At 37.0% G+C, this 57,671-nt stretch carries 51 protein-coding genes and 1 pseudogene (2 of these 52 running past the window's edge); 11 read left to right on the top strand and 41 right to left on the bottom strand.

Annotation, left to right across the window (positions count from 1 at the left end; genetic code table 11):
* From ligA to EJN90_RS08265, 16 genes are all read right to left on the bottom strand, one after another.
* Positions 1-725, bottom strand: the start of a protein-coding gene (gene ligA, locus EJN90_RS08340) for an NAD-dependent DNA ligase LigA (RefSeq protein ID WP_126112384.1). It extends 1,312 nt beyond the left edge of the window; the window shows 725 of its 2,037 coding nt (coding positions 1-725); its start codon is at positions 723-725; the stop codon falls past the left edge of the window.
* A gap of 83 nt (positions 726-808) precedes the next feature.
* Entirely contained in the window at positions 809-3,064 is a 2,256-nt protein-coding gene (gene pcrA, locus EJN90_RS08335; RefSeq protein WP_407657536.1) for a DNA helicase PcrA, read from the bottom strand.
* Between the two features lie 270 nt (positions 3,065-3,334).
* A complete protein-coding gene (locus EJN90_RS08330; protein ID WP_126110246.1) occupies positions 3,335-4,444 on the bottom strand; it encodes an ATP-grasp domain-containing protein in 1,110 nt (369 codons plus the stop codon).
* A 41-nt stretch (positions 4,445-4,485) separates the two neighbouring features.
* Entirely contained in the window at positions 4,486-5,115 is a 630-nt protein-coding gene (locus tag EJN90_RS08325; RefSeq protein ID WP_126110244.1) for a glycoside hydrolase family 73 protein, read from the bottom strand.
* Positions 5,116-5,433: 318 nt separating this feature from the next.
* On the bottom strand, positions 5,434-6,330 hold the full coding sequence (locus tag EJN90_RS08320; protein WP_126110242.1) for a M15 family metallopeptidase: 897 nt from the start codon (positions 6,328-6,330) through the stop codon (positions 5,434-5,436).
* A gap of 31 nt (positions 6,331-6,361) precedes the next feature.
* Positions 6,362-6,898 carry a hypothetical protein gene (locus EJN90_RS08315; RefSeq protein WP_126110240.1) on the bottom strand — a complete coding sequence of 179 codons (537 nt, stop codon included), beginning with the start codon at positions 6,896-6,898 and terminating at the stop codon, positions 6,362-6,364.
* A gap of 115 nt (positions 6,899-7,013) precedes the next feature.
* Complete coding sequence (locus EJN90_RS08310) at positions 7,014-7,838, bottom strand: SMP-30/gluconolactonase/LRE family protein (RefSeq protein ID WP_126110238.1); 825 nt, start codon at positions 7,836-7,838, stop codon at positions 7,014-7,016.
* Positions 7,839-8,221: 383 nt separating this feature from the next.
* The gene (locus tag EJN90_RS08305) at positions 8,222-8,881 is read right to left on the bottom strand and encodes a CBS and ACT domain-containing protein (RefSeq protein ID WP_126110236.1); all 660 of its coding nucleotides are present in this window, start codon (positions 8,879-8,881) and stop codon (positions 8,222-8,224) included.
* 3 nt (positions 8,882-8,884) lie between these two features.
* Positions 8,885-9,589: an ABC transporter ATP-binding protein gene (locus EJN90_RS08300; RefSeq protein WP_126110234.1), complete on the bottom strand. Its 705-nt coding sequence runs from the start codon at positions 9,587-9,589 to the stop codon at positions 8,885-8,887.
* 3 nt (positions 9,590-9,592) lie between these two features.
* Entirely contained in the window at positions 9,593-10,366 is a 774-nt protein-coding gene (locus EJN90_RS08295; RefSeq protein ID WP_126110232.1) for an ABC transporter ATP-binding protein, read from the bottom strand.
* Entirely contained in the window at positions 10,363-11,352 is a 990-nt protein-coding gene (locus tag EJN90_RS08290; RefSeq protein ID WP_126110230.1) for a branched-chain amino acid ABC transporter permease, read from the bottom strand. Before EJN90_RS08290 ends, EJN90_RS08295 begins: the two co-directional genes overlap by 4 nt.
* Before the next feature lie 10 nt (positions 11,353-11,362).
* The gene (locus EJN90_RS08285; protein ID WP_126110228.1) at positions 11,363-12,241 is read right to left on the bottom strand and encodes a branched-chain amino acid ABC transporter permease; all 879 of its coding nucleotides are present in this window, start codon (positions 12,239-12,241) and stop codon (positions 11,363-11,365) included.
* A 124-nt stretch (positions 12,242-12,365) separates the two neighbouring features.
* Entirely contained in the window at positions 12,366-13,523 is a 1,158-nt protein-coding gene (locus EJN90_RS08280) for an ABC transporter substrate-binding protein (RefSeq protein WP_126110226.1), read from the bottom strand.
* Between the two features lie 283 nt (positions 13,524-13,806).
* A complete protein-coding gene (locus EJN90_RS08275) occupies positions 13,807-17,631 on the bottom strand; it encodes an FtsX-like permease family protein (RefSeq protein ID WP_126110224.1) in 3,825 nt (1,274 codons plus the stop codon).
* Between the two features lie 16 nt (positions 17,632-17,647).
* Entirely contained in the window at positions 17,648-18,349 is a 702-nt protein-coding gene (locus EJN90_RS08270) for an ABC transporter ATP-binding protein (protein ID WP_126112382.1), read from the bottom strand.
* A gap of 115 nt (positions 18,350-18,464) precedes the next feature.
* A complete protein-coding gene (locus tag EJN90_RS08265; protein WP_126110221.1) occupies positions 18,465-18,998 on the bottom strand; it encodes a nitroreductase family protein in 534 nt (177 codons plus the stop codon).
* Between the two features lie 190 nt (positions 18,999-19,188).
* On the opposite strand from EJN90_RS08265, the gene EJN90_RS08260 reads away from it, so the two are divergent.
* Positions 19,189-20,454 (top strand): BaiN/RdsA family NAD(P)/FAD-dependent oxidoreductase, encoded by a 1,266-nt coding sequence (locus tag EJN90_RS08260; RefSeq protein ID WP_126110219.1) that lies wholly within the window; start codon positions 19,189-19,191, stop codon positions 20,452-20,454.
* A gap of 433 nt (positions 20,455-20,887) precedes the next feature.
* On the opposite strand, the gene EJN90_RS08255 is transcribed toward EJN90_RS08260, so the two are convergent.
* Positions 20,888-22,075, bottom strand: coding sequence for a class I SAM-dependent rRNA methyltransferase (locus EJN90_RS08255; protein WP_126110217.1), 1,188 nt, complete (start codon positions 22,073-22,075; stop codon positions 20,888-20,890).
* A gap of 235 nt (positions 22,076-22,310) precedes the next feature.
* Between EJN90_RS08255 and EJN90_RS08250 the strand changes: the two genes are divergently transcribed.
* On the top strand, positions 22,311-24,506 hold the full coding sequence (locus tag EJN90_RS08250; RefSeq protein WP_126110215.1) for an LTA synthase family protein: 2,196 nt from the start codon (positions 22,311-22,313) through the stop codon (positions 24,504-24,506).
* A gap of 354 nt (positions 24,507-24,860) precedes the next feature.
* Here EJN90_RS08250 and EJN90_RS08245 read toward each other — a convergent pair whose 3' ends face one another.
* Together EJN90_RS08245 and EJN90_RS08240 are read right to left on the bottom strand one after the other, a co-directional pair.
* Positions 24,861-26,273 (bottom strand): sensor histidine kinase, encoded by a 1,413-nt coding sequence (locus tag EJN90_RS08245; RefSeq protein ID WP_227872477.1) that lies wholly within the window; start codon positions 26,271-26,273, stop codon positions 24,861-24,863.
* 11 nt (positions 26,274-26,284) lie between these two features.
* On the bottom strand, positions 26,285-26,995 hold the full coding sequence (locus EJN90_RS08240; RefSeq protein WP_126110213.1) for a response regulator transcription factor: 711 nt from the start codon (positions 26,993-26,995) through the stop codon (positions 26,285-26,287).
* Between the two features lie 174 nt (positions 26,996-27,169).
* Between EJN90_RS08240 and EJN90_RS08235 the strand changes: the two genes are divergently transcribed.
* Complete coding sequence (locus EJN90_RS08235) at positions 27,170-27,520, top strand: single-stranded DNA-binding protein (RefSeq protein ID WP_126110211.1); 351 nt, start codon at positions 27,170-27,172, stop codon at positions 27,518-27,520.
* A gap of 58 nt (positions 27,521-27,578) precedes the next feature.
* On the opposite strand, the gene whiA is transcribed toward EJN90_RS08235, so the two are convergent.
* The 7 genes and pseudogenes from whiA to EJN90_RS08200 form a co-directional block, all read right to left on the bottom strand.
* Positions 27,579-28,520, bottom strand: a complete 942-nt coding sequence (gene whiA / locus EJN90_RS08230) for a DNA-binding protein WhiA (protein WP_126110209.1) — start codon at positions 28,518-28,520, stop codon at positions 27,579-27,581.
* Positions 28,521-28,559: 39 nt separating this feature from the next.
* Positions 28,560-29,570: a gluconeogenesis factor YvcK family protein gene (locus EJN90_RS08225; protein ID WP_126110207.1), complete on the bottom strand. Its 1,011-nt coding sequence runs from the start codon at positions 29,568-29,570 to the stop codon at positions 28,560-28,562.
* Positions 29,567-30,457: an RNase adapter RapZ gene (gene rapZ, locus EJN90_RS08220; RefSeq protein ID WP_126110205.1), complete on the bottom strand. Its 891-nt coding sequence runs from the start codon at positions 30,455-30,457 to the stop codon at positions 29,567-29,569. Before rapZ ends, EJN90_RS08225 begins: the two co-directional genes overlap by 4 nt.
* A 172-nt stretch (positions 30,458-30,629) precedes the next feature.
* Positions 30,630-30,935, bottom strand: a complete 306-nt coding sequence (gene cas2, locus EJN90_RS08215; RefSeq protein WP_126110203.1) for a CRISPR-associated endonuclease Cas2 — start codon at positions 30,933-30,935, stop codon at positions 30,630-30,632.
* Entirely contained in the window at positions 30,935-31,831 is an 897-nt protein-coding gene (gene cas1, locus EJN90_RS08210; protein ID WP_227872616.1) for a type II CRISPR-associated endonuclease Cas1, read from the bottom strand. Before cas1 ends, cas2 begins: the two co-directional genes overlap by 1 nt.
* A gap of 373 nt (positions 31,832-32,204) precedes the next feature.
* A pseudogene (locus EJN90_RS14175) lies at positions 32,205-32,747 on the bottom strand (transposase); the annotation flags it as partial.
* Positions 32,748-32,956: 209 nt separating this feature from the next.
* On the bottom strand, positions 32,957-33,703 hold the full coding sequence (locus tag EJN90_RS08200) for an NADPH-dependent oxidoreductase (RefSeq protein WP_126110199.1): 747 nt from the start codon (positions 33,701-33,703) through the stop codon (positions 32,957-32,959).
* A 116-nt stretch (positions 33,704-33,819) separates the two neighbouring features.
* On the opposite strand from EJN90_RS08200, the gene EJN90_RS08195 reads away from it, so the two are divergent.
* The 3 genes from EJN90_RS08195 to EJN90_RS08185 all read left to right on the top strand — a co-directional run bounded on the left by EJN90_RS08195 (position 33,820) and on the right by EJN90_RS08185 (position 36,268).
* Entirely contained in the window at positions 33,820-34,488 is a 669-nt protein-coding gene (locus EJN90_RS08195) for a Crp/Fnr family transcriptional regulator (RefSeq protein ID WP_126110197.1), read from the top strand.
* Positions 34,489-34,657: 169 nt separating this feature from the next.
* On the top strand, positions 34,658-35,287 hold the full coding sequence (locus tag EJN90_RS08190) for a YczE/YyaS/YitT family protein (RefSeq protein ID WP_126110195.1): 630 nt from the start codon (positions 34,658-34,660) through the stop codon (positions 35,285-35,287).
* A gap of 222 nt (positions 35,288-35,509) precedes the next feature.
* Positions 35,510-36,268, top strand: coding sequence for a transposase (locus EJN90_RS08185; protein ID WP_126110193.1), 759 nt, complete (start codon positions 35,510-35,512; stop codon positions 36,266-36,268).
* Here the strand turns inward: EJN90_RS08185 and cas6 are convergent.
* Positions 36,191-36,928: a CRISPR-associated endoribonuclease Cas6 gene (gene cas6, locus EJN90_RS08180; RefSeq protein ID WP_164544043.1), complete on the bottom strand. Its 738-nt coding sequence runs from the start codon at positions 36,926-36,928 to the stop codon at positions 36,191-36,193. The genes EJN90_RS08185 and cas6 overlap by 78 nt on opposite strands.
* A 317-nt stretch (positions 36,929-37,245) precedes the next feature.
* Here cas6 and EJN90_RS08175 point away from each other — a divergent pair, with 317 nt between their 5' ends.
* Genes EJN90_RS08175 through EJN90_RS08160 form a run of 4 tightly spaced genes read left to right on the top strand, consistent with a single transcriptional unit; the run spans position 37,246 to position 40,704 of the window.
* Entirely contained in the window at positions 37,246-38,445 is a 1,200-nt protein-coding gene (locus EJN90_RS08175; protein ID WP_126110189.1) for an ABC transporter ATP-binding protein, read from the top strand.
* The gene (locus EJN90_RS08170; RefSeq protein WP_126110187.1) at positions 38,442-39,086 is read left to right on the top strand and encodes an ABC transporter permease; all 645 of its coding nucleotides are present in this window, start codon (positions 38,442-38,444) and stop codon (positions 39,084-39,086) included. The genes EJN90_RS08175 and EJN90_RS08170 overlap by 4 nt, the downstream gene beginning before the upstream one ends.
* Positions 39,083-40,030, top strand: coding sequence for an osmoprotectant ABC transporter substrate-binding protein (locus EJN90_RS08165; protein WP_126110185.1), 948 nt, complete (start codon positions 39,083-39,085; stop codon positions 40,028-40,030). The genes EJN90_RS08170 and EJN90_RS08165 overlap by 4 nt, the downstream gene beginning before the upstream one ends.
* 5 nt (positions 40,031-40,035) lie before the next feature.
* A complete protein-coding gene (locus EJN90_RS08160) occupies positions 40,036-40,704 on the top strand; it encodes an ABC transporter permease (protein WP_126112378.1) in 669 nt (222 codons plus the stop codon).
* 121 nt (positions 40,705-40,825) lie between these two features.
* Here EJN90_RS08160 and EJN90_RS08155 read toward each other — a convergent pair whose 3' ends face one another.
* On the bottom strand, positions 40,826-42,553 hold the full coding sequence (locus tag EJN90_RS08155) for a phospho-sugar mutase (RefSeq protein ID WP_126110183.1): 1,728 nt from the start codon (positions 42,551-42,553) through the stop codon (positions 40,826-40,828).
* A gap of 304 nt (positions 42,554-42,857) precedes the next feature.
* Between EJN90_RS08155 and EJN90_RS08150 the strand changes: the two genes are divergently transcribed.
* The gene (locus tag EJN90_RS08150; RefSeq protein WP_227872476.1) at positions 42,858-43,640 is read left to right on the top strand and encodes a transporter substrate-binding domain-containing protein; all 783 of its coding nucleotides are present in this window, start codon (positions 42,858-42,860) and stop codon (positions 43,638-43,640) included.
* A gap of 99 nt (positions 43,641-43,739) precedes the next feature.
* Here EJN90_RS08150 and EJN90_RS08145 read toward each other — a convergent pair whose 3' ends face one another.
* The 13 genes from EJN90_RS08145 to phoU all read right to left on the bottom strand — a co-directional run.
* A complete protein-coding gene (locus tag EJN90_RS08145; RefSeq protein ID WP_126110181.1) occupies positions 43,740-44,405 on the bottom strand; it encodes an amino acid ABC transporter permease in 666 nt (221 codons plus the stop codon).
* A 504-nt stretch (positions 44,406-44,909) separates the two neighbouring features.
* Positions 44,910-45,857 carry a thioredoxin-disulfide reductase gene (trxB, locus tag EJN90_RS08140; RefSeq protein WP_126110179.1) on the bottom strand — a complete coding sequence of 316 codons (948 nt, stop codon included), beginning with the start codon at positions 45,855-45,857 and terminating at the stop codon, positions 44,910-44,912.
* A gap of 101 nt (positions 45,858-45,958) precedes the next feature.
* A complete protein-coding gene (gene galU / locus EJN90_RS08135; RefSeq protein ID WP_126110177.1) occupies positions 45,959-46,846 on the bottom strand; it encodes a UTP--glucose-1-phosphate uridylyltransferase GalU in 888 nt (295 codons plus the stop codon).
* 38 nt (positions 46,847-46,884) lie between these two features.
* A complete protein-coding gene (locus EJN90_RS08130; protein ID WP_126110175.1) occupies positions 46,885-47,892 on the bottom strand; it encodes an NAD(P)H-dependent glycerol-3-phosphate dehydrogenase in 1,008 nt (335 codons plus the stop codon).
* A gap of 37 nt (positions 47,893-47,929) precedes the next feature.
* On the bottom strand, positions 47,930-48,778 hold the full coding sequence (lgt, locus tag EJN90_RS08125) for a prolipoprotein diacylglyceryl transferase (RefSeq protein ID WP_126110173.1): 849 nt from the start codon (positions 48,776-48,778) through the stop codon (positions 47,930-47,932).
* A 20-nt stretch (positions 48,779-48,798) separates the two neighbouring features.
* Positions 48,799-49,737 (bottom strand): HPr(Ser) kinase/phosphatase, encoded by a 939-nt coding sequence (gene hprK / locus EJN90_RS08120; RefSeq protein WP_126110171.1) that lies wholly within the window; start codon positions 49,735-49,737, stop codon positions 48,799-48,801.
* Positions 49,738-50,196: 459 nt separating this feature from the next.
* Positions 50,197-50,541, bottom strand: a complete 345-nt coding sequence (locus EJN90_RS08115; protein ID WP_126110169.1) for a phage holin family protein — start codon at positions 50,539-50,541, stop codon at positions 50,197-50,199.
* Positions 50,541-50,828: a PspC domain-containing protein gene (locus tag EJN90_RS08110; RefSeq protein ID WP_126110167.1), complete on the bottom strand. Its 288-nt coding sequence runs from the start codon at positions 50,826-50,828 to the stop codon at positions 50,541-50,543. Before EJN90_RS08110 ends, EJN90_RS08115 begins: the two co-directional genes overlap by 1 nt.
* Before the next feature lie 21 nt (positions 50,829-50,849).
* Positions 50,850-52,370 (bottom strand): daptomycin-sensing surface protein LiaX, encoded by a 1,521-nt coding sequence (liaX, locus tag EJN90_RS08105; RefSeq protein ID WP_164544042.1) that lies wholly within the window; start codon positions 52,368-52,370, stop codon positions 50,850-50,852.
* A gap of 658 nt (positions 52,371-53,028) precedes the next feature.
* Complete coding sequence (uvrA, locus tag EJN90_RS08100) at positions 53,029-55,881, bottom strand: excinuclease ABC subunit UvrA (protein WP_126110163.1); 2,853 nt, start codon at positions 55,879-55,881, stop codon at positions 53,029-53,031.
* Positions 55,882-55,970: 89 nt separating this feature from the next.
* A complete protein-coding gene (locus EJN90_RS08095) occupies positions 55,971-56,267 on the bottom strand; it encodes an ArsR/SmtB family transcription factor (RefSeq protein WP_126110161.1) in 297 nt (98 codons plus the stop codon).
* Positions 56,268-56,344: 77 nt separating this feature from the next.
* Positions 56,345-56,953, bottom strand: coding sequence for a DUF1361 domain-containing protein (locus EJN90_RS08090; RefSeq protein ID WP_227872475.1), 609 nt, complete (start codon positions 56,951-56,953; stop codon positions 56,345-56,347).
* A 218-nt stretch (positions 56,954-57,171) separates the two neighbouring features.
* On the bottom strand, positions 57,172-57,671 hold the 3' portion of the coding sequence (gene phoU / locus EJN90_RS08085; RefSeq protein ID WP_126110158.1) for a phosphate signaling complex protein PhoU. 160 nt of this gene lie beyond the right edge of the window; only the last 500 of its 660 coding nucleotides appear in the window; its start codon lies beyond the right edge, outside the window; its stop codon occupies positions 57,172-57,174.

Raw genomic sequence — 57,671 nt, 5'->3', positions numbered from 1 at the left:
AACAACCGTGACTGAGAAGAAACATCTAAGTCATCAAAATTTGCTGCTCCGTATAAAAATATATTTAAATTTCTACTAGCAGTAACACTCGAATCTAACTGACGCAACGAGCCGGCTGCGGCGTTTCTTGGATTGGCAAAGATTTCTTGTCCCTTTTCATCTCGTTCCTCATTCAATTTTGCAAAAGAGGACTTCGGCATATAACACTCTCCGCGAACTTCAAAAGTATATGGCTGTTTTAAACGTAGAGGAATCGCTTTGACCGTGCGTAAATTCTGGGTAATATCTTCGCCAACTACTCCATCACCACGCGTCGCCCCCCGTTGGAAAACACCATTTTCATAGCGTAGCGATACGGCTAATCCATCTATTTTCAGCTCACATATATATTGAACGGAATCATCCGTTAACCTTTTAATACGTTGATCGAAATTTAATAAATCTTCTTTATTAAAAGCATTTCCTAAACTAAGCATAGGAACATCATGTTCAACTTTTTCAAAGCCAGGTAGAATTTTCCCACCGACTCGCTGGGTTGGTGACTCGCTTGTGATTAATTCTGGATAATCTGTTTCAATATCAACTAATTCTTGATATAACTGATCGTATTCATAATCCGAAATCGTTGGCTTATCTAAAACATAATAAGCATTACTGTGCCTTTGCAGTTCTTCACGTAATTCAGCTGCTCGTTCTTCAGCTTCCGCTAATATTATTTTTTTCATTATGATTAGCAAAGACAATCCGTCCTCTTTGTGCCATTCAGGATTGGGATTGTCTTTTTCCTCCTAATCTATCTATTTATTCTTTATATTTTTTCAATAGGAGCAAACGACGCAAGAAGTCTTTTAATACCAATCTCTTTAAAAGCAATGTCTAATTGCAGACCATCGCCCTCTCCAGTTGTTTGGACAACTACCCCAGTTCCCCACTTCTTATGGCTCGCCTTATCTCCCACGCTCCAAGTCATTTTATCCGCACCAGTGTTCCCCGTTTGATTTACCTGCTGCACATCCTTCGGCTTTGGTTGGGCTTCGCTGAATGCTCGTTCGTAACGATCATTTTTCCACCTCTGACGATAGGTATTTCCAGAAGACTGTGAGGAAACAAAAGATTGTGGCGTTGACTGGTTCAGATATTGCACACCATCGCTGCCTATCTCTTCAATGAAACGAGACGGAGGATTATTCTGCGTGCGGCCATATAACATACGACTATAGGCATTCGTCAAATACAACTGCTCTTCTGCGCGTGTAATTCCTACGTATGCCAAACGGCGTTCTTCTTCCATTTCTTGTTCTTCCATAAGCGAACGGAAAGATGGAAAAATGCCCTCTTCTACTCCGATAATGAATACTACTGGAAATTCAAGACCTTTTGCAGCATGGAGGGTCATTAACGTCACTTCTTCTTGTGGGTTCTCCTCTACTTGGTCTAGATCAGAAACCAATGCCAAATCCGTTAGAAAAGTGATTAAATCACTCTCTTCTTGTACTTTCTCAAACTCTTGGGTTACAGATAAAAATTCATTGATGTTATCAATTCTTGTTTCTGATTCCAGCGTATTTTCTTCTTTTAACCTGTCAATATAACCGGTATGTTTTAGGAGCTCTTCTACTAATTCCGTTACAGAAACGTATTCAGCCATTTTTTGCAAGTCCGTTAACATCTGCGCAAATTTCGCTGTTTCTTTTGCAGCTTTGCCTGACAAAGGCGATAGCTGTACATTTTTCGCTGCTTCTAAATAAGAGTAATTGTATTCATCAGCAAATAAGTACAGTTTTTCTAAGCTGGCTGCTCCAATCCCTCGTTTTGGCACATTGATAATTCGATTAAAACTTAAGTCATCTACTGGATTAGCAATCAGACGTAAATATGCCATGACGTCCTTAATTTCTTTTCGATCATAGAATTTGTGTCCGCCGACCATTTTATAGCGAATATTTGACTTTAACAAAGTATCTTCAATTACACGTGATTGTGCGTTTGTTCGGTACAAAACAGCAAAGTCCCCATATTTACGATTTTTTTCTTTTACTTGCTCCAACATGGTTGAAATAATAAAACGTGCCTCGTCATGTTCAGATTGTGCTCGATAATAATGGATGTCTTCGCCATCATCATTATCTGTCCAAAGCATTTTTTCGCGACGATTATCATTATTTTTAATGACATTATTTGCAGCTTGAAGAATATTTTTTGTTGAACGGTAATTTTGTTCAAGTAGTACCACTTTTGCTTTTGGATAGTCTTTTTCAAAGTTTAGAATATTACTCATGTCAGCACCACGCCAGCCATAAATACTTTGATCGGCGTCCCCTACCACACAGATATTTTGCAGCTTTTGAGCAAGCATATTTACTAAACGATATTGTGCGTAGTTCGTATCTTGGTACTCATCTACATGAATATATTGGAACTTGTTTTGATAGTATGCCAGTGTCTCTGGATTTTTCTCAAAAAGACGCACAGTTATCATGATGAGATCATCGAAGTCCATTGATTGTGCGTTTTCCAAAGCTCGCTGATACGCTTGATAACATTCTGCAACGATATTATCAAAATAGCTCCCTGTCATATCTGCATATTCTTTTGGTGTCAACAATTCATTTTTTGCATTGGATATTTTCCCTAAAATTGCCCGTGGTTCAAATTTTTTCGAATCGAGATTTTTATCTTTTACAATTCGTTTCATTAAAGTTTCCGTTTCACTTTGATCACAAATGGTGAAATTTTTGCTATAGCCAATTTTCTCTGCTTCACGACGTAAGATTCGTACACACATGGAATGGAAAGTGGATACCCACATGTCATTTCCAGCTGGTCCTACGAGTCGAATCACCCGTTCTTTCATTTCATTCGCGGCTTTATTTGTAAAAGTGATGGCGAGAATGTTCCAAGGATTTACCCATTTTTCTTGAAGTAAATAAGCCATTCGATGAGTCAGGACACGTGTTTTTCCACTACCAGCTCCTGCCATAATCAACAATGGACCTTCTGTAGCCACTACAGCTTCTTTTTGTCTTGGGTTCATCCCGTTCAATAGTTTCGGTTCTTGCACGATGGCCATCCTTTCTATAATAGCTATTCTTTATTCGGTGTATGCATCATGCTCTAGTCTATCATTTTACAGCTTCATCGGCAATGAAACGACTAAAATTTCCTTAAGGTTTTCATTTTTCTCTGTGCCGCAAAAACACAAAAACCCCAGCTAATAAATTAGCTGGAGTTGCTCATGGTTATTGTGGGAAACCATTGAAGGGTTTGGGATACTTATAATATAACTTACCTTCATTGATTAACCGTTAAAAGAATGTAAAATGTTTGTAAAGTTTTATTTCCATTTCCCTTTTCTATCAAATTCCTCTAAATTAGGCGAAAAGAGAGTAATATGTCCCACTGATTTATTTTCAGATTTTATTTGTTGGGAATCTAAATGTAATTTCCATTCAGGATGCAGAATAATATTGTCTAGAACTGTTTCTACCTCTCCAGGATAAATATAGTGGACAGCAACGGGCTTAAATAGTTCTATTTCTGGAATTGGTAAGTTACAAATTGCGCGGATAAATGCTTCATATTGAGAAATATTACATGCATCCAATGTATAGTCATTCGATTCTTGCGGGTTCACAGCAATCCTCTTTACATAAATCATTCCTAAAGAGGTTATGAATAGTTCAATTGTAACAAGACCAATTAATTGGATTGCTTCCATAATGACTTGGTTCATTGAATGAAGTGCATGATTCACTTCTTCTACAATTCGGGCTGGCGCAGCTGCTTTCTGGAGGATTCCATCTGAGACAACTTTTTCTACTATTGGAAAAGTTGTTATTTCTCCTTCTGAGTCAATCGCTGATGTAATAGAAAGTTCTTTATCAAAAGAAACCCACGACTCCACCAAAAGTGTCCCCGTCTCCAACATTTTTTTAGCTTTGGAGAAGTCCTCATCGCTATATAAAATTGCGTTTGGTATTTGGTCTTCTTCTACACGTATAGGTTTTAATACACAGGGAAACCCTATGCTCCCTACTGCTTCCTTTAAGTCTTCCAATGACGTAATGATTGCATATGGCATCACATTCACATTTAATGATTCTAGAAAAACTTTTTCAATGAGACGGTCTTGTGTAACGGAAAGCATATCTGATAATTGAGGAATTTCAATGTAGGATTGGATAGATTCTAGAACTTCCATTTCCATCAAAGCAGATTCAAATATTAAAACTGCTGACTTCTGGGCTAAGTCCATTAAACGATTTGAATCAGTCGCTGAACCTTCTATTACCCAGTCGGCTACTTTTGCTGCAGGATCATTTTTATCGTTTGTTAATACAGCTGTTAGGTATCCTAATCTTTTCGCTTCTAAAATTAGCAGACGAGCCGTGTTTCCACCGCCGATTATTCCAATTGTCTGTCCTGGTAGTATTGTCTTTGTCATTTACTCTTATCACCTCAATTACCGTTGGAAATTCATTACTATTAGTCGTATTTATACAATTCGTATTCTTCAATCACTTGAATGAGTTTTTCTGGATAATCTGGATCTGTTGCGTAGCCCGCTTGATGGATCGCTCGAGCAGCTTCTTGATAGGTAGGTGCTTCAATAACTGAATGATAAAGTTCGTTATTCCAAGTCGTTCCATCCACCATCAAGAGTGCATGATCTTCAATCGATGCTGCATAACTCTCATATACTTTAAAATTGGCAAAGATGGTAATCCATTCACCTTCCGAGAATTCTTGTGTCTCCAGTGCAACAACGTCCGCTCCATCGCCGCCTTTTACCCCATATAGATTATTATACTGAGCAGCTAGGTCACTTGTTCCCCAATCTGATTCTAAAATCGCTTGAGCAATACTTAAACTAGCTCTGACTCCATATCTTTCCTGCATGGCTTGAGCGATTGGAGCGATTGTTTCGATAAAACTTCCATGACTTTCTATTTCAGCTTCTGAATTTTCTTGATTGTTAAAAGTAGAACGGTAGCTTGTAGTCAAAGCTTGGCCAGCCATGTATAAAATCAGCACTCCAAAAAGAATCTGTACCATTTTTTTTGTGACAGCTTGGATTTTATGTTTTGTTCTTTTTTTTAATTTCTTTTTGGCCATCTTTTCCTCCTAGAACTTTACCCTTTATATAAGAAAAGCGAACAAGTCCGCCTTGGTCTATGAAAAAATAGGAAATTTGGCCCCGATGAGCAGCAAAGCGCGCAATGGGGCAAATTTATCTTTTTTTCACTAGGTCAGGACTTGGTAGCTAGACACAGAAAAGCGAACAAGTCCGCCTTGACCTATGAAAAAATAGGAAATTTGACCCTGAATGAGCAGCGAAGCGCGCAATGGGGCAAATTTATCTTTTTTTCACTAGGTCAGGACTTGGTAGCTAGACACAGAAAAGCGAACAAGTCCGCCTTGGTCTATGAAAAATTACTCTGTTAGATTATTAATTTGGTGTTGGATTTCTTCATTTTTTTGTAAGAGTTCTATATATTCTTCCAAAGTGAGGTCATGTTCATCCATATATAATGCATTCTCGATACCAACATATCGAAAATGCCATGATTCGTATTCAATAAAAGTAATTGCTTCTTTTCCTCTGGGATAACGTAAGATAAATCCGTAGTTGGCTGCATTTTCTCGGAGCCATTTTCCTTCTGCAGTGTCCTCGAATTCTTCTACTAACCCAGATTCTTCTTGATAATATAAATCAGGTTCTGTAATGTCTACGGCCAGTCCTGTAGAATGCTCGCTTGCATTCGGCAACGCAATATACTCTTCTGTTTTTTTGATTGCTTCTTCCTCAGATAAACCTTGATTGATATAAGTTTGGTAAACAGAATTATAATTGCTTTGCTGACGTTCAATGGAACGGTATCCTGAAACCAGGATAAATTCAAGCCCTAAAGCTCTTCCATCTGCTATCATACTTTCATATGCCTCGGCAATCCTTTCATCAATTATGATGCCATTTTCAGTGTAATACGGGGTGAAGGCAGGATTTTCAGCAAGTTGATTTTCTCGATTAACCAAAATCAATTCCCAATCTGCTAACTGGACATCCGGTGTTTCAACGATTTTACTTTTTAAACGTTCTTCTTCCGTTAGAGAAGACACTTCCTCTTCTGAACCAGATGAGTGAGATTCTTCTTCTAATGTTTCCACAATTGCATTGGATTCTCCGCTCGTTGGTTCTGAACCTTGTTCTTCGTTATTTTCTCTATCATTTTGGCAGGAATGCAAAGTGATAATTCCTATTGTCAGTGCAAACAATGTAGTAAAAATTTGATATCTTTTTCGATTTTTACGTCGATGCTTTCCAGCCATTTTTCATTCCCTCTTCTAATTCTGTTTCCTTTTATTGATGTAGCGTGTGAATACTATCTGGATCATTCTCTACAATCCATTCAAGTAAATCAACTTTTTGAGTTTCGATTTGCTGACGAATAACAGTTGGCAGTCGTAAGTCGATAATATCTTTGTAACTCCAAAAATCATAACTTGTCTCTAATCTTAGTGCTGTAACGGATGGTTTGCGAATTGGCTGATCAGGATTTGTTTCCTCAACATTTTTCCATTTTACATTGGCAATTCCAGTAGTCAACCATTTTTTTGCAATTTGATACTTTAAAAATTGATATTCACGAACTGGGTCTTCAGCAACTTCCGGTAAGATGTCTGCATTACGAGATACTTTTTGGACAAGCATCCATTCATAGTCAGAAAATAACTTTGCGACAATTTGCATATTATCAGGTTTTAAACCGTGTTCTCCTTTTTTCCAACGATCCCAACTTTGTGAGGAAATACCTAATTGTCCAGTATAAAATGCTTTTTCACTCACGTACTGTTCTTTAATTGCATGTAAAACAAGAGCTATCAGTGCTTGATTCAATCGAAACGCCTCCTCAAACTATAGATACAGCTATTATAACACCTACTACGTGTAAGCCACACTATAAACACATAATTCTTACAAAAAAATTAGGAAAGTCCAAACTTTAAAAAAATTATCTAATTTCCACTCTGAATAAACCACCGGACAACGGTTCTCCGTCTTCCTTGGCCGTGGTAACATAGAGATAATTTTTATTGATCCCGCCTAAACAACAAGAGGTAATATTTGAAACCGGCATGGGTATTTCTAGTATTTTATCTCCTGTTGCCGGATTCCACTTACAAACCTTTTTTCCTCCGTACTCCGCTACCCAAATTTTTCCATCTACATCTACGCACATGCCGTCTGGCACACCGCCATCTTTTATCTCAATTACAGTTTGTTCATTCGAAACTTCTGCTGTATCTAAATCGTAATCATACTGCTTTATTTTTCTAGTAGGGGTGTCGATATGGTAAAATGTTCGGCCATTTTTTGACCAATCCAATCCATTTGATAAGGTCAAACCAGTTAATAATTCTTTGTACTCTTCTCCTTCAATAACAAAGAGACTCGCTGCGCCATCAATTATTTCTTCGTATCCCATTGTACCAATTAAAAAACGCCCTCTAGGATCCAGTTTTCCATCATTATAACGAAGTCTTTCGTTTTTGCTGGGTTGGGTTAAAAATGTTCTCTCTTTGGTTTCTAAGTCTATAGAGTAAATCCCGCTTTTCTCAGCGGAGAGAATCTTTCCTTTTTTGTCTAAGACTGCTGCGCCAACCGGTCCACTCGTTGGGTATGAGTGTATCTCTTTTGTTTCGTCATTTAAACAGTAAATCATATTGTCTGTTATGGAAACGAAATACAATAAATTATTCTCGTCATCCCAATGCGGCCCTTCTAATAAAGTATTCTCAGCATAATAAATGAGTTCTGGTTTTAAATCATTGTACATATTATTCAATCCTTTCTCGTTTCTTGTTCTACTTATACTATATCCATTTTGCCTCTCTTATCCAATTAAGTCACTTTATAACATTCCTTGGGATAAATCTGCTAGATACTCAAGAGAAGATTGATAACTTATGATCTCGGCACTTCAAAAGAATCCTTGCCTTTCAGGGGTTCAGCACTAAAAAATATAAAGAGAAAAGAAGGGGCTGGGAAAAAACTCCCAGCCTCTTTCCTATACCCGAATAATGTAGCGTAAATGTGCTCAAAAAAGCAGCCCCGACGTCCACTTCACGAATCATGCTCAGATGGTCTGCAACCATCTTGCGCTTATTCGCTCCAGTGATTCGGGGCTGAACGCCTTTTTTCCCACTCTCCTCTTTTCTCTTATTCTATATTCGATGGTTCCTTATACAGAATCGAACCAACTTCATATCCTTTTTCTTCCAAGCTTGATTTAATTTTCTCAACGTCATTGCTGTCTACTTGAATGATTACTTGAATCATCCCTGTCTTTCTATATACAGCTACTTGTTGGATACTCATTTCTGATTCGTAAAAGAAGTTCGTTACTTCTTCCAGAACGCCTTTACGATCTTCATGAATGTTAATCACTACCCTTACACCTGGTGTATAGAAACCAAGCACATCAATAAATGCATCGAAAATATCTTTTTCTGTGATAATCCCAACCAGCTGACTATCGTTTTCTACAACTGGTAACACCCCAATATCATTTTGACGCATCTTAATAGCTGCTTCTTCTAATAATGCCTCTTTATGAATAGTTATGACTTTTTTCTCCATAATATCACTTACGGCCGTTTTATTAAGCAAATAATTTACTTCATGCATGTCTAAACTCGTCATGGTCGAAGGAGTGTTACGGCTGATAACACCTTCCGTAATTAATCCAATCATCTGACCGCCTTCCACTACTGGCAAACGATGAATATTATGCTCCTTCATTAAATCCAAAGCGTCTAAAATTTTGGTATTTGGAGCAATTGTAATTAACTCTTTTGACATATAGCTATTTACGTCCATTCATTACCCTCCTAGATATGCTTTTTGAACTTCATCACTCTTCAACAAGTTTTTACCTGTATCGCTTAATACTATTTTACCAGTTTCGAGCACGTATCCGCGAGTAGCAATTTCTAACGCTACTTTCGCATTTTGCTCAATTAACAAGATAGTTGTTCCTTGCTTTTGAATATCTTGAATAATACGGAAAATTTCTTTAATGAAAATCGGCGCAAGTCCCATAGAAGGTTCGTCCAATAACAGTAATTTTGGTTTAGACATCAACGCACGCCCCATTGCCAACATCTGTTGCTCGCCGCCAGAAAGTGTAGACGCATCTTGATTTTTTCGTTCAGCCAAGATAGGGAAACGTTCAAAAACTTGTTCCAAATCTTCTTTTATACCTTCTTTTCCTTTACGGGTAAAGCTGCCTAAATCTAAGTTTTCTTGGACCGTCAAGCCTTTGAATACATGACGGCCTTCTGGAACTTGAATGAGCCTTTGTTCTACAATTTTCCGTGATGGTGTTTTTGTTATATCTTTATCCAGATACTCGATCGCTCCGGAAGTAGAACGTACTAATCCAGAAATTGTCCGTAAAATGGTTGATTTTCCGGCACCATTCGCTCCAATCAGCGATACAATTTCTCCTTCGTTTACTTCAAAGGAGACATCCTTTACTGCTTGAATCATGCCGTATTGAACAGATAAATTAGTTACTTTCAGCATCTGTTAGTCTCCTCCTAAGTAAGCTTTAATAACAGCTGGATTTTTTTGAATTTCTTCTGGTGTTCCTTGAGCTATCAAACGCCCGTATTCCAAACAATAAATCCGTTCGCACACATTCATAACCAGTGACATATCATGCTCAATTAAAACTACCGTGATTTTAAATTGCTGCTGAATCTGACGAATTAACTGTGTTAATTCAGCTGTTTCTTGTGGATTCATCCCAGCAGCAGGTTCATCTAAAAAGAGGATTTTCGGTTGTGTCGCTAAAGCACGAACAATCTCCAAGCGACGTTGTTCGCCATATGGTAAGTTACGAGCTAATGTTTCCAATTTTCCATCTAATCGAAAAATCCTAAGCAATTCAATTGCTTCTTTTCTTAACTCTTCTTCATTTTGATAAAATTTCGGTGTTCGTAAGATACTATGGAATGTTCCCACTCCTTTTTTACTGTGAAAAGCAATCAAAACATTATCCATCACGGACAAATCTTTAAAAAGGCGAATATTCTGAAATGTACGAGCCAACCCTAAATCGGTAATTTTGAATGGTTTTTTTCCATTCAGTTTTGTTTTTTCACCATTTGTTTCTAAAATGATATCTCCTTCAGAAGGGACGTATACACCTGTAAGAAGGTTAAAAAATGTCGTTTTGCCAGCACCGTTCGGACCGATAAGACCGACTAATTCGTTTTCCTCTAGACGGAAATCAACATTCGAAAGAGCTGCAAGACCACCAAAGTTTTTTGTTAGATCTGTTACTTCTAATAGACTCATTCTCCCGCCTCCTTATCAGTTGCCGTTTGGCGTTTTTTTCTATTCAGTAATCCAGACATAGTAAATTCTCTCGTTCCCAGTAATCCGCCGGGACGAAACACCATAATCGCAATCAATGCCAATGCATAAATAATCATCCGCATCTCTCCAAACGATTGCAGAGATGTATTTAAAATCCCCAATACGACAGCAGCTACAAATGTACCTGTAACACTACCAATCCCGCCGAATACCACAATAATCAAAACATCAACAGAACGTTGGAATGTAAAATCACTTGGATTAATAACACTAAAGAATGAACCATACAAAGACCCTGCAACACTTGCTGTAGCAGCACCAATCATAAATGCAATTACTTTGTATAAAGTCGTATTGACTCCCATTGACTCTGCAGCAATCTCATCTTCACGAATCGAAATCGTTGCACGCCCCGGGCTGCTCTTTATGAAATTCACCGTGACAATCGTAGAAATGACTAATATTACAAAAGTAGTCATGATAAAACTTGTATTTGATGAAAAAGGAAATGAAATACCAGTAATTCCACGTGCTCCATTAGTAATGTCAGGGATGTTGATGATAATAATTCGAATAATCTCTGAAACTCCCAAGGTTGCAATCGCTAAATAATCACCTTTCAGACGTAAAGTGGGAATTCCTACGATCAAAGCAACAACCATCGCTATAATCACACCCACCAGGAGTCCTAAAAGGAAACCGGCAATTCCGTCGACTTTATCGCCTACAATCGCTCCACTATAAGCACCAATTGCCATAAAACCAGCGTGCCCCAGTGAAAATTGTCCTGAAAAACCAATAACCAAGTTCAAGCCAACTGCTAAAATAATGTTAATCAGAATGGTCATTAATGTGATCTGGTGAAAAGCAGAAATCGTTCTTGTGCTGACACCAATATATAAAAGCACACCTGCAACTGCCGTGAGGATAAGCCAACCAAGGTTATTTTTATTAAATTGTTTCACCTGACTTCACCTACACTTTCTCTTTTGTGTTCTTGCCAAAGATTCCGGATGGTTTAACGATTAGGATAATAATCAGAATCAAGTAAACAACCGCATCTTTATACATCGAACCGCCATATGCGCTAACTATTGTTTCAATAAGTCCAATCAAGTAGCCGCCAACCATTGCACCTGGGACGATACCAATTCCACCAAATACAGCTGCAACGAATGCCTTCAGTCCTGGCGTTACGCCCATGAGCGGATTAATCGAGTTATAGTAAATCCCTACTAATACACCTGCCGCACCCGCTAAAGCAGAACCTAGAATAAAGGTAAAAGAAATGACATTGTCAACGTTGATTCCCATTAATTGAGCAGCATCCATATCAGTACTAACCGCACGCATGGCTTTTCCCATTTTTGTATATTTGATGATGACCTGTAGAGCAACCATCAAAAAGATTGTTGTGAGAATAATCATAATTTGTTGATTATTAATTGATACTCCTCCAAAACGGAATACCTTATTTTCCAGCGCAGTAGGAAATGCCCTACTTTCTGCTCCCATGAAATAAATCATCAAGTTTTGCAGCAAATACGAAACACCAATTGCTGTAATCAATGTTGCTATTCTAGTAGCTCCTCGTAGTGGTTTATAGGCAATTTTTTCAATAACTACCCCTAAGATTGCACAAAACAACATAGATAGAACAAGTGCTGGAATTAAACCAAGACCTACATTACGAATCAGGCCATATCCGACATAAGCACCAACCATATAAATCTCTCCGTGGGCGAAGTTAATCAACTTGATGATTCCGTATACCATCGTATACCCTAGTGCGATCAGCGCATAGATGCTTCCCAGTGAGACTCCATTTATCATCTGCTGGATAAAGCTTTCCATATGTACACCTCTTTACTTTCAAATTTTATATACGTATTTCCCCAACAAAAGGAGGCTGAGACAGATGTCCTAGCCTCCTTTCGAAAAGCATTAACAATAATAATTTTTTCTTTGTAATTATTTATTATGGTTCTACAATTGTGTTCGCTACTTCAACGCCACCTTGCAACTCAATAACAAATGTATTCTTAATTGGGTTATGGTTCTCATCTAAGGAGAATGTCCCTGTAATTCCTTCAAAACCAGTAATCGTTGGAAGTGCATCTGTTACAGCTTGAGGATCAGTAGATCCTGCTACTTCCATCGCTTCAAACAGAAGGTTTGCTGCGTCATATGCAAGTGCTGCAAACGAGTCTGCCGCTGTTCCGTACTTTTCTTCGTATTGCGCTAGGAATTCTTGCACTTTTGGTTCTTCACTGTTTGGAGTAAAGTGTCCTGTGTAATAAACATTATTTACGTTTTGTTCACCAGCAAGTTCAACCAAGATTGAGTTTGCAAAACCATCCGGTCCAAGAATTGGTTGTTCAATTCCCATTTCACGTGCTTGTTTGATCACCAAACCAGCTTCTTCATAGTAACCTGGGATAAAAATAACATCAAAATCTTCATTACGGATATTTGTCAAAATTGCTTGGAAGTCCGTTTGTCCAGTAGTAAAGTTCTCTTCCTTAACGATATCTCCTGTAAAGACATCTTTAAAGGCTTCTGCTAAACCTACACCATAATCAGTAGAGTTATCTACGATAATTACCGCTTTTGTAGCTTCTAGGTTATTTTGAGCAAAGTTCGCCAATACTTCTCCTTGGAATGAATCTTGGAAACATACACGGAAGATATACTCCCATACTGTTTCACCGTCCATTGTTACATCATCACCAGTCGCAGCTGGTAAAATTGCCGGTACGCCTGCTCTTGTTACAGCAGGTGTTTGTGCGTTTGCATCACCTGTGGTTGCAGGTCCGATAATCGCTGATACATTGTCTTCTGTTGCTAAACGCGTCGCAACACTGGCTGCTTCTTGAGGTTCGGATTTGTTGTCATAACTTTTATAACTTACATCTTCTCCCAATACTCCGCCTGCTTCATTTATATTTTCAACCGCCAATTTCACTCCTTGATCCATTGGGGTACCGTAAGCACTCGCTCCACCAGACAATTCAAAGTTTCCACCAATAACTGCGCCTTCACCTGCTCCACCGTTACTTGAATCAGTTTCTGCACCATTTCCACAGGCAGCCAACAATGCTACCGACGCTAGACCCAACCAAAATTTTTTCTTCATAAATATTCCCTCCATGTTTCAACGCAGTTGAATCTTGCAGTTGACTATTATTTGTAAAATTAGGAGTTTCGTTATGTTCTCCTTAATTTTTAATGTTCATAGTATAGAATATTCTGACAATTTAAGCAACCTGTTTTTGAATATTTCCTTTCTTTCCTCAAAAAAAGCCTATTTGGAGTCGTTTTTTTCGCTGTAATGGTTTTATTCATTAATTTATTATATCTTTCTATTCCAAGAGAAAAAAAAGCAAAGCCGGCTCTAAACCAGCTTTGCTTTCTTTTCATTATTCAACGGATTTTAGTGCTTCGATCATATCTACTTGTTTTAATTTGTAATGCATAATTACCATTACAATAACAGAAAATAATATGGTTAATATAGAAGAATAAAAATAACTAGACAGTAAAATAGTTGTTGGGAAAAGCATAAAGTCGACTTCTACCATTTTTAAAATAACTGTCGCTAAAATATTCCCTAACCCAAATCCCACAAAGACTCCTATCAACGTTAAAATGAAGGTTTCTCGGTAAATATACATACTTACTTCCATGTGATAGAAACCAAGCACTTTGATAGTAGAAAGTTCCCTAATTCGTTCGGACACATTCACGTTTGTTAAGTTATATAGAACAATAAACGCCAACGCTGCTGCAGAAATGATGAGAATAACGGTTACTAAATCTAAAATACTTAAGGTATCAGTGAATTGAGCATCAATTACATCCATAAAAGTAACCAACATTACTTGTGCTGCATTCATCGCCTCTTCTGCAAATGTTCTTTCCCAATTACCTGACTCATTAAAGATAAGCAAATCAGTGTTCGGCAGGTAGTTTTCAGAAAAAGTTCTCTCGTATAAGCCAGGAGTCATATATAGGTAGTGACCTGTATAGTTCTCCGCAATCGCTTGAATAGGAATTCGATACGTCATTGCTTGATCATCGCGGATTGTCAATTCATCGCCCGGCTCTAATTCCATCAACGCTGCTAGTTTTTCAGTAATAATTGCCCCTTCATCCGTTAGAGAATACTTATCAGCTGTTTCTCTTTCCTGTAAATTAACAAAATCAGAAAAAATTTCCGTATTCTCTGGGACAAATACAGTGACATCTTGGATACTGATTCCCGCTCTATCTGTTTTATAGGATGTCTGGAATGTAAACAAATGATTTTCAATTTCATCATAGGAATCAATCAGTTCAATGTATTCATTCCTATCTTCTTCGGAAATATTCTCTTCCAAAGCAACGACAGCATCATACATGGTTACTTCATTAAATTGCGTATTCGCAAGTCCTGAAATGGAGTTAGTAATCGCAAAGCCAGTCAATATTAGAGCGGTGCTTCCTGCAACTCCAATAATCGTCATAGAGTTTCGTAATTTATAACGCACTAAATTACGGACAGTAATTTTTCCGTTAAAGCCTAGGCGGTCCCAAACAAATGGGATTCGTTCTAATAAAACTCGTTTTCCGCTTTTAGGAGCTTTAGGGCGCATTAAAGATGCTGGACTTTCTTTCAACTCTTTGTATGCTGTCACTGCAGCTGGCCCAATCGTGCAAAGGATTGCTACGACTAACGAAATAAGGCCATATGAGAAATAGTAGTGAATTTCTATGTCAGGTAATCGATATAAAGTACTGTAAGCCATAAAAATTACCGTTGGGAATAAATGGTAACCAATCAAAAGTCCTACAATTGTACCGCCGAAACAAGCTGCTGCAGCGTATACGATAAATTTCTTGGCAATATCAAGGCTGCCGTATCCAAGTCCTTTCAGAGTTCCCATTTGTTGGCGCTGTTCATCCACCATTCTCGTCATCGTAGTAAAACTCACTAACGCAGCAATTAAAAAGAAAAATACTGGGAAAATAGAGGCAATCGCTGAAATTCGATTGGCATTATCGCGATAACTTTGGTAACCAGGATTAACTGTCCGATCTTGAACGAAATAGATGGGTTCATCTAGAGCGGCTATTTCATTTTTAGCATCTGATAACTCTTGTTCTCCTTTCATAATTTCTTCTTCCGCTTCTGTTCTTTCTTCTCCAAATTCTTGAAGACCGGATGCATACTCTTCTTCGCCTGCTTGGAGTTCTTCCCATGCCTCTGCCAAGGCAGCAGTCCCCGTATCTCGTTCCGTATTTAATTCTTCATACCCTCGATCCAATTGAGCTTGCCCATTCTGAAGCTCGTTTCGAGCTGCTTCCAGTTCCGCTCGAGCAATTTCTAAAGCTTCTCCTTGTTCTGAAAATTGGCGATCAGCAATGGCAACTTGACTCTGAATATTTTGCATGGCAGACTGTATTTTATTTTGCAAAATATTTTTCGCACGAGCTAATTCACTGGCACTCTGTTCAATCTCTTTGGATCCTTCGCCATACAACTTTTGAGCATTTACTAAAATCTGTCCTTGTTCAAGTAATTCTGCTTCCCGATCACTAATTCGGAGCTCTTCTATAGTAGTCTGTATGCTGCTGAGTTCTGCTTCTTGATTGGCAACTGCTTCCTTGACACTATTTTGAGCATTCTCTTCTTGCTCAACAGGAATTCCATCTTTATCAACTTCTCCATTTAAATAAGCTAAAAATGGCTGATAAAGCTGTGTTATATCTCCTTGTTCGCTAATTACATTAACCATTTGTGCTTTCTCTTCATCTGTCAAATCTTCAAAAGGTACTTGGATCGCCTGTTTGACATAGGCTAATTGTTCTTGTTTACCAATCAAAATTTCTTTTTGTAATGCGATTAAATTGACAAGTTCTTCCGCTTCTTGTTCTAATACAATCGCACGCTCTTTATCGTCATTCAATTTCTGTTGTGCTTCGTTTAATTGCTGTTCTTGTTCTTGTAATGTTCTGCCATGAGCTTCTAACTGCTTCCTCGCCTGTTCAATTTCTCTCTCTCCATCAAACAGCTTCTGAATTTGTTTCCCTAATTCTTCGCCTTCTGGTGTTGGAATCGGTTTTTCAGCGAGAGCCTCTAGTGATACGGCTGAGTCAAGCTGTTGTAATAATTCTTCTCTTTGGATTTCCCATGCTACCTTCGCGTCAGCATAAGTTCGAGCATTCGCTCTCCAACTTGCTAATCCTTCTTGGTATTCTGCCCAGCCAGCATCAATCTGTTCCTGTTGTTTGGCAATTTCAGCTTCTGCTTCTGTGATTTCTTGGTCAAAGACTGCCTTATTCTCATTATAAGTTTGAGTTCCTTCGTCCAGCTCAGCACGAGCCTTCTGCAGTTCTTGTTCAGCTTCTTGTAACTGTTTTTTCGCATCTTCCAGTTCTCTTTCAGCATCAAAAATTTCTTTTCTCGCTTCCGAGCGAATTTCATTAATTCTTTCTAGCGGACGTCCATTTAACGTCACTTCAATTTCATCTGCTTTTTCATCTACGTACTCTTCGTATTCTTCTGAATATGCCGTTAGATTTTTATTTTCTTCAAATTGAATATTCACTTCTGAATAAATCTCACCAATGATATCTTCTTTAGAAACAACTCCGAAACCGTCTAATGTTCCTTTTCCAACTTGAGTGTTCCCGCGAGACAAGTTTTCAATATAGAGAGGTGAATCTACAAATCCAACGATTGTATAAACTTGTTCCACTAGTTCAATACTTTCTTCCTCAGAATCATTTTCACTTTGGGACTGAAAATCAAACTTGACAGCATCACCGATCTTAAAACTGTTCTCAAAGCCTCGACCGGCATCCAGAGCGATTTCTCCTTTTTTATTCGGCAAACGCCCTCTTACAATCGAAAAGTCGTTTATAGAGGTCTCAGCAGCCTCATAGGGATACAGACGTAATAAGTAGGCTTCATCCTGTAAAGCGACATCGATTGTTTTTGTGGGTTCAATAATTAAATCGTCTACTTCCTCCAACGCTTTTAAATCATCCGAAACGATACCATAGGTAGACAGTACCTTTAAGTCAAAGAGCTTATGTTCATGGAAGTATTTATCTGCAATTGCCAACATATCAGGACCAGCAGCGCTTATACCTCCATAAAAACCGACTCCAAGTGCAATAATCGCAAAAAGTGCTAAGAACCGAGCTTTATTATTCGAAATTTCCTTCCAAACGTCTTTCCAGAGTGCCTTCTTCTTCATAACACTTGTCAGTCCTTTACCATTCTATTTCTGAAACAGCTTTTGGATTTTTATTCTCATGAATTGCACGTACTTTTGCATTATTAATTTCAATGATCCGGTCCGCCATTGGAGCAATTGCTTGATTATGAGTAATGACAATAACAGTAGTTCCCGTCTTCTCACAAGTTTCTTGCAGCAAACGCAAAATTTGCTTTCCTGTTTCATAATCCAGCGCACCAGTAGGCTCATCGCAAAGAAGTAACTTCGGTTGCTTGGCAATCGCTCGTGCAATTGCAACCCGCTGCTGTTCACCACCAGATAATTGTGCAGGGAAATTGTTCATTCGCTCTCCAAGTCCTACTGCTCTCAAAACTTCTTCTGCTTCTAAGGCTTGTCCAGAAATTTGAGATGCTAATTCAACATTTTCTTTGGCGGTTAGATTGGGAACCAAATTATAGAATTGAAAAATAAAGCCGACATCAAGACGGCGGTATGTAGTGAGTTCTTTTTCCGAAAAAGTTGCAATATCAGTATTTTCAATTATGATTTCTCCTTCGTTTGCAGTGTCCATTCCACCCAGTATATTTAGAACTGTGGATTTCCCTGCTCCGGAAGGACCCAGTATCACAACAAACTCACCTTTATGAATATCAAAGCTAATCTTATCATTTGCTATAATGGTTGTTTCTCCCATTTGGTAGTACTTGCTTATATTTTTTAAAGATATGTAGGACATTTTTTCACTTCTCTTCTTTTGTTCTTTCATTCATGCTCTCTTTCATTATACTTAAAAGAATAAAATAGTTAAAGCATCACAATGAACAGGATGTTCAGTGACGCTTTAACTATTTTCAACTAATTATTTTTGTAAATACCTCTCCATGAGAAATTTTACGATTTTTGATATCTTCTTCTGTATAACCAACTTTTAAGATTTGAACCGGTTCAAATTCTGCTGGAATCCCTAGTTTTTCTTTTAACTCGAGCGTGTCAATGAGTTCGACTTTCTTTTGCTCAGAAGCGAAATTATATCCCAAGAAAATACTTGTTGCTTGTAGCTGCATATTTCCCATAATTATCCCCGCATATAGATAGATTGATTCTTTCGCTAATTTGTGATCTTTTACCGATACAATAAAATAGACAGGTCCTCCAGCAGTCATTTCTTCTACTAAATCTTCTGGAATTTCTTTTTTTGAATCTCTTAATAGATGTAATGCACGTTCACTTCGTATTACAGCAATATGAAAATTTTCACGTAAATCATCTAAAATTGGTGCTGATTGACCAGCTTTTACAACACTCTCAATTTGTGCATTTGTTAATTTTACATCCATAAAGCGCTCACATGGGTGATTTTGGATAAGTACTTTTTCAAATTCCATTTTTCCTGCCCTCTTTCTTCTAAATTATTTACCATATAATTCTTATTGTTTTTTAATATTATACTACATCTCTCTATCTTTTACAGTATTCACCCATCTGTAATTGTGAACAATGTATGGATGTTCTGACAAGGTGGGATGTGTTAGAATAAAAGCACAAGAACCCCTAGAAAGGGATGGAATCATTATCATGAAAAAACAAGTGATTGTTATTGGAGGCGGATCAAGTGGTTTAATGGCTGCTTGTACAGCAGCAGAATTCGGTGCTTCCGTTACTTTAATTGAGAAAAATAAAAATTTAGGCAAAAAATTGATTCTTACAGGCGGAGGCCGATGCAACGTTACGAATAACCGTTCAGAAGAAGAAATTATTGCTCATATTCCTGGAAACGGTCGATTTCTTCATAGTGCTTTTAATCAGTTTAATCAATTTGATATTATGAACTATTTTACTTCTCGTGGAGTTGCCTTAAAAGAAGAAGATCACGGAAGGATGTTCCCTGTTACAGATAAAGCACGTACCATTCTCGAAACTTTTATAGAAGAACTAAAGAATCAAAATGTAACAGTTCGTACGAATGCTATAGTGGAAAAAATACTCTTTTCAGAGAATCATGAAGTCACAGGAGTAAAACTGGATACAGGAGAAGAATTGCCCGCTGACAGCATCGTTTTAGCAACTGGTGGGAAGTCACTTCCTCGAACGGGTTCAACTGGTGATGGCTATCGCTTTGCTAAAAAAGCTGGCCATACGATTACTGAATTATATCCTACTGAAGCTCCTATTACTTCACCTGAAACATTTATCAGTGAGCGAATACTAAAAGGCTTGTCTCTACGCAATGTTGCCCTTAGTGTATTAAATAAAAAAGGAAAGAAAGTTACTACTCATCAAATGGACATGATTTTTACACATTTTGGTGTTTCTGGTCCAGCTGCCCTTCGCTGTTCAATGTTTATTCATCAAACAAAGAAGAGAGATAAAACAGATGTGGTAACCATGTCACTCGATCTTTTCCCAGACAAAAGTCTTGCACAAGTTGAACAACAAATGAACAGATTGATAAAAGATGCTCCTGATAAGAGTGTAAAGAACGGCTGGAAAGATCTGATGCCTGAACGTTACTTGCTATTTGGTTTAGAGAAATGTGAGATTGATGCAAATCAGACATTAAAATCTCTTACACCAAAAGAAATCCAAGCCTTTGCTGCTTTTTGTAAAGCTTTTAATTTCCAAGCGGACGGCACACATCCTTTAGACAAAGCGTTTGTTACCGGTGGTGGAGTCTCTACAAAGGAAGTCAATCCTAAGACTATGGAAAGCAAAATGACAAAAGGTCTCTACTTTTGCGGTGAATTGTTAGACTATAATGGCTATACTGGCGGTTATAATATTACCGGCGCGTTCGTGACCGGACATACTGCTGGATATCATGCAGCTATAGAGAGCAAATAAAAGGAGAGTGGGAAAAAAGGCGTTTAGATCCGAATCACTGGAACGAATAAGCACAGGATGGACGAAGACCATCCACGCATTATTCGTGAAGTGGATGTCGGATCTGCCTTTTTGAGCATGTTTACACCACTATTATTCGTTAATACTAGAGGGCCGGGAATTTTTTCCCGGCCCCGTCTAAACGGGATCCATCACACTCTTTAGAAACCTGTTCTGTATCCCAGACAACTCTAGCGTTTCAGGAAGAATGATGAGGAAAAGAACCTCATCTTCATTCTTCCTTCCAACGTACGAGTGTCTGAACGGGATCCATCACACTCTTTAGAAACCTGTTCTGTATCCCAGACAACTCTAGCGTTTCAGGAAGAATGATGATGAAAAGAACCTCATCTTCATTCTTCCTTCCAACGTACGAGTGTCTAAACGGGATCCATCACACTCTTTGTATTATGAATACTTTTAGATAATCGCTTATTGGGCTTGCTTTTGGCACTGGAAAATCTTCCGGCAAACGAAATTCTTCTAATATTTTGTAAGAAACATTTTTGTTATGGAAAGCTTTTTCTATATCTGCTTTGAATTTATCGCGTTTGTAGTTTGCTGCATTTGACGAGCAAACAAAAATGCCGTCTTCTGAACTGATATCAATTAAATCTTCAATCATTTTAGAGTAATCTTTCGTCACTGAAAAAGTGCGTTTTTTGCTGCGTGCAAAACTAGGCGGATCTACAACAATGATATCAAAGTGAAGTTCTTTTCTTTTAGCGTACTGAATGTAGTCAAAAACATCCATTACCCGAATCATTTGTTCTTCTGGATTTATTCCATTTATTACAAATTGCTCCTTCGTTTTCTCAAGCGAACGATTAGCGACATCGACACTGGTTGTCTGTCTTGCTCCTCCCAATACTGCGGCCACTGAAAAAGCTCCTGTATAGCTAAAAGTATTTAAGACTGTTTTTCCTCCAGCATATCTTTCCATCAGAGCATTTCGAACGTGACGTTGATCTAAGAATATTCCCGTCATCCAACCATCGTCCAGATTGGTTGCGTAAAGAATGCCATTTTCCTTTATGTAAAGTGGTTCAGGTGCTTTTTCTCCCGCTACAAAATCACTTACTTGTTTGTCATTTTGCTGGTAACGGCGCTTCTCGTAGATCCCCTTTACAAAAGGAAATACTTCTTTAAATGCTTGAATAATTTCAGCTTGGTAATAATAAATCCCTTCACTATACCAAGAAAAAACCGCATAACCTTCATAAAAATCGACTGTAACACCAGGAATACCATCCCCTTCTGCATTAAACAAACGAAAAGCAGTCGTCATTTCATCATTTAATAATTCTTTTCGCTTTTCAATTGCAGAATGAAATTGTTGTAAAAAGAATGATACATCAAATGCAGTACCCTTAATACAGCTATAAACCCAGCCAATCCCTTTATTCTGTTGAGCTAAATAAGCATTTGCTACAAATTCTCCTTGTGGTGTAACTAATTCAACAATTTCTCCTTCTTCAAAATTTATTTCTTTAGGAAAACTTTCCTTTATCAACAAAGGCTCTCCTTTTTTAATATAGGTCGCTGATTTCGAGTTAACAGTAATTGCTCTTTGTGGTTCCATTTATCTTCCTTCTCTCATCTCTTTTTCATATTTTTATGTTTTATAAAAATATTTCTTAAAAATTATTGAAATTAACTGACTTTGGCATAACTTTATTTGACTGTAAAAAACCATAGTCATATAATACATATACGAATTTACGCTTTTTTTACATAAAACATATAATTCGTTTATTCATTGTAAAATAAAAAATGCCGCTTGTTTATAAAAAATACATATATATGGAGGGATACTCTTGCTACAAAAAATCAAAGAAACCAATCCAAAACGTTATGGTTTCTTTCTAATTGCTGTAATACTTTTTTGGTTAAAAACTTACCTTTCTTATCAATTAGAATTCTCTTTAGGTGTAGATGGTTTTTATCAACAAATATTGCTGTTTATAAATCCTTTAGCTAGTACAATTATTATTTTAGGAATTTCTTTATGGTTTTCAGATGCAAAAAAAGGTTATCGAGCTCTGTTAGTTACCTATTTCCTTAACACTCTCCTTCTTTTTGCAAATATTTTATATTACCGAGAATTCACTGATTTTATCACAATCAAAACAATACTCAGTTCCTTTTCTTTGAGTGGCGGGATTGGGGCAAGCGCCTTGTCAATGTTAAATCTTCGCGATGTTCTTTATTGGATCGATTTATTTTTTCTGGCTTGGCTATACAAAAAGAAAATTAAATTCTCCTCTCAAGAACAACCATTCAAAAAACGTTATGCACTTGGGACACTCATCGCTGCAGTTGCTATTTTCTTCGGTAACCTTAGTCTAGCAGAAATTGACCGCCCACAGCTACTTACTCGTACCTTTGACCGTAACTACATTGTAAAGTACTTAGGTATAAATGTGTATACTGTTTATGATGGTGTTAAAACTGCGCAAGCCAATTCGGTTCGTGCAAGTGCAGACAGCTCTGACATGGCTCCAGTTCTCGATTATCTAGAGGAGCATCACGCAGACCCAAATGAAACATATTTTGGGCAAGCAGAAGGTCGTAATGTTGTATTTATTCACTTGGAAAGCATGCAACAATTTTTAATGAACCTTTCTTTAATCGAAGAAGATGGTGTCCAACGTGAAGTTACACCGTTTTTAAATAGTTTATATAATAGTTCTGACTCTTACAGCTTCTCGAATTTTTTCCATCAAACAAGCCAAGGAAAAACAAGTGATGCTGAATTACTGGTAGACAACTCTTTATTTGGTCTTCCACAAGGTTCTGCTTTTACACAACTAGGCGCAGAAAACATTTTACACTCAGGACCACAATTACTGAAATCAAAAGGATATACAAGTGCGGTATTCCATGGAAACGTGGGTTCATTTTGGAACCGCGATAATGTTTACAAATCAATGGGCTATGATTATTTCTTTAGCTCAGAGACAAGTTATACTTTGAATGAAGAAAATTCTCTTGAGTACGGATTAAAGGATAAATTATTCTTCCAAGAGTCTGTTCAATATTTAGAAAAAATGGAACAGCCTTTTTATTCGAAGTTCATTACGGTAACGAATCATTTTCCTTTCCCGGAAGATGAATTGAATACTGTTTTTGATATACCAGACACAACAGATCAAACGATTAACGGTTTCTTTAATACTGTACATTATGCGGATCAAGCTTTGGAAGAATTTTTCCAGTATATGAAAGACGCTGGTCTATATGAAAATACAATGTTTGTTCTATATGGAGACCATTACGGAATTTCTAATTCAAGAAATAGAACCTTAGCTCCATTAATCGGAAAAAATCCGAATCAATGGAATGATTACGAGAACACCATGTTGCAACGTGTGCCTTTCATTATCCATGCTCCTGGTATAGGAACTGGAAAAATTGATGATACGTATGGCGGGCAAGTCGACGTACTTCCTACTGTTCTTCACTTATTAGGAGTTGAAACAGATTCTTATGTACAAGTGGGGCAAGATTTACTTTCGGATGAGCATGATGAAACAGTTGTTTTAAGAAATGGCACAGTGATTACTCCAGAATATACTATCTTGGATAATTTTGTTTATGATACGGACTCTGGCCGAATCCTGACAGCTGATTTGGATGCAGATACAGATTTAACAAAAGAAGTCTTAGCCTTAAAAGAAACTGGACAAGTACAACTAAACATGTCTGATCAAATAATCAATGGGGATTTATTGCGTTTCTACTCACCTGCCAACTTTACTCCTGCAGATAAAGAGTCTCATAGCTATTTAAATTCACCTGCAAAACTACAAGAAGATTTCGAAGCAGCGGGAGCTGACGGATCTTCCCTTCTGAATAAAAATAACGGCGAGTCTACCGTACCTCTTTATCAGACAGATGCTCCAGAGTTCCCTGGAAACCAAACGGAATCTGTTGAATCTGAAGAGGAAGATTCGGAAGAAGTAAACGAAACACTTGATGAAACAAATAACAATCAAGAACAAATTCAATAAGTGAAACAAGCATCCTTCTGAACGGTATTCCTTCAGAAGGATGCTTGTTTTTTAGGCTTTCTATTTTTTAGTATGATTAAAAGGCTCTATCATTTTTGGTATTGGTGCCTCGAAAGAAATTTCTTTTGGAATGGCCGGGTTTGCTTGTTGTCAAGCTTACAAGTCCTGGCCTAGTGAAAAAAAGATAAAGAGCCTATTAGAATTGTACAGAGTTTTCTGGCTTAATCCGTTTCATCACACTCTATCTAAACCTGTTCTGAAACGCAGCAACTCTAGGACTTCAGAAATACTTGCGAGAGGTCAAAACATCTCTTCAGTATTTCTTCCAGCCTACGAGTGGCTTAATCCGTTTCATCACACTCTATCTTTTTTGGGGAATGTGATGGTGAAGGTGGTTCCTTTGTGCGGTTCGCTTTGGACATCAATTTTTCCCTTGTGATTTTTCACTAAAGATTGAACAATCGCTAAGCCAATACCGCTTTCCCCAAATTTATTGTTTTTTCGAGAAATATCCACTTTATAAAATCTTTCCCAGATACTTAAAATCTCTTTCTCCTCTATCCCTATCCCTGTGTCACTTACTTTGATAACTGATTCATCAGCAGTCTCTTCCGCTGTTAACGTTATTGTACCTTTTTCTGTAAACTGAATAGCATTGTTTATTAAATTCACGAGTATTTGAATAAATCGATCATAGTCTGCGTAAATTTTTAAATCCTCGGGATTAACATAAATACGAATGATATTTCCCTTGCTTGCAGCTTTTTTCGTCAATTGCTCCTGAACATTTTGCAAAGCTTCACTAGCTGAAAACTCTTGTTTTACTAATACGACTTGATTTGAACGTATTTTTTCGTAATCCAAATTCTCATTTACCATCCGGATCATTCGTTTCGTTTCTTGGTGCATAAGTGCGATACTACGTTCACGACTCTTCTCTGGAATCATATCATGCGAAAGCCCTTCTAAGATTCCATTAATACTTGTCAAAGGTGTCCGCATTTCATGCGCAATATCCATCATGAATTGTCTACGCAAATTTTCTTGGCGTTCTATTTCTACTTGTGATTCTTTTAAAGACTGTACCATTAAATTAAAGTCATGTGAAAGTTCATCAAACTCATCTTTTTGATAATCTACCAGAGATATATCAAAATTCCCTTGTGTGATTTCATTTGTTGCTTTTCGCATACGAATAATTCGACGTGTTAAGTAATCAGCAATTCCAATACTAATCAAAATTGCAACTCCGCCGACTAACAAAACTGTTAACAAGATGTTTTTATGGATCTCAGAAATATCACTTTGAATGCCGCTAACAGGAGAAGCAACTGCAACGAAACCTGTAAATTCACCTGTTACAGCATGAAAAAGTGGCAAATATACAGTTACGATTGAGATATTTTCATTCATAAATCCGCGATCTCGACGGGTCAAAGAGATTCTTTCACCGTTTTCCAAACGACTTAACTCCTGTTCAGAAAGTCCACTTACGAATCGCAAGTCATTAGTAGGATAAACTAACCGATCTTGATCATTATACAATGCCAATAACACATCTTGATGGGAGACAATTTTCATTCCTGCTTGAATTTCTTGTGTCGACATTTTTTCATCTATAATCGATTCTGCATAACCGAACAATTGCTCTTCTTTTTGTTCATAAATATTCCCAACTAAAAAACGTACAAATACCAAACCAATTGTCGTTGCAGTGATAAAAATCACGATAAAAAATCCCATTAATTGTTTATAAATAAACCTCAACGAACAACCTCCTAATCGATATTTGTGTCATCAAATTTATACCCCACACCCCAAACTGTTTGGATAATTTGTGGTCCCACTTGTTCTATTTTTTGACGCAGCTTTTTAATATGAGCATCAATTGTCCGTTCATCGCCGAAATAAGGATCTTCCCAAATACTGGTAAGTAAGTGTTCCCTAGAGAATACTTGTTTTGGATGACTTGCCAGCAAAGCAAAAATTTCGAATTCTTTTGGAGTTAAACTTTCAATCCTGACATCCTTTAAATAAGCTTCTCTTGTTGATGTACTGATTTTGACATGGTCTGTTTCAATATCGAAGCGCGATGCAGTAGAGTCTTCTCCTGGAACAGCCAGCAGTGAACGGCGATATAAAGCTTTTATTCTAGCCATTAATGTCAACGGACTGAATGGTTTGGTTACATATTCATCGGCACCAATTTCTAATCCGATTACTTGATCACTTTCTGAATCTCTTGCAGTCAACATGATAATTGGAACATAGGAGGATGCAGCCCGGATTTTTTGGCATACTTGCATGCCATCCAGACTCGGCAAGTTTAAATCAAGAATAATCATGTCCCATTTTTCTTGACTCTCCAGGAATGTTTCCAGTCCTTTTTTTCCATCTCCCTCAAATTGTGGATTCCAGTTTTCTTTTTCAAAAAACATATCCATCATTTCGCATACCGCTTCGTTATCTTCAATCATTAAAATATTCATAAGTATTCACCTTTTCCCTTATCATTTCTATTATATAGCAATCTGCTATTCCTTTCTCTTTTAAACTGCCTATTGTCAGTTTTATTTTAGCAAAACTGTATGAATATTTTATGAAAAAAGAGGGAATTTCTTTTTTTGCAGATATTACTAGTAACAAATAAAAGGAGTGATAAAATGAATCATGTTTCAATAATTGGACGTTTAGTTCGGCCAATTGAGCTTCAAGAAGTCGGTACTGGTAGATTTGTATGTAATAATACGTTAGCTGTTCAACGGATTCGTAAAAAAGATGACGGGCAGCAACAAGCAGATTTTATTCCCATTGTTGTTTGGGATAAAACCGCACATTTATTAAAACAATATTGTTCAAAAGGTACATTGCTAGGCGTAAACGGCAGAATGGTCTCTCGTTCTTATGTTAATAAACAAAACCAGCAGGTATATGTCGTAGAAATGATTGTCGAGGAAATTCATTTTATAGAGTCGAAGAAAAAAGTAGAAGAAGCTGTAGAAATCCCATTTTAAAATCACATACGAAAAAAGCTTCGAAATGTTTACATAAAACATTCTGAAGCTTTTTTGATCAATAAACGGTTTCTTTCTTACGTAATTTTTCTGCAAATTCATTGATTTTTCGAATACGGTGGTTAATTCCGGACTTTGAAATTTCACCGCTCGGAACCATTTCACCTAATTCCTTCATACTTACTTCCGGGTTTTCCACTCGTAAAACGGCAATTTCTCTTAATTTTTCTGGTAATTTGTCTAAACCTACCATTTCTTCGATAAATTCAATGTTTTCAATTTGTTTGGCTGCAGCATCGATTGTTTTGTTCATATTGGCATTCTCGCAATTTACAAGGCGGTTGACTGAATTACGCATATCACGAACAATACGAATGTCCTCAAATTTCATCATTGAGTTATGTGCACCAACTAATGCAAGAAAATCAGCGATTTTCTCCGCCTCTTTTAAGTAAGTAATATAGCCATTTCGTCGATCAATTGTCCGAGCATTCAGATCAAACTGATTCATAATCTCACAAATGTCCTGATTATGATCTTCATAATTCGAATAGATCTCTAAATGGTAGCGGCTTGTCTCTGGGCTGTTCACAGATCCTCCCGCTAAAAATGCTCCTCGTAAATAGGATCGTTGTTTTTGTTCATTATTCATGATTTCATCAGAAATATGCGTTTTAAAACTTAATCCGTCGAAAATATCCAATTCATCCAGTATTTCACGAACGCCGTATTTTAAACGAACAATATAAATATTATTTTTCTTTAGTTTCATCTTTCTACGAACAAGTAATTCACCTTCGGCCTGATAATGCTCTTTCAATAATGAATACATCCTTCTTGCGATTGCAGCATTTTCAGACTGAATATTAAGAACAAAACCTTGATTGTGAATACTGACTGATCCGTTCATTCTTATCAAAGCCGTCAATTCAGCTTTTGCATGTTCTCTATGGACTTCTAAAGTGGTTAATTCTTTTTTTACATCTGAAGCATAAGACAATTTACACTCTCCTCTCTCAAAGTAATTGTATTTATTTTTTTATGAATGATTTACTCTCATTGAAGAAGTAAGATTCATTATTTCCGACGCTACTTTTTCTCCATCATGGTAAACGCCGCCCTCTTTTACATTTAAAAAGTCTGCAGAAATTACCCGGCAGTTTTCATCACGTAATGCTTGAAAATCATGACGTACTTGAAACAAATATTCTTCGTCAGCTTGTTGGTCTAAATACTCTTCAGGAACTTCTTCCGTATTTACCAAAACGGTATTAATAAATTTATGATTCAAGTGTTTATGTAGAACTTTTACATGATCAGCATCTGAAAAGTTTTCCGTTTCACCTAATTGCGTCATGATATTGCATATATAGACCACTTCTGCTTCTGATTCCACGACTGCTTTCCCTAAATCAGAAATCATTAAATTTGGCAGGATACTGGTATACAAACTTCCTGGCCCGATTACAATAATATCAGCTTCACGAATGGAACGAATCACATCGCGAGAAGCTTTAGCTTCCCGTGTTTCGTCCAAGGGTTTTACAGCAACTCTCTCGATTTTTTTACGATGCTTAGCGATTTGAGATTCGCCCTTTACGATTTCACCGTCTTCAAATTGAGCATACAATGTTAACGGTTCTTCAGCAGCAGCATAAATTTTCCCTTTTACTTGCATCATGATTGATAATAATCGTACAGCATCAAAGATATTTCCTTTCATCTCTGCCAAGGCAGCAATCACTAAATTACCGATTGCATGCCCTGAAAAGAAATCATCACTCGAATCAAAACGATACTGAAAGATTTCTTTATACAAGTCAGGAAGATCTGACAGTGCGTTCATGCAGTTTCGAATATCGCCAGGCGGAATGATATTGACATAATCTCGAATTACACCGCTGCTTCCACCATCATCCGCAACCGTTACAATGGCTGTTAAGTCTACATTGTATTGTTTCAAATGTTTTAAAATAACTGGTAAACCAGTTCCCCCACCAATAACGACCATACTTTTTTGCCGTCTTTTGGATTTCATGTTCTCACTCATGACCGATTCACAGCCTCTTTTCGTTTATTTTTATCGCGGTGAGAAATATTAACCGCGTATCCATCATTCGATAGATGAAGTCCGACTCTTTCCGATAATGCTACGGAGCGGTGTTGTCCACCGGTACAACCAATTGCTATCGTAACAGACGTTTTTCCTTCTTTTTTATAGCCAGGAATTATATAATCTAATAAATCAGTAAACTTTCGGTAAAAAGTTTCCGTTTCAGGTTGTTGCATTACATAGTCATAAACAGCCTTGTCCAGCCCTGTTAATGGACGTAACTCGTCGATATAATGTGGATTAGGCAAAAATCGTACATCCATTACAATATCCGCATCAATTGGTGCACTGTATTTAAATCCAAAAGAAACTACTTCAATATGAAAAAGCCCATGCTCTTGATCTTGAAATTTCTCCAGTATACTCTCACGAAGCTGACGAGGTGTCGTTCGACTTGTATCAATAATCCATTGAGCACGACTACGAATATCTGTTAATAATTCTCGTTCTTTTTGAATTCCCTCCGACACCGTTCCAGAAGACTGAGTCAAGGGATGATTTCTTCTTGTCTCTTTGTAGCGAGAAACTAATACATCATCGGATGCATCCAAGAAAATCGTTTTAGTTGTAATAAAAGAGGTATTATCTAGACTGCCGACTGCCGTCATAATTTCGTCAAAAAAAGCTCTAGAACGTAAATCAATCACTAAACACACTCGACTAATCTTGCCTGATTCTTTTACTAGTTCCCAAAATTTCGGCAATAAACTTGGGGGCATATTATCCACACAAAAATATCCTAAATCTTCAAAAGTCTGCAGTACTACTGTTTTCCCTGCTCCACTCATGCCTGTAATAATCACTAGTTCAAGTATATCAGCCATGTTTATTCCTCCTCTATCTTTGCTTAAGGTATATTATAACATGCCGGGTGTGTCGAATACAACAGACCGTCATCATTCCATTTATATAAGGCTAGTCATTTTTATTTCAGTTTGTGTCTAGTTAGGTGAAGAGAATATCGTATTTTTCGTATTAACTCTACATCATATAAATTCATAAAATAATTAACTTCGGATTTCGAATAGTCCTATTAATAGCACGTTCTCCTAAAATTGTAATCTGTCCATCATGAACTTCATCTGGTAATAAATAGAGTGTAATTGCACCAACATCTGGTAATTCTTTTCTTAAAGTCTCGATAACTTTCTTCCTTGTCGATTGTTGCCTAATTTCGCGCTCATATAAACTATACTGCTTCATCGTAAAACCTAGCTCAATTAATCTTTTCTTGTATTTGTTTGCCTGTTTTCGTTCTCTTTGAGTCTCTCTAGGTAAATCAAAACAAACTAGTAATAGCATCATTTACCTCCTTCTATAAACATTGGCAGTTTGAGTGGTGCTGCGCTATTTTCTTCAATGCACTTAATATAGGACTCAACCGTCACACTGACTGCATCATTAATTGTAAACACTTTATTATCAATAACACATTTTTCCATAAAAACCTGTAGTAACTGTTTCTTTTCTTCTAATTCCAAAGAAATAATTTTTTTATCATATATTTTTTCATAAACCATTGCATCTACGAATGGCCTATATGCTTCGATGATATCATCAGACAAATTAAAGGGATTTTCAACTGACTCATGTTTAATTCCCAAGCTAGCTTCCAATCCATGTAAAGCTAATTCACGCCTAATTAATGCTCTAACAAGAGCATATCCATAGTTTAAGCTTGCATTTACAGCATCATCAAATCTGCCTCGCCTAAATCCAGCGCCAAATAAATTAATAAAATAAATCCTCGCTGCATATGCTTCGCGGTTATGAGGATCCCCTTCTACAACCGTCTTACCTATGCTACGAATCTTCTTTGTTGCATCTTCTTTATGAAGTGCTTCTGCTAAACAATCTGCTTGATTGTTTATCTTAGCGATAACAATTTTTCTCCATAGACGGTTTTTTGTCTTTTTTTGAAGAGCTAATTGTGTTCTTAAGCGAGTAACTCTTTGACTGTGCCCATAGGAAGTCGACAATAAACAACCTGGATTGTGTTTTAAATCACAAAAAAGGATCCCAATTCCTTTTTCCATACAGACAGTTACGAGGCGTTTTGTGAAATAACTTTTTTCATTGTTGAATATCAACCACTCAATTTCATCGAGCGGCACAAAATGTTCCTCCTTAGTAACAAGGTTTGCGAATCGAAAACTATTTCCCCTAACCGATACATAATATTGATGTTCAACATACACGATATCCTTCAAAATAAATCCCTCCAGTATATTGTTTTTAGAGTCAAATATAAATTCTAATATACTATCCCTGAAATAAAGAGGTCGCATAAATAGAGAATTTTAGCTTCATACATACTAATTGCGTCTCCTTTTATCGGAGATAGGTATCTACTTACAAATTACGCCGAAACATCTATTTGTTTGCTAAGAGTTTTCGTCTCCTTTTATCGGAGATAGGTATCTACTAAGGAGTTATCCTTGATAAGTTCGATGTATGGTGTTGGTTTTCGTCTCCTTTTATCGGAGATAGGTATCTACTGAAACAAAAAATCGGATATCGAAAAAATGAGATTAGTTTTCGTCTCCTTTTATCGGAGATAGGTATCTACTAGCCATCAAAAGCGACGAGAGGATGATAGCCGGTAGTCTGATAGTGGCTGTTGAAATCTGCGCTTTCTTGATTTCCATACGTGTCCGAATGAGTAGAATCAAGATCAATCACCATGTTTTGAATGTTAATTTGAACGATCTGCCTATCTGCCAAATACTGGGCCACTTGCATAAACTGAGGAATCGTTTCTTTTGTGATTGCTTTGAAAAAGCGACTAATCGTTGGTTGAGATGCCAGAGTGTTTTTATTGGAAAAAATTGTTTTGAAGATGGGGTCTAGTCGTAATCGATTCGCTGCGACATCTTTTGAGTAGCCAGCGATATGCTGGAAAAGTAGCTGCTCGATGATATCGTTATACGTATGATCTGGGTTTCTTCGGCTGTCAGTTAGTTTCACCTGCTCTTCAAGTATGCTGGAAAACCCAATCCGACTCATAAACTCTTTTATCAGAACAAGACCGCTATCTGAAGAAATGTTGCCACCATCGTTGGCGAGTGTAATATTTTTATTGAAAGTTAGTTGTTTGTGTTGTAAAGTCGACATATGGGCACCCCTTGCTTGTATTGTGACGTTTTGGTCGACTTAACAATACCATAAGGAGTGCCTTTTTTTACACCCAAAGGGTGAAAAAAATAATTTGCAAGAACTGTTCAAGCAGAAGGGTTTACAAGGGTTATTGTTGAGTACTGTGAATTATTCAGGTATATATATTTTCTCTAAAATTTAAGCTATTCAAAATCTTTATAAAGTCATTAAAACTTGATCAATTTCTGTTTTTGAATGTAATTTAACATTTTCAAACGACCAGGATGTGTTACTAAACTCCAATGAGTAATCATTTGAGCAAATGTTTCAATTCGTTTATTTGATTCACGAGCATTATAATATTCAGTAACTGTATTATCGTAATCTTCCAGTTTGCTTGATATGTTTTGCCATTTTGGATAGTTATTTTCAAAGTGTACTAATTTTTGAGGAAGTCGAGGTTTTGACTGTGGTTCTTGATCCGGATAACCTAGAGCTATCCCAAGAACTGGAACAACAAAAGCAGGTAAATCTAAAAGCTCACTAAGTTCGTCCACTTCATTTAATATACTTCCAAGTAATACCCCACCAATACCTAAACTCTCAGCGGCAATAATGATATTCTGAGCTGCTAGAATAGCATCTGTTGCACCAATGAAGAATTTATCAAATGAAGAAAAAATCTCTGTCTTTTCTCCTGATTCTTCAACAATGGCTGCATTTCTGGCTTGATCTGCAAGCATAATAAATAAATGCCCTGATTCTGCAATATACGACTGTTTCCCGATTTCAGCAATTCTCTTTTTCTTGTCAACATCTGTGATACTCATAATGGAGTATGATTGTGCATAATTACTGGTCGCAGTATGCTGAGCGACATCAACTAATGTTGAAACAAGGTCCTCACTAATTAGTTCTTTCTTAAATCTTCTGATACTTTTATGTTCTAATTGTAATTCTATTACTGGGTTCATTCTCTATCTCTCCTATCTATTCTTAAAGTCAATACATTGGTTATTGAACTTATGAGTTAACTATAGTATCATTTTTGTTGAAAATATGTTGCGTGCGCAACATAGGAGGAAATGAAATGAATTCATTTGATTTGTTAACAAAATCTGTTCTATTTAATGGACTTAACTCAAGTGATATTGAAGCACTTTTGAATTGTATGGAAGCAAAACAAAAACATTATCAAAAAGGAGATGTTATTGTATACGAACAAGAAGAGGTACACGAACTAGGTATTATTGTTAGCGGTACTGCGATAAGCAATAAGGTAAATATTCTCGGAAAAGAGATCATTGTTACTTTACATCACGCTGGAACCTATTCGGCCTTACTAACAGCTTTAAGTATTCAAAGAAAGTGCCCTATGTCAATACATGCTATCGAACCACTTCATCTACTCAAGATTCCTAGGAAAAGCCTTTTTAGTTATTATCCAGAACATGAGTTAGCACACAGATTATTTTTATCTAACTTGTTTGATAGTGTATCAGAGAGAGCTCTAGAACTTCATGATCGAAATGACTGTTTGATCATGCCTTCCATACGAGAAAAAGTTATTACTTTTCTATCAAGAATTTCAAAAGAAAAAAATGCCATAAGTTTCAAAATTCCATTTAATCGCGAAGAGATGGCACAATATTTAGATGTTGATAGGAGCGCTCTATCAAGAGAACTTAGTGCTATGCAAAAAGAGGGTATAATTGAGTATCATAAAGATTTATTCAAAATAAAAAGCAACTATTCATAAATTCACTATGTATTTGTTCAGTTAACTAATATTTTCAGTATATAAAAATCATCCTTTATAGGATGATTTTTGCGTTGCATAAGCAACATACTAAACAAATTATATACTCTACAATTAATTTAAGTTATTAATATTTATTTATATAATGTAGAAATGGAGTCTGAATTAATTGACAAAATTAAAACGAATGGTTGTTTACTTAGTTGGCTTTAATATCCTCATCGCAGGTATTTCTTTCCTTGTTACTAGCACTTATGGTCAAAGTGCTTGGGACGGAGTCTACCTAGCTGTCAGTAACATCGCACTCCTCTCAGTCGGAATGGCGACCTTTATAAGTGCTGCTAGTATTCTAGCGGTCTGTTATATTTTAACAAAAGATTGGCACGTATTCTTGTCCTTCGTTACCAGTGTGGTACAGAGTCTTTTAATAGATTTTTACTTATTTCTTGTAAAAACACTAATACCCTCTGATAGTATTCCTACAAGATTGTTTCTTTTTACAACTGGAATTATTCTCATGGCAATAGGAATCTCGATTTATATTCAAGCGAAATATCCAACAAACCATGTAGATTGTTTAATGTTAAGTATATCAAAACGTTTCAAATTAAATCTAAGGAAATCAAAACTAATAGGTGATTCAAGCGCCATATTGATTACTTTAATTATAGCAAATAGGATACCCATAGGTACCTTTATTGTTTTGGTTAGTCTATCTCCTCTAGTTCAATTTATATCTGATAGAATTTCTAAACCAATTAGTAATTTCATTAATCGCACTAATTATTCTAGATATTAATCACTAGCATAGTATCAGATATTTTTTGAGAAACTTGATCCATCCTTAAACTATTTTCTGTGGCCTGAATAATTCACAGTACTCAACAATAACCCTTGTAAACCCTTCTGCTTGAACAGTTCTTGCAAATTATTTTTTTCACCCTTTGGGTGTAAAAAAAGGCACTCCTTATGGTATTGTTAAGTCGACCAAAACGTCACAATACAAGCAAGGGGTGCCCATATGTCGACTTTACAACACAAACAACTAACTTTCAATAAAAATATTACACTCGCCAACGATGGTGGCAACATTTCTTCAGATAGCGGTCTTGTTCTGATAAAAGAGTTTATGAGTCGGATTGGGTTTTCCAGCATACTTGAAGAGCAGGTGAAACTAACTGACAGCCGAAGAAACCCAGATCATACGTATAACGATATCATCGAGCAGCTACTTTTCCAGCATATCGCTGGCTACTCAAAAGATGTCGCAGCGAATCGATTACGACTAGACCCCATCTTCAAAACAATTTTTTCCAATAAAAACACTCTGGCATCTCAACCAACGATTAGTCGCTTTTTCAAAGCAATCACAAAAGAAACGATTCCTCAGTTTATGCAAGTGGCCCAGTATTTGGCAGATAGGCAGATCGTTCAAATTAACATTCAAAACATGGTGATTGATCTTGATTCTACTCATTCGGACACGTATGGAAATCAAGAAAGCGCAGATTTCAACAGCCACTATCAGACTACCGGCTATCATCCTCTCGTCGCTTTTGATGGCTTAACCGGAATGTTTCTTGGCGCAGAGTTTTCGTCTCCTTTTATCGGAGATAGGTATCTACTTGAAAGAGTTTCAAGAAAGATATCTAGCAGAATACAGTTTTCGTCTCCTTTTATCGGAGATAGGTATCTACTCCTACTATACTTGTTTGACGAGGATGGCCCCCATCCCCATCGCTGTTTTTACACCTACCCCAGAGAATTCTCCAAACTCTAATATCATATTTAAATAATTAACTAATGTTTTATTACCTTTACATCGAATTTTGATTTCTCCGAAATATCCCGGAATATATGACTGGTGGACAGGATAATAACTGGAATTTAAACGATAACTAACAATTTTCGTTTTATCGCATAGTTCATCTAGCAAATCCTTGTCGACTTTCTTGTTTCCTTCAAATACAAAACTATATCTATTCATTAAGCTTTGAAAAATGAAGCGTAAATCTGGAAACATAATATATTCACCGTTGGATTTGAAACTAGTTGGTGATAAAAATGTTATTTGAAAAGTATTTTTTGAATCTTCTTGATAAAATCTTTCAGTTAGTTCAGATAAACTCTTATCTTCAATGTTTCTTCCCACAATTTTATATTTTTCATTCGTACTCTTTATTATAATCTCATTTAGAGTTGAACTGAGCAAGAACTCTTCTATTAAATATGTTTTGTCCTCATCTAACAAAGTGACAACAATATAAATGTAGTCATTTTTTCTTTCTACATGTAAAGTGTAATGATTCAACTCTTGATTATGTAAAGCGCTAACAAATTCTTCTTCAAGGTTTTCCATTAACCAACCATGAATATACACTGCCAATTTATTAGTATTTCTATTGCGTTCTTTTTCACAAATAAGTGTAATTTTCCTCAAATTTTCAACCACCTTATTCATCAATATTGTTTAGTTCTAATATATCGCTTTTTCAAAAAAATATCTATCACTCTTTCAAAAAGAGTGACGGATTATATAGAAAAATTTGTAGGAACTTGTGACTTTCTTAATTTATATTTACCTACTAAAAATTTTTAACTGCTTTGAATATCTCTATATTTTTTGCACTAAAGTATAATTCTTATGAGAAATTTTGAGGTATTTTATTTTAATCTTTCTATTTTTTGCATTTTTGCTGAATTTTTGAGAGTATAAAGAGAGTATTGTGTTTTTTAAAACATACAGGAGGAGTCAATATGATTGAATTTAAAAATGTAACAAAGCTTTATCCGAACGGAAAAAAAGCAGTAGACAATATTTCTCTGGAATTTGACACCGGCGAATTTGTTGTTTTTATTGGTACAAGTGGAAGTGGTAAGACTACTTCCATGCGAATGATTAATCGAATGATTGAACCTACTGAAGGTGAAATTCTAATTGATGGAGAAAATATTCAGAAGAAAAATGCTGTCGAACTCCGCCGAAAAATTGGCTACGTCATCCAACAAATCGGCTTAATGCCCCATATGACCATTTATGAGAACATTGTTCTTGTTCCAAAACTATTAGGATGGCCCGAAGAAAAACAAAAATCAACAGCAGAAGATTTAATTAAACGAGTAGATTTGCCTACTGAATTCTTAGATCGCTATCCTTCTGAGCTTTCTGGCGGCCAACAGCAAAGAATCGGTGTTATCCGAGCCTTGGCTGCTGATCAAAACATTATTTTGATGGATGAGCCTTTTGGTGCTCTTGATCCTATTACGCGTGATGCCCTGCAAGAACTGGTTAAACATTTGCAACAGGAGATGGGAAAAACAGTTGTTTTCGTTACACATGACATGGACGAAGCACTCAAATTGGCTGACCGGATTGTTATTATGCAAGAAGGAAAAGTTGTTCAATTTGATACGCCCGATAATATTTTGGCAAATCCAGCAAATGAATTTGTTGAAGATTTTATTGGAGAAGAACGCTTAACACAAGCTCAAACAAATTTAAAAACAGTGGATCAAATTATGAATCGAAGAGTCATTACAATGGAAGCTGGAAATTCATTAGCTGATGCCATTAAATTAATGCGTTCTGAACGTGTGGACAATTTATTTATTGTTGACAGTGATAATAAATTACTAGGAATTCTTTCTGTCGAAATCATCGAAAGAAATCGACGTCGTAATGTAACCGTGGATGAAGTTATGGAAGAAGTAATGTTTGTACGAGAAGGTACTCTTGTCCGTGATGCTTTACAACGGATCCTGATTCTAGGTTACAAAAACATTCCAGTAGTTAGTGAAGATGATCATTTATTGGGTCTTATTACACGAGCTTCTATTGTAGATATTGTTTATGATTCTATTTGGCAAGGTGCTGACTTGGATGAAATGGAAGAAGTGCTTGAAACCACTATACTTGAGGGCGCTGGTGTTGAACCGCAAAAGGAGCTGATTGAATAATGAGCTTTTTACAAAATAACGGATCAGAACTTCTTTCTAAAATGGGCGAACATTTCCTAATTTCCTTTCTAGCATTGGCTTTAGGAACAGTGGTTGCTGTACCATTAGGAATTTTTCTTACTCGTTCAGAAAAAGTTTCCAAATATGTTATCGGTTTTGTTTCCATCTTACAGACGGTGCCATCCTTAGCTTTATTAGCTTTGATGATCCCTCTATTTGGCGTTGGTAAACTTCCAGCGATTGTTGCTTTGTTTATCTATTCGCTCTTACCAATTTTGAGAAATACATATATTGGTATACTTGGGGTTCGCCCAGATATAGTGGACTCTGCAAAGGGGATGGGAATGACGAATCAGCAACAAATCTGGCAAGTAAAGGTTCCGTTAGCCGCTCCCGTTATTATGTCCGGTATTCGTTTAGCAGGAGTTTATGTGATTGCATGGGCGACGCTTGCATCTTACATTGGTGCGGGCGGACTGGGTGATTATATTTTTAACGGATTGAATGTGTACGATCAAGAAATGATTGTCTGGGGAACCATTCCTGTTACAATCCTCGCATTATTCACAGACTTCATTCTCGGTAAAGTGGAGCAAATTGTTACTCCAACTACCTCTTCTGAGAAAGGAGCAAAATCATGAAAACTTTTAAAAAATGGATAATCCTTCCGCTTTTAACAATTTTTCTTTCTGCCTGTTCTCTTCCTGGTTTAGGTGCTACCTATTCTAGCGATGGAATTATTATTACGGGTGGAACAACTACAGAAATGCAAGTTCTTGCTTATTTAGTAGAAGGCATGATTTCACATTACATGCCCGATGCTTCAATCGGTCTAGTAAATAATTTAGGGTCTTCCACGCTTAATCACCAAGCGCTGATTGGCGGTGACGCAAATGTTTCTGCGGTTCGCTATACTGGAACTTCTTTAACGGGAGAATTAGGCTTAAAGCCAATCACTGACCCTGAAAAAGCTTATGATACCGTAGTAGCAGGATTTGATGAACAATTTGATCAAGTCTGGTTTCCTTCCTATGGATTTGCAAACACCTATGCTTTTTTAGTAACAAAAGAATTTTCTAAAGAAAATAACGTTACTAAAATTAGTGATTTAGCTCCATTTGCTGGATCATTAACCGCGGGTGTAGATAACTCATGGATGGAACGAGAAGGTGATGGTTATGCAGCTTTCCAATCCTTGTATGGTTTTGATTTCGATACGATTTATCCGATGCAAATTGGACTTGTTTACGATGCTTTACAAGCTGGAAGCATGGATGTTGTTTTAGGCTATTCTACAGATGGGCGGATTGCAAGTTATGATCTTGTAGTTTTAGAAGATGACTTGAATTTGTTCCCCCCCTATGATGCCAGTCCGGTCGCATCAAAAGAAATATTAGAAATGTTTCCAGAGTTAGAAACAATTCTACTGAAGTTAGCAGATACATTGACAGATGATAAGATGCAAGAAATGAATTATGAAGTAGATAATAACTTAATCGAACCTCAAAAAGCGGCTTATGAATTTCTAGAAGAAAATAACTACTTTGAAGATAAAGATGTCACACCACTAGGAGGTCAAGAATAATGGATATGAGTCAAATGAATACTTTCCAACAATTACTGTTTTACGTATCAGAAAACGGAATGTATGTACTCAGCCAATTTTGGCGTCACTTTTTAATTTCCATTTATGGTGTATTATTTGCAGCAGTCATATCGATTCCATTAGGATTTTGGATTGCGCGCTACAAAAAGATGGCCGATTGGGTTATCGGTATCGCAAATGTCATCCAAACCATTCCCTCTCTAGCTTTACTTTCCATTTTAATGTTGGGACTTGGATTAGGGACGGATACAGTCATCGCTACTGTTTTCCTCTATTCTTTACTTCCAATTATTAAAAATACTTATACTGGCGTACGAAATGTAGATGGATCTTTGCTAGATACTGGTAAAGGAATGGGAATGACCCGCATGCAATTGACCTTTATGGTTGAATTGCCTCTATCGCTTTCCGTCATTATGGCTGGAATACGAAACGCTCTTGTGGTTGCTATCGGAATCACTTCAATTGGTACTTTTATCGGGGCTGGTGGTTTAGGTGACATTATTACTCGTGGCGTCAACGCTACGAACGGTGGTGCGATTATTCTAGCCGGAGCAATTCCGACCGCTCTAATGGCTATTATCTCCGACATTTTATTGGAGTATTTAGAAACACGTTTAGACCCTTCTAAACGTGCTGCAAGAAGAAAATAAAGTTTAATCAGAGAAGCGAGATAAGTGTAGTCTGCTAAACACTGCTTGTATGAAAAAGTTTTACCCCCCTTCTCAACATAAAAAAGATCTGAAACCGGATGGTTTCAGATCTTTTTTATGTTTAATCTTGTGTTAAGTTTTTTATGTCTTTTTCAAACGCTGCTACTTTAGCTGACACCGCTGACTCGCTATCTGCCTTTGCACCAATATAGAACTTGATTTTCGGCTCTGTTCCGCTTGGACGGATGGCAATCCAACTTTCATCTTCTAGGAAATATTTCAACACATTTGAACTAGGCATATCAATTGGTTCTGAAGAACCATCGATTTTTGTTTTTAAACTTGTATTGAAATCTTGTGTTTCAACCACTTTGATATCTGCAAATGATTTTGGTGGTTCTTCACGGAATCTAGCCATCAATGCTTTAATCTTCTCTGCACCAGACAAGCCGCTCATCGTTACGGAAATTGTTTTTTCTTGATAATAGCCATGTTTTTCATATAAATCTTGCAGTCCATCATATAAAGTTTGGCCTTTTTTCTTATAATAAGCAGCAACTTCAGCAAGCAATACTAACGCTTGAATTGCATCTTTATCACGAACGAAAGGTTTCACTAAATAACCATAGCTTTCTTCAAATCCGAATTGAAATTCATAACTCCCGTCTTCTTCATATTGCTTGATTTTTTCAGCAATAAATTTAAATCCAGTTAATACATCCACCATCTTAGCGCCGTACGATTCTGCAATTACTGTGGGGAATTCGCTGGACACAATCGACTTTAGTACAACCGCGTTTTCTGGAAGTTCATTCGCATCTTTTTTAGCTAGCAATAAATAATCAACCATCAAGGAAGCAATTTGGTTCCCAGTGATTACTTCATATTCTCCGTCATTTCGGCGCACCGCGGCTCCTAGACGGTCTGCATCTGGATCGGTTGCAACAAGTACATCTGCACCCAATTTTTTCCCTAATTTTTCTGCATATTCGAACGCACCAGGTTCTTCTGGATTCGGCGATTCAACCGTTGAAAATTCTGTGTCCGGCTCTGCTTGTTCGGGAACAATTGTAAAACTTTCAAATCCAGCATTTTTTAAAGCACGTTCTCCTAACATTTTTCCTGTTCCATGAAGTGGCGTAAATACCAACTTCATTTCTTTACTCATTTCTGCAATCAGTTCAGGATTAACAGAGACTGTTTTCACTTCGTTCAGATAGGCTTGATCAATTTCTTCGCCAAGAATCGTTAACAAATTATTTTCTTTTAATGCTTCCTCACTGACTACTTCAATATTCAACGGATCTTCGATTTCGCGAATAAAATCCGTCAGTGCTTCTGCATCAGCAGGTGGCATTTGGCCCCCATCTTCTCCATAAACTTTATATCCATTATATTCTGGAGGATTGTGACTGGCAGTTATCATAATACCGGTTAATGTATTCAGGTGACGAACCGCGAAAGATAATTCCGGAGTGGGACGAAGACTTTCAAATACATAAGAAGGAATCCCATGTTTTCCGAGGGTCCTTGCCGCTTCCATTGCAAATTCAGGAGAGAATCTTCTGGAATCATACGCAATTGCTACACCACGTTTCTTCTCTTCTTCCCCTTTTGATTCCATTAATCGAGCCAACCCTTCAGTTGCTTGTCGCACTGTATAAACGTTCATTCGATTAATTCCAGCCCCAATGACACCGCGCATTCCAGCAGTACCAAACTCTAGTGGTGAAAAGAAAGCATCTTTGATTAAATCATCGCTTCCTTTCATGCTTTTTAATTCTTCTACCAATTTTTCATCTAATGCTGCATAATTTTTCCATTGTTTATATGTTTCCATGTAAGCCATACTTATTACCTCCATGAAATAGATTTTTCTTTATTATAACATTATCACCCTGATTTATGAGAACATTCTTTAAAAACTCATCAATAAACATTTCTCTTCGAAAGTATAAAGTTCCTCCCTTTCTGTGTTAGCTTTCGTTACAAGTTTTGATTAGGAAATAATTAGTTTGATTAGAACTTTCCTCCTCTAGGGATTGACAGTCAAAAAAGAGCGTGGTATTCTTAAAAACATGAAAAGTAGTGATCCTACATGTTTTTTTATGTTAACAAACATGACATTACTTTTAAATAGGAGGAGATGTACGATGAACAAAAAGAAACTCATGCAATTCGGTCTAACAGCTTTAGCAGCAACTTTTTTAGCTGCCTGCGGTTCTGATAATAATACTGGTGGTGACTCTAGTGAAGCTAGCGGTGGAGAAGTTTATATTATCGGTACCGATACAACATTTGCTCCTTTTGAATTTGAGAACGACGAAGGAGAATTCGTTGGAATTGACTTAGATTTATTAGAAGCAATTGCAGAGGACCAAGGTTTTGAATATGAATTACGTTCTCTTGGCTTTAATGCTGCAGTAACGGCTTTAGAGGCTGGGCAAGTTGACGGAGTTATTGCGGGTATGTCTATTAATGAAGAACGTCTAGTGAAATACGATTTTTCAGATCCATATTATTCAAGCAGAACAGGCGTCGCTGTAAAACCTGATTCAGGTATTACTTCATTAGAAGATCTAGCTGGTACACAAGTAGTTGTGAAAACAGGTACTACTGGAGCTGAATATGCAGAAAGCATCAAAGATGAATACGATTTTGATGTGAAGTATGTGGAAGATTCTTCAACCATGTATCAAGATGCTTTAACTGGTAATTCTTCGGCCGTTTTTGAAGATTATCCGGTAATTCAATATGAAATTACAAGAGGCATGGGCTTAGAAGTGATCGCTCAATCCGAAGAAGGCGGCGAGTACGGTTTCGCTACCTTGAAAGAAAAGCAACCTGAACTAGTTGAAATGTTCAATGCAGGCTTACAGAACCTTCGAGAGAGCGGCGAGTATGATGAAATCATTGCTCGTTACTTAGGTGAATAAAAACTTTCCAGCAAAAAAGAGTCGGATTTTCCGACTCTTTTTTGAGTGTTATAAAAAATTACTTTACAAAAAAGAAGGCTTTCGCCTTCTGATTTTCTATTACACAGATTTTTTACTATAGGATAAGCGGTCTTCCATTTTATTTGCAATAATGGTTAAGATCGAAATGACGATTAGGTAATAAATCGCAACGATTCCCCACATTCGAATGGTTTCCATATTGTTAGCAGTGATAATCTTTCCATTCATGGTTAATTCACGGACACCTATAACTGAAAGCAGCGAAGTGTCTTTTAAAGTAATAATAAACTGATTAATAATAGACGGTAACATAGTCCGTAATGCTTGTGGTAAAACAACTTTATTCATGGAGATTCGATAAGGCAACCCTAAACTTCGAGCTGCTTCCATTTGTCCTGTGTCTACCGATTCAATTCCTCCACGCACGATTTCAGCCATATATGCTCCTGCATTTAAACTCATGGTGATAATTCCCGCATTCCATTCTGTTAGTGAAATACCAGTTGCCATCGGAATGCCGAAATAAACAAAATAAATCTGCACGAGTAAAGGTGTGCCACGGATAACCCAAATATAAGCATTCGCAATCGAGCGCAATATTTTGTTATGAGATACTTTCATTAATCCAAAAACAATCCCGATTATCGATGCAAATAGCAAAGAAAATAAAGTTATTTGGATGGTTTGCCACATCGCATCTATGAAAGATGGAAAGTGTTGAACCAACAATTCAAAAAATAACATAAAACTATCATCCTAACTCTTGTTTACTTGACTGTGAGATATAAAAAGAAAAATAAGAAAAGCGGACAAGTCCGCCTTGGCCTATGAAAAAATAGGAAATTTGACCCTGAATTGTCAGGAGACTTCACGCTTCAGCGGGTTAGTCGAATGATATGCGTTAGCGAGCAGCGAAGCGCGCAATGGGGCAAATTTATCTTTTTTTCACTAGGTCAGGACTTGGGAGCTAGACATTGATGGCTGAACTTATAATCCCCTAGTCTATAAAAAAGCCCATTATTTTGGGACAATTATGAGTAGGTACTCATATTTTTTATCGTCTTCTAAGACTATCACAAAACCGAGATACCGTCAATGTAAATTGAAGTAAAACCGCATTACATCAATATCCCATACTTTTTTGTAAAGTTTTTTCATTATTGAAAGACGATGAAAACAAAAAAAACATTCTTTAAAAAGTTAAAAATCTCATTCAAAATTAATGAATGAGATTTTTATAAGAATCCATTATTTTGCTTCGTTACGCTCGTTCCATTCTTCTACATAGTGATAAGCGCGATTCCCTGCTTCTCCACCATCTCCAACTGCTGTGGTAATTTGACGCAAAGTTTTCTTACGAACATCCCCAACGGCAAAAATACCGGGAACAGTCGTTTCCATCAAATCATTTGTAATGATCCAACCTTCCTCATCTGTAATACCTAAATCACGGAATGCATCTGTTTGTGGCAAGATTCCCACATAAACAAATACGCCATCCACACTTTTCTCCGTCACTTCTCCAGTATTCACATTTTTAACTGCAACAGCGGTCACTTTATTATCGTCACCTTTAATTTCTTCGACTACTGTATCCCAAGTAAAGGAAACTTTGTCATTTTTAAACGCACGATCCTGTAAGATTTTTTGCGCACGAAGTTCATCCCTGCGGTGAACAATATTCACATCAGCAAATTGTGTTAAATATGTTCCTTCTTCAACTGCAGAGTCTCCTCCACCAACTACTACAAGATCTTTATCACGGAAAAATGCCCCATCACATACCGCACAGTAGGAAACACCGCGGCCGTTGTACTGCTCTTCACCGGGAATGTTTAACTTACGGTGATGAGATCCCGTTGCGATGATAACTGATTTTGTACGATATGCTTTTTTCCCTGCTTCAATAATGTGGTATGCCCCATCTGCTTTTATTCCCTTAACGTCTCCATATACATGTTCAGCACCGAAGCGCATTGAACTTTCATAGATTTTATCAGCTAAATCTGGGCCTGTGATTGAATCAAAACCAGGATAATTTTCAACCTCTGCTGTATTAATCAATTCTCCCCCAGGAACACCTCTCTCGATGATAAGTGTTTCTAGATTCGCGCGAGATGCATACAAGGCAGCAGTCATCCCTCCTGGACCAGCTCCAATAATAATGACATCATATAATTTTTCTTGTAGTTCCATTCGTAAACTCCCTTTACTTCATTATCGCTTGAACGATTCTTTTCTCTACTTTAGTTTAAGTGCAGTTGCATATGATTGCTACTTTTCTGCTCAAGAAAAATTTATTTGCTTTCTTGTTCTAAACGACTGCCTAATTCAATAATATAGTCTTTTAGTTTTCCGTCCATTTCTGGATGATTTAACCCATAATCAATACTTGTTGCTAAGAAACCAAATTTATCTCCTACGTCATATCGTTTACCAGTAAATTTCTTTGCGAATACACGTTGCGTTTTATTAAGTGTATCAATCGCATCGGTTAGTTGAATTTCCCCACCGGCTCCTACTTCTTGGTTTTCCAGAATTTCAAAAATTTCTGGTGTCAATAAGTAACGGCCAATGATTGCCAGGTCACTTGGTGCATCTTTCGGGTCTGGCTTCTCAACAAAACTGCGAACATTGTATAACCCTTCTTCCAGTTCATTGTCAGGGTCAATAATTCCGTATTTCGACGTGTCTTCATGAGCTACTTGCATAACTGCGATGGTTGATGCATGTGTCCGCTCATAAGCTTCCATCAATTGTCGTGTTAAAGGAATCTCATCCTTCATCAAATCATCGCCCAGCATAACAACAAATGGCTCATCTCCTACAAATGCTTTTGCTTGTAGAACTGCATGCCCTAAGCCAAGAGGATACGATTGGCGAACAAAATGAATACGAAGTTTCGTTGTTTCTTGAACGATTTTTAATAAATCAGTTTTTCCTTTTGCTTGTAAATTTGCTTCCAGCTCAATGTTTGAATCAAAATGATCTTCTATTGGCCGTTTGCTTTTTCCAGTGACAATTAAAATATCTTCGATTCCTGACTCAATCGCTTCTTCTACAATAAATTGAATCGTTGGTTTGTCTACAATCGGCAACATTTCTTTTGCCATTGCTTTTGTCACAGGTAAAAAACGTGTTCCAAAGCCAGCTGCCGGAATAATCGCTTTTCTTACTTTTTTCATTGATTGTCCCTCACTTTATTTCATTTGTCGCTTTTCACTTACTCTGCTTTACGATCGCGCATCATTAAATCTCTGATTACTTCATCAATGTCTGCGTCTTCGTATAATACACGATAAATCGCTTCTGTAATTGGCATCTCAATTCCTTTTTGTTGAGCGAGTTCATAGGCTGCTTTAGTCGTTTGAACACCTTCCACAACCATCCCCATACTTTCCAAAACTTCTGCCAATGGAACTTTCTTACCGAGTAAATTCCCTGCACGCCAATTACGCGAATGGATGCTGGTTCCCGTAACAATAAGGTCTCCCACTCCACTTAAACCAATAAAAGTCAGTGGATCTGCGCCGAATGCTACACCAAGCCTGCTTATTTCAGCAAGACCGCGTGTCATTAAAGCTGCTTTCGCATTGTCGCCATAACCTAAGCCGTGTAACGCCCCTGCTCCCACAGCAATTATATTTTTCAAAGCGGCACCCAATTCGACACCTATTACATCTGAATTTGTGTATACTCGGAAATAATGATTAATAAATAACTTTTGAACTTTCTTAGCAATTTCATCCGTTCCTGAAGCTGCTGTAATAGTCGTAATGTCTTTTTTCGCTACTTCTTCTGCGTGGCTTGGCCCTGATAATACCACTAAACCATCATGTAAATCTGATGAGATTTCTTCTTCTATAATAACTGAAATCCTTTTATGTGTTTCTTGTTCAAGACCTTTACTGGCATGAATCAGAACAGGTTTCGTTTTTCCGTCCAATAAAGCAGCGACCTGTTTTGCTACTGAACGAATGGCTTTTGTTGGAACAACAAATAAGATATATGTCGCCCCAGTAATTGCTTTTTCTAAATCCGTGTAACCGACAATACCGTCACTTAACTGAGTTTCAGGCAAATAGTTTTTATTGGTATGTTCAGTATTTATTTCTGCAATTTGTTTTGAATCGACTCCCCACAAACGAACTTCATGTTGATTCTCATCAAGAACCATGGATAGGGCTGTTCCCCACGATCCCGGTCCTAATACTGCTACAATTTCTTTCATTTTCTTCCTCCGAACTAATTGCTTACTGATTAAACGATTATTTTGATTTTTGGTTCATTCCTAGATTAATTTCTGTATAGAATGGATCTTTTGGATAATTATTATAACGGCGGTAAACCCAGATAGCTGCTGCGGCAATGAAAAGAACAACAGAAAGCAACTGCGAAACACGAATAACATCAAACAAATACAAACTATCTGTTCGCATTCCTTCTATAAAGAAACGACCAAACGAATACCACATTACATAAGTTAAAAAGACTTCCCCTTCACGTAAGGTTTTTGATTGTCTGCGTAAAATCAATATAACAATAAAACCAATAAAAGACCATAATGATTCATACAAAAAAGTTGGATGGTAATAGGTGCCGTTGATGTTCATTTGATTAATAATAAACTCTGGCAAAAAAAGATTTTCTAAAAATGTTCTTGTTACTTCTGTACCATGTGCTTCTTGGTTAATAAAGTTTCCCCAACGTCCAATCGCCTGAGCAACTAGAACTCCTGGTGCTAATATGTCTAATGCCAGGTAAAAAGGCACGTTTTTCTTTTTTGTAAAAAAGTATACTGTTATTCCACCTGCAAGTAGTGCGCCATAAATCGCAATTCCGCCATTCCAAATTTGGATGATTTGTTCTGGATGTTCTAAATAGTATTGCCATTCAAATATCACATAATAAATACGCGCACCAACAATTGCGATAGGTACCGCCCAAAAAGCCATATCAATCACAAATTCGTTAGGCATTCCTTTACGATCGCCTTCATTTGAAGCTAAAGACATAGCGATGATTATCCCTAGTCCAATAAGTATGCCATACCATGCTATTTCTAATCCACCTAAAGAAAATGCTACTGGATTAATTTCTGCAATAAGATGATTCATTTTATTTCCCCTTTATAGTCTTAATCTTCTTCCTTGGAATTTTCTTTGATCAGTAAATCCAAGTTTCGTTCAAATGTTTCCGCTGCATTGTAGCCCATGGTCTTCGCACGGAAGTTCATCGCAGCCATTTCAACAATAATCGCTAAATTCCGTCCAGTTTTTACAGGAACAGTAATTTTAGGAATCTGAACATCTAGAATGTTCACAACTTCTTCTGTACTACCTAGTCTTTCAAATTTCTTTTCTTTTGTCCATAATGCTAGATTAACAATTAAATTTACTTCATTTGATTGCTTTACGGCTCCTGCGCCAAAAAGCGTCATAACGTCCATAATGCCAATGCCGCGGATTTCAATCAAATGACGCAAGATAGGCGGAGACTCTCCCATAAGGGTGTCTTCATCATGCTGATACAAATCAATTCGATCATCCGCTACGAGCCGATGTCCTTTTTGAATCAACTCTAAGGCCGTTTCTGATTTACCAACCCCACTGTCCCCCGTAATCATGACGCCCATACCAAAGACATCCACCAACACTCCATGCATCGAAATACGCTCTGCTAATCGGCTTTCAAGTAAATTGGTCACGTTGCTGGAAACACGAGTTGTTTTTGATTGTGCCTGTAATATAGGAATTCCAGCTTCTTGACATGCTTTTATAAGCTCAATCGGAGGCGTCATATTACGAGAAATAATAAAGCAAGGTGTTTCCTTTTGGCAAAGCCTACGCATAATAACCAGTCTTTCTTCTGGAGTCATACGTTCAATAAAAGAAAGTTCTGTCTGGCCCATTAATTGTATGCGCCAAGAAGGATAAAAAGCAAAGTATCCCGTTAACTCCACACCAGGGCGATATATTTCTGTTGAAGTGATTTTTTTGTTCAAAAATTCTTCTCCAACAAGGATTTTGTAACTTGAAGTTTTTACTAATTCTTGTATTGTCACACTATTTGACATTTATTTCCCCTCGCTTTTTAATATATTTATTTTTATTCTTTGTTTTCAGCCAAAACAAACGTTCGTTTATATCATATATTTCTAGTCAATCATAACATTTATGACCAAGCTTAGAAAGTAAGAAAAGTGGATAAGCGTACAACGGTGAGTGTGTACCTTTTTTTCCATGAGGTGTCAAAGTTTAGGTCGTTAATATCGAAACTCACACTAATCTTGTTTATAAGAAAAGCGGACAAGTCCGCCTTGGCCTATGAAAAAATAGGAAATTTGACCCTGAATGAGCAGCGAAGCGCGCAATGGGGCAAATTTATCTTTTTTTCACTAGGTCAGGACTTGGGAGCTAGACATTGATGGCTGAACTTATAATCCCCTAGTCTACAAAAAAAGAGACCAGGACTCCTGTCCCAGCCTCATTTCAACTCTGTAGTGTTTTTCTAAATGCCCTTTTCCGGTTCTCCGTTATCGATAGTCTCTTTTGTCCTGAATGAAACTCTGAACAAAAGATAGAAGTAAGGAAACTAATAATGTTATCCCGAAGCTGCTAAACTGGAATCCTGGTCCAACCAAGAAGGAAGTAATCGAAAGCATCAACGCATTGATAATAAAACTGAACAATCCAAAAGTTAGTAACGTTATCGGAAAAGATAACACGTGTAAAACAGGTTTTACTAATACATTTACTAACGCAAGGACGATACTAGCTCCAAATGCGGTCCAAACCCCTCTTACATAAAAACCAGGTATTAAATAAGCTAAAGCGATAAAGATGATCGAATTAATGGCAATTTTCTTCCAAAATCCCATTAGAAATCGCTCCAATCATCATCTTCTTTTTTTACCGGTTTTGCTTCCTTTCTTGGGCGTCTGTTCTCATAAGGGTTACCGTATGAACGGTTTGTTTGAGTATTTTTTGCTTCAGGTAATAAAATCGCTAGTAGAATATATAGGAAAACGGGAGATCCTACTCCAGCAAATACTAGGATCAAGAAAATAACTCGTACAATTGTTGAGTCAATTCCAAAATATTCTGCAATACCACCTAACACACCACTCACTTGTCTATCTGTAGCTGATTTCGTTAATTTTTTCATGTTTCTCCCTCATTTCTTTCACTATTCTTTGTCTGTATCTTTTAAGAGGATACTTCCGTTTGTTGTCTTTAATTCTACCATAACTGGCTCGTTATCCTCCAGCCTTCTTGACTCAAGGTGTTTATTTGTTTTTTCATCACGTTGTTTTAGAATTTCCATGTTTTCCATTCTATTTTTAATCGATCCCAATGAACTATGCGCTTCTAATTCAACGCTTTTTTCTAGCGGTAATGCTAACTTTACACTTCCATTTACGGAAGATGCTTTAATTCGTTTGGTGTTCAAGTCCGAATAGGTCATTTTTACATCACCATTAACAATGGATAAACTTGAACTAGTGATTTCACTTACTGTAGTAATTGTACCATTTACCATTTGGGCCATTAAATCGACCAACCTGCTGTTTTTTACAGCAATGCTTCCATTGACACCATCTACTTCCAACATGGTTGCTTTGATATTGCTAAAATTCATTTTACCATTGGTTGATTTTGCATAAATATCTTTCCCAATAAAATCATTTACCGTGATATTTCCATTTAGCATTTTGAAAGCAACGTAATCGTATTCTCTTTCTGGCAATGAAACAATAATATCGCAACGTACACGTTTGTTCGGAACATGGAAAGTGAAGTGATCTTCATCAATTTCAATGTTACTGCGCGCTTCAAAAGCTTCCATTGGCGTTTCTTCATCGAATTTCGCGTATATTTTAATATCCGCATCCACTTTTATGTCATCTTGATCCCATTTTTCTAAGGTAATATTTCCATTAGCAATTTGGAAGTCCAGGATGGTTGCAGAAGCATTCTCATAAAGAAATTCATGATGGAATTTTTTCGAAACAATTCCTGGAATGTTCATATTAAAGTCTACTTCTTTCCACTCAACATTATCCATTACATTATTAATAGTAGAAGATAAGAAGCTGCCAATTTGAGATCCTATTTTATTGATTTTTCCTGAAAATTCAGAAGCTGTTTCTTGCCATTCTTCCTTGCTTCCAAATTTATCACTAAATGTTTTTATATTCTTTTCAAGTTGCTCTTTTTTCAAAGTACGCATTTTTTCTTCCATTTCACGTTTTTCTTCTCTAAGAGCTTCTTCTTGGGATTTCAATCCGTCTAATTCTTCGTCAATACGTAAAGCTTCCATTTCTAACTCAGGAGTCAGGGTATCTAGCTCTTCATGCGTTGCAATCTCTTGTCTTCTTTCTTGCTTGAGACTAATTTGTCTACGGAGAACTTGTAAAGCTTCTGTTTTTTCATCTACCCGTGATGAAAAATAAGAAATTTCACTTGCTAATTCTTCTAAGATTTTTTCAAAGTTTGCTTTGTCTTTTCGTTCAGCTTCTTCTACTTGTTCTTCAGCTGTTTCTGTTTTCTGTTTTACTTCATCTTCATTTGAAAAGTCTGTAGCGACGTTTTTACGTAATGCATCTTTACCGTGTTTTTTTGCAGCATTTTCTAATAGCTCAATTGCTTCTTCAGTAGAGATAATGCCTTCTCTTACCAATGCTAAAATACGTTCTCTTTCGTTCATGGTATTTCCTCCTAATATATCTATAAAATTGATAAGCGATTCCATGTGCCAGTGAGGTTCTTTCTCTTATGTACCTATTATGCCAAGAATCTTCAGAAATGTCATAGGACCTAAGATTGATTTCTACATACATACCAGTACTTACCATAATCAAAGGTATAAAGTACGCTGATTGTCCTTTATTCTCGTTTGTGTACAGCTAATTTGGTGGTATAGAAAAAATCTGGGAGGTTTAAGTCTTGTTTACCGGTCTAAGTTCCCGCTTTTTAAAAATCTGGGAGGTTTAAGTCTTGTTTGCCGGTCTAAGTTCCCGCTTTTTAAAAATCTGGGAGCTTTAAGTCTTGTTTACCGCTCCAAGTTCCCACTTTTTAAAAATCCGGGAGGTTCAAGTCTTTTTTACCGATCCAAGCTTGCACTTTTTAAAATAGATCTAAGAATATTCTCTTTCATTCCAGCATCACCACCAGAAATAATGGAGCAAAAAAAAGGGGCCGGAGAAAAACTCCCGGCCCCTCCAGTATTAACGAATAATAGTGGCGTAAACATGCTCAAAAAGGCAGCCCCGACGTCCACTTCACGAATAAGCACAGGATGGCCTTCGTCCATCCTGTGCTTATTCGTTCCAGTGATTCGGGGCTAAACGCCTTTTTTCCCACTCTTATTTTTTCTTCTTGCTTTGTCTTTCTTTGTCTCGTTTTAGTATTGTTTTTAGAAATTGTCCCGTATAACTTTCTTCTACTTCTGCTACTTCTTCTGGAGTACCGATAGCGATAACAGTTCCTCCGCCCGAGCCGCCTTCTGGTCCCATATCGATAACATGATCAGCTGTTTTGATTACATCCAGGTTATGTTCGACTACGAGAACCGTATTCCCAGCGTCCACTAGACGTTGCAGCACTTCTAACAATTTTGCAATGTCATGTGTATGCAAGCCTGTGGTAGGCTCATCCAAAATATAGAATGTTTTCCCAGTAGAAACTCGTTGAAGTTCACTCGCTAACTTCATCCGTTGTGCTTCCCCGCCTGATAAGGTTGTCGCTGGTTGGCCTAATGTGATATATCCGAGTCCTACATCAGCAATGGTCTGCAATTTTCGTTTGATTTTTGGTATGGCCTCGAAGAAAGGCAGTGCCTCATCAATCGTCATGTCAAGTATATCCGAAATATTTTTCCCTTTATAGCGCACTTCCAACGTTTCTGAGTTATAACGTTTTCCATGACATACTTCACAAGGAACATATACGTCAGGTAAAAAATGCATTTCGATTTTTAAAATACCATCGCCTTTACAAGCTTCACAACGGCCGCCTTTTACATTAAAACTGAACCGGCCTTTACTATATCCTCGAATTTTCGCCTCATTTGTGTTCGCAAACAAAGCTCGGACATCATCAAATACACTTGTGTAAGTAGCGGGATTACTTCTAGGTGTTCTCCCGATTGGACTTTGATCGATATCAATGACTTTTTCTAGCTCTTCATATCCAGATAATCGTTTGAACTTTCCTGGTTTTTCTTTTGTACGAGTCAGCTCTTTCGATAAAGCTAACTTTAAAACCCGATTTACTAAAGAACTTTTACCAGATCCAGATACTCCCGTAACGGCAATGAATTTTCCAATTGGGAAGGAGACGTCAACTTCTTTTAAGTTATTTTCTGCAGCTCCTTCAACAAGAACTGCTCCTTTATCTTCTTTTCGTCTTTCTTCCGGAACCGAAATAAATAATTTTCCGGATAGGTACTTCGCAGTAATAGAGTCTTTTGATTTCATTACTTGTTTAGGAGTGCCTGCAGCAACTACTTCCCCGCCTAGTTCTCCAGCCCCTGGTCCAATATCAATCAGGTAGTCTGCTTGAAGCATCGTGTCTTCATCATGTTCGACCACTACTAAAGTATTTCCTAAATCCCGCATGTTTTTCATTGAATCAATTAATAAATTATTGTCTCTTTGATGCAAGCCAATGGAAGGTTCATCTAAAATGTAGAGAACACCTGACAAATTCGATCCTATTTGAGTAGCTAACCGGATTCGCTGTGCCTCTCCCCCGGAAAGACTTCCTGCTACCCGACTCATTGTTAAATAATTTAAACCGACATTATTCAAGAAGAACAAACGTGAATTTATTTCTCTTAAAATGGGTTTTGCAATATCGAGTTCCGATTCAGTAAGTTTTAATTTCTCAAAAAATGTAATAGCTCCTTCAATTGAATGATCCGTTACTTGTGCAATATTTTTTTCATTTACTTTTACACAAAGAGCTTGTTCATTCAATCGTGCACCCTGACAAGTTTGACAAGTTAATTCTGTCATATATTCTCGCATTACTTTTCTTGTAAAATCACTGGATGACTCATGATAACGTCGATTAATGTTGTTAATGACTCCTTCAAAAGGAATGTGAACATCCCGGACAGCACCAAAATCATTTTTATGATAAAAATGGAAGGTTTTATCTTTTGATCCATATAACACGAAGTTTTTATGTTTTTCTGATAAATCTTTAAACGGAACATCCATCGGTATCTTAAAATCTTTACAAAACTGACGAAGCATCTCTGGATAGTAGTTGGAACTGATTGGATTCCATGGAATAATTGCCCCTTCTTCAATGCTCAATCTTTTATCTGGAACAACCAAGTCCAAGTCTACTTCCAATTTCATCCCCAAACCATCACATTCCGAACAAGCCCCGTATGGAGCATTAAATGAAAAGAGGCGGGGTTCAATTTCTCCTACTGTGAAACCACAATGCGGGCAAGAATAATGCTCGCTAAAGAGCATTTCTTCTCCATCAATAATATCAATCAACACATAGCCGTCCGCTAAATTCAATGCCGTTTCAACTGAATCGAATAAGCGAGAACGAATTCCTTCTTTTACGACAATACGGTCGATGATAACATCAATTTTATGTGCTTTGTTTTTATCTAATTCAGGCACTTCAGATACATCATAAATTTCACCGTCAATTCGAACGCGGACATATCCTTGTCTTTTTATATCATCAATAACTTTTTTATGTTGTCCTTTTTTCCCATAAACGATTGGAGCTAAAATTTGCATCCTTGTTCGTTCAGGCAACTCTAATACATGATTCACTATTTGTTCAGGAGACTGACTGCTGATTTCCGTTCCATCGTTTGGACAAATGGGATGTCCGACCCGAGCGAAAAGCAGACGTAAAAAATCATTTATTTCTGTAACTGTTCCAACTGTAGAACGAGGGTTATTACTCGTGGATTTTTGGTCGATCGCAATAGCTGGACTTAAGCCGTCAATCGTATCAACGTCTGCTTTCTCCATCTGTCCTAAAAATTGGCGGGCATAGGCAGATAAACTTTCTACGTATCTTCTTTGACCTTCTGCATATAATGTATCAAAAGCCAAGGAACTTTTCCCAGAACCTGACAGCCCTGTAACGACAACTAATTTGTCACGTGGTATGGTGACATCTATGTTTTTTAAATTGTGAGAACGTGCCCCATGCACGATAATTTGATCTTTTGCCATAACATTCTTCCTTTGTATTAGAAAATTCTGTTCCCCTCTATCATACCATTAACTCACTAAAAAGAACACTCGTTCGAATCGAGAAAATATCAGGTGTGTTTTGCATGTGTGACAGCCATATGTAAAATCTCATAAACATGGATATCATCTTGACTGTAAAGAATGTTTTTTCCTACTCTTCTATTTTTCACTAGTTTTGCTTCTTTTAATTTTTTTAATTGATGAGAGACAGCAGATTGTTCCATATTTAATTCTGTCGCAATAGCATTCACATTCCACTCTTTATCTTCCAAAAGATATAAAATACGGAATCGTGTGTTGTCTCCCAATAATTTAAACATTTTTGTCGTTTGTTGAATGGTTTCTTCGTCGATTTTTTTCAACATCTTTCCACCTCTCATTTATTCGTTTTGACGCAAAAAAACTTGATAAATCCTTACCCATTAAAAAGCATAGCATAGACTTAATTCTCTCTGATAGAACTCTGTTTGGATTTTCGTGTTACATACAGCGTTCCCATAATACCAACGTGCAATAAGAAAAATAAAATAATTAATTCTGCTTTTTTCATTGACCATTGAAGAAAAATGATTTCCAGAACTCTGAGTGGTTCCATAAAGAAATGCTTGGAATGTAATCTTGGAGAAAAACGACCCGCATACATCCCCATAGAAGATAACAAGCTAACAAAACAAAGACCTAAGCACATAACACTGTTTCTCAGCTTTAGTTTCTGCTTCGCCAACTCAGCTAACGAAAACAGTTCCGTGAACCCCCAGTTGATATAAGAAAAAGCAACTAAGAAAAGAATGAATATCAATCCCCAACCTCGGACACTTTCTACACTCATCCCTGTGGTATTATTATATAAATTCAATAAATCAGTATGAATGATATCAGTTGCTAAATACGGGATGTTGGGAAAGAATAGCAGCCATAAAAAAGCTAATCCAATTTGTAAAGAATGGTTTTTTGTCCTTTGAATTTGAAAAGATAATTCTATGGGAATATAAGCAAGTAATGTATTTAACGCTAAAAAATTAAAATGCGTACTCCATGTAATAAAAATCACGCTTGCCGTAATGATTCGAATAAAATTTTTGTAAATAATATTCCCCTCGCTTTTCTAAATTTCTTTTATTATAGATGTACTTTATCAGCAACGCAAAAATAGTCTCCAACTGAATCAAAATCGAGGAGCTGAATGATTATTGATTGTCCACTCATTCTCTATTGCTCTCAAATAGCAAAAAAGCTGGGAAATTTTATCCCAGCCGCCTCTTAGTTATCTTAATTTAATTCTAAAATCTCACCAGTTTTTAAATACACGATTCGTTCACAGATATTTGTAACATAATCACCGATTCGTTCTAAATATCCAGCGACGGCAATATAGTCAGAACCGCCAGGAACCACTTCCGGATCCATTGCCATTTGCTTAATACAGTAATGATTAATTTCCACGAAATGCTTGTCCACCTCAGAGTCGATTTGTGCAATTCTATATGCATCCTCTTCATCTACTCGGACATATGCATCAATTACTTGTTCTACCATGCTTTTTACAATCTCAGCCATTTCAGCAATTTTCGCTTCAACTTCTGGTATTCGTTTATTGTGGCGTTCTTTTACGCGAATAACCGAGCGTGCAATACTTACAGCATGGTCACCCATTCTTTCCAAGTCAGAACTAGCCTTCATTACCATAACTATGGAACGTAAATCACTGGAAACAGGTTGCTGCAAGGCAATTAATTGAAAACAAAAATTCTCGATAGCTACTTCAATTT

Origin of the sequence: Jeotgalibaca ciconiae, assembly GCF_003955755.1 — a bacterium.
Classification (GTDB): Bacteria; Bacillota; Bacilli; order Lactobacillales; family Aerococcaceae; genus Jeotgalibaca; species Jeotgalibaca ciconiae.
Note: the sequence above shows the minus strand (reverse complement) of the source record. Positions and strands in the feature narration are given on the sequence as shown.

Coding starts and splice junctions, on each gene's coding strand:
- EJN90_RS08330 (WP_126110246.1), bottom strand. CDS start 4,444: ATGACAAAGACAATACTACCAGGACAGACAATTGGAATAATCGGCGGT.
- EJN90_RS08325 (WP_126110244.1), bottom strand. CDS start 5,115: ATGGCCAAAAAGAAATTAAAAAAAAGAACAAAACATAAAATCCAAGCT.
- EJN90_RS08320 (WP_126110242.1), bottom strand. CDS start 6,330: ATGGCTGGAAAGCATCGACGTAAAAATCGAAAAAGATATCAAATTTTT.
- EJN90_RS08310 (WP_126110238.1), bottom strand. CDS start 7,838: ATGTACAATGATTTAAAACCAGAACTCATTTATTATGCTGAGAATACT.
- EJN90_RS08305 (WP_126110236.1), bottom strand. CDS start 8,881: ATGGACGTAAATAGCTATATGTCAAAAGAGTTAATTACAATTGCTCCA.
- EJN90_RS08300 (WP_126110234.1), bottom strand. CDS start 9,589: ATGCTGAAAGTAACTAATTTATCTGTTCAATACGGCATGATTCAAGCA.
- EJN90_RS08295 (WP_126110232.1), bottom strand. CDS start 10,366: ATGAGTCTATTAGAAGTAACAGATCTAACAAAAAACTTTGGTGGTCTT.
- EJN90_RS08285 (WP_126110228.1), bottom strand. CDS start 12,241: ATGGAAAGCTTTATCCAGCAGATGATAAATGGAGTCTCACTGGGAAGC.
- EJN90_RS08280 (WP_126110226.1), bottom strand. CDS start 13,523: ATGAAGAAAAAATTTTGGTTGGGTCTAGCGTCGGTAGCATTGTTGGCT.
- EJN90_RS08275 (WP_126110224.1), bottom strand. CDS start 17,631: ATGAAGAAGAAGGCACTCTGGAAAGACGTTTGGAAGGAAATTTCGAAT.
- EJN90_RS08270 (WP_126112382.1), bottom strand. CDS start 18,349: ATGTCCTACATATCTTTAAAAAATATAAGCAAGTACTACCAAATGGGA.
- EJN90_RS08265 (WP_126110221.1), bottom strand. CDS start 18,998: ATGGAATTTGAAAAAGTACTTATCCAAAATCACCCATGTGAGCGCTTT.
- EJN90_RS08260 (WP_126110219.1), top strand. CDS start 19,189: ATGAAAAAACAAGTGATTGTTATTGGAGGCGGATCAAGTGGTTTAATG.
- EJN90_RS08255 (WP_126110217.1), bottom strand. CDS start 22,075: ATGGAACCACAAAGAGCAATTACTGTTAACTCGAAATCAGCGACCTAT.
- EJN90_RS08240 (WP_126110213.1), bottom strand. CDS start 26,995: ATGAATATTTTAATGATTGAAGATAACGAAGCGGTATGCGAAATGATG.
- EJN90_RS08235 (WP_126110211.1), top strand. CDS start 27,170: ATGAATCATGTTTCAATAATTGGACGTTTAGTTCGGCCAATTGAGCTT.
- EJN90_RS08225 (WP_126110207.1), bottom strand. CDS start 29,570: ATGAGTGAGAACATGAAATCCAAAAGACGGCAAAAAAGTATGGTCGTT.
- rapZ (WP_126110205.1), bottom strand. CDS start 30,457: ATGGCTGATATACTTGAACTAGTGATTATTACAGGCATGAGTGGAGCA.
- cas2 (WP_126110203.1), bottom strand. CDS start 30,935: ATGCTATTACTAGTTTGTTTTGATTTACCTAGAGAGACTCAAAGAGAA.
- EJN90_RS08200 (WP_126110199.1), bottom strand. CDS start 33,703: ATGAACCCAGTAATAGAATTACAATTAGAACATAAAAGTATCAGAAGA.
- EJN90_RS08195 (WP_126110197.1), top strand. CDS start 33,820: ATGAATTCATTTGATTTGTTAACAAAATCTGTTCTATTTAATGGACTT.
- EJN90_RS08185 (WP_126110193.1), top strand. CDS start 35,510: ATGTCGACTTTACAACACAAACAACTAACTTTCAATAAAAATATTACA.
- EJN90_RS08175 (WP_126110189.1), top strand. CDS start 37,246: ATGATTGAATTTAAAAATGTAACAAAGCTTTATCCGAACGGAAAAAAA.
- EJN90_RS08165 (WP_126110185.1), top strand. CDS start 39,083: ATGAAAACTTTTAAAAAATGGATAATCCTTCCGCTTTTAACAATTTTT.
- EJN90_RS08160 (WP_126112378.1), top strand. CDS start 40,036: ATGAGTCAAATGAATACTTTCCAACAATTACTGTTTTACGTATCAGAA.
- EJN90_RS08155 (WP_126110183.1), bottom strand. CDS start 42,553: ATGGCTTACATGGAAACATATAAACAATGGAAAAATTATGCAGCATTA.
- EJN90_RS08150 (WP_227872476.1), top strand. CDS start 42,858: ATGAACAAAAAGAAACTCATGCAATTCGGTCTAACAGCTTTAGCAGCA.
- EJN90_RS08145 (WP_126110181.1), bottom strand. CDS start 44,405: ATGTTATTTTTTGAATTGTTGGTTCAACACTTTCCATCTTTCATAGAT.
- trxB (WP_126110179.1), bottom strand. CDS start 45,857: ATGGAACTACAAGAAAAATTATATGATGTCATTATTATTGGAGCTGGT.
- galU (WP_126110177.1), bottom strand. CDS start 46,846: ATGAAAAAAGTAAGAAAAGCGATTATTCCGGCAGCTGGCTTTGGAACA.
- EJN90_RS08130 (WP_126110175.1), bottom strand. CDS start 47,892: ATGAAAGAAATTGTAGCAGTATTAGGACCGGGATCGTGGGGAACAGCC.
- lgt (WP_126110173.1), bottom strand. CDS start 48,778: ATGAATCATCTTATTGCAGAAATTAATCCAGTAGCATTTTCTTTAGGT.
- hprK (WP_126110171.1), bottom strand. CDS start 49,737: ATGTCAAATAGTGTGACAATACAAGAATTAGTAAAAACTTCAAGTTAC.
- EJN90_RS08115 (WP_126110169.1), bottom strand. CDS start 50,541: ATGGGATTTTGGAAGAAAATTGCCATTAATTCGATCATCTTTATCGCT.
- EJN90_RS08110 (WP_126110167.1), bottom strand. CDS start 50,828: ATGAAAAAATTAACGAAATCAGCTACAGATAGACAAGTGAGTGGTGTG.
- liaX (WP_164544042.1), bottom strand. CDS start 52,370: ATGAACGAAAGAGAACGTATTTTAGCATTGGTAAGAGAAGGCATTATC.
- uvrA (WP_126110163.1), bottom strand. CDS start 55,881: ATGGCAAAAGATCAAATTATCGTGCATGGGGCACGTTCTCACAATTTA.
- EJN90_RS08095 (WP_126110161.1), bottom strand. CDS start 56,267: ATGTTGAAAAAAATCGACGAAGAAACCATTCAACAAACGACAAAAATG.